Annotated in this window: 58 protein-coding genes and 2 tRNA genes (2 of these 60 only partly in view); 25 read left to right on the top strand and 35 right to left on the bottom strand. The window is 46.2% G+C overall.

Features of this window, described 5'->3' with window-relative positions; genetic code table 11:
- A protein-coding gene (gene dnaE, locus AXF12_RS03665; RefSeq protein WP_066428427.1) for a DNA polymerase III subunit alpha crosses the window boundary here: on the bottom strand, nt 1–4150 show its 5' portion. It extends 314 nt beyond the left edge of the window; 4150 of the gene's 4464 nt are visible here — the first part of the coding sequence; the start codon lies at nt 4148–4150; the stop codon falls past the left edge of the window.
- A gap of 306 nt (nt 4151–4456) precedes the next feature.
- Here dnaE and AXF12_RS03660 point away from each other — a divergent pair, with 306 nt between their 5' ends.
- The 15 genes from AXF12_RS03660 (at nt 4457) to AXF12_RS03590 (ending at nt 15901) form a co-directional block, all read left to right on the top strand.
- Nucleotides 4457–4666: a helix-turn-helix domain-containing protein gene (locus AXF12_RS03660; RefSeq protein ID WP_066428425.1), complete on the top strand. Its 210-nt coding sequence runs from the start codon at nt 4457–4459 to the stop codon at nt 4664–4666.
- Entirely contained in the window at nt 4666–4986 is a 321-nt protein-coding gene (locus AXF12_RS03655; protein WP_066428423.1) for a HipA N-terminal domain-containing protein, read from the top strand. The genes AXF12_RS03660 and AXF12_RS03655 overlap by 1 nt, the downstream gene beginning before the upstream one ends.
- Before the next feature lie 4 nt (nt 4987–4990).
- Nucleotides 4991–5932, top strand: coding sequence for a HipA domain-containing protein (locus AXF12_RS03650; RefSeq protein WP_231909944.1), 942 nt, complete (start codon nt 4991–4993; stop codon nt 5930–5932).
- Between the two features lie 219 nt (nt 5933–6151).
- Complete coding sequence (locus AXF12_RS03645) at nt 6152–7066, top strand: dimethylarginine dimethylaminohydrolase family protein (protein ID WP_066428421.1); 915 nt, start codon at nt 6152–6154, stop codon at nt 7064–7066.
- A gap of 263 nt (nt 7067–7329) precedes the next feature.
- Nucleotides 7330–8268, top strand: a complete 939-nt coding sequence (gene ctlX, locus AXF12_RS03640) for a citrulline utilization hydrolase CtlX (RefSeq protein ID WP_066428417.1) — start codon at nt 7330–7332, stop codon at nt 8266–8268.
- A gap of 3 nt (nt 8269–8271) precedes the next feature.
- Nucleotides 8272–8790: an adenine phosphoribosyltransferase gene (locus tag AXF12_RS03635; RefSeq protein ID WP_066428415.1), complete on the top strand. Its 519-nt coding sequence runs from the start codon at nt 8272–8274 to the stop codon at nt 8788–8790.
- Nucleotides 8791–8935: 145 nt separating this feature from the next.
- A complete protein-coding gene (gene atpB / locus AXF12_RS03630) occupies nt 8936–10012 on the top strand; it encodes a F0F1 ATP synthase subunit A (protein WP_066428414.1) in 1077 nt (358 codons plus the stop codon).
- A gap of 89 nt (nt 10013–10101) precedes the next feature.
- A complete protein-coding gene (gene atpE, locus AXF12_RS03625; RefSeq protein ID WP_066428413.1) occupies nt 10102–10302 on the top strand; it encodes an ATP synthase F0 subunit C in 201 nt (66 codons plus the stop codon).
- 78 nt (nt 10303–10380) lie between these two features.
- The gene (locus tag AXF12_RS03620; protein WP_066428410.1) at nt 10381–10872 is read left to right on the top strand and encodes a F0F1 ATP synthase subunit B; all 492 of its coding nucleotides are present in this window, start codon (nt 10381–10383) and stop codon (nt 10870–10872) included.
- A gap of 6 nt (nt 10873–10878) precedes the next feature.
- Nucleotides 10879–11427 (top strand): ATP synthase F1 subunit delta, encoded by a 549-nt coding sequence (atpH, locus tag AXF12_RS03615; RefSeq protein WP_066428408.1) that lies wholly within the window; start codon nt 10879–10881, stop codon nt 11425–11427.
- A gap of 38 nt (nt 11428–11465) precedes the next feature.
- Nucleotides 11466–13046, top strand: a complete 1581-nt coding sequence (gene atpA, locus AXF12_RS03610; protein ID WP_066428407.1) for a F0F1 ATP synthase subunit alpha — start codon at nt 11466–11468, stop codon at nt 13044–13046.
- A 32-nt stretch (nt 13047–13078) separates the two neighbouring features.
- On the top strand, nt 13079–13708 hold the full coding sequence (locus AXF12_RS03605; RefSeq protein ID WP_082752967.1) for an RBBP9/YdeN family alpha/beta hydrolase: 630 nt from the start codon (nt 13079–13081) through the stop codon (nt 13706–13708).
- A gap of 4 nt (nt 13709–13712) precedes the next feature.
- A complete protein-coding gene (locus AXF12_RS03600) occupies nt 13713–14528 on the top strand; it encodes a hypothetical protein (protein ID WP_066428403.1) in 816 nt (271 codons plus the stop codon).
- 44 nt (nt 14529–14572) lie between these two features.
- Complete coding sequence (atpG, locus tag AXF12_RS03595; protein WP_066428401.1) at nt 14573–15427, top strand: ATP synthase F1 subunit gamma; 855 nt, start codon at nt 14573–14575, stop codon at nt 15425–15427.
- Nucleotides 15428–15436: 9 nt separating this feature from the next.
- Nucleotides 15437–15901: a macro domain-containing protein gene (locus tag AXF12_RS03590; protein ID WP_066428399.1), complete on the top strand. Its 465-nt coding sequence runs from the start codon at nt 15437–15439 to the stop codon at nt 15899–15901.
- A gap of 57 nt (nt 15902–15958) precedes the next feature.
- On the opposite strand, the gene AXF12_RS03585 is transcribed toward AXF12_RS03590, so the two are convergent.
- The 3 genes from AXF12_RS03585 to argS form a co-directional block, all read right to left on the bottom strand.
- Nucleotides 15959–16044: transfer RNA gene (locus AXF12_RS03585), tRNA-Leu, on the bottom strand.
- Nucleotides 16045–16068: 24 nt separating this feature from the next.
- Nucleotides 16069–16141 (bottom strand) — tRNA-Gly (locus AXF12_RS03580).
- 128 nt (nt 16142–16269) lie between these two features.
- Nucleotides 16270–18051 (bottom strand): arginine--tRNA ligase, encoded by a 1782-nt coding sequence (argS, locus tag AXF12_RS03575; protein ID WP_066428398.1) that lies wholly within the window; start codon nt 18049–18051, stop codon nt 16270–16272.
- 312 nt (nt 18052–18363) lie between these two features.
- On the opposite strand from argS, the gene AXF12_RS03570 reads away from it, so the two are divergent.
- The 7 genes from AXF12_RS03570 to AXF12_RS03540 all read left to right on the top strand — a co-directional run bounded on the left by AXF12_RS03570 (nt 18364) and on the right by AXF12_RS03540 (nt 25019).
- A complete protein-coding gene (locus AXF12_RS03570) occupies nt 18364–19680 on the top strand; it encodes a TolC family protein (RefSeq protein ID WP_066428396.1) in 1317 nt (438 codons plus the stop codon).
- A 67-nt stretch (nt 19681–19747) separates the two neighbouring features.
- Nucleotides 19748–21007, top strand: a complete 1260-nt coding sequence (locus tag AXF12_RS03565; RefSeq protein WP_066428394.1) for an efflux RND transporter periplasmic adaptor subunit — start codon at nt 19748–19750, stop codon at nt 21005–21007.
- Complete coding sequence (locus AXF12_RS03560; protein WP_066428392.1) at nt 21004–21759, top strand: ABC transporter ATP-binding protein; 756 nt, start codon at nt 21004–21006, stop codon at nt 21757–21759. The genes AXF12_RS03565 and AXF12_RS03560 overlap by 4 nt, the downstream gene beginning before the upstream one ends.
- Nucleotides 21760–21836: 77 nt before the next feature.
- On the top strand, nt 21837–23057 hold the full coding sequence (locus tag AXF12_RS03555; RefSeq protein WP_066428385.1) for an ABC transporter permease: 1221 nt from the start codon (nt 21837–21839) through the stop codon (nt 23055–23057).
- Between the two features lie 37 nt (nt 23058–23094).
- Nucleotides 23095–23322, top strand: coding sequence for a hypothetical protein (locus AXF12_RS03550; RefSeq protein ID WP_009410383.1), 228 nt, complete (start codon nt 23095–23097; stop codon nt 23320–23322).
- Nucleotides 23319–24314, top strand: coding sequence for a sensor histidine kinase (locus tag AXF12_RS03545; RefSeq protein ID WP_066428382.1), 996 nt, complete (start codon nt 23319–23321; stop codon nt 24312–24314). Before AXF12_RS03550 ends, AXF12_RS03545 begins: the two co-directional genes overlap by 4 nt.
- Nucleotides 24315–24317: 3 nt before the next feature.
- Nucleotides 24318–25019, top strand: a complete 702-nt coding sequence (locus tag AXF12_RS03540) for a LytR/AlgR family response regulator transcription factor (RefSeq protein ID WP_066428380.1) — start codon at nt 24318–24320, stop codon at nt 25017–25019.
- 91 nt (nt 25020–25110) lie between these two features.
- On the opposite strand, the gene AXF12_RS03535 is transcribed toward AXF12_RS03540, so the two are convergent.
- The 25 genes from AXF12_RS03535 to AXF12_RS03415 all read right to left on the bottom strand — a co-directional run bounded on the left by AXF12_RS03535 (nt 25111) and on the right by AXF12_RS03415 (nt 47702).
- A complete protein-coding gene (locus AXF12_RS03535) occupies nt 25111–25797 on the bottom strand; it encodes an L-2-amino-thiazoline-4-carboxylic acid hydrolase (protein WP_066428378.1) in 687 nt (228 codons plus the stop codon).
- A gap of 75 nt (nt 25798–25872) precedes the next feature.
- Entirely contained in the window at nt 25873–26430 is a 558-nt protein-coding gene (locus AXF12_RS03530) for a Crp/Fnr family transcriptional regulator (RefSeq protein WP_066428376.1), read from the bottom strand.
- A gap of 39 nt (nt 26431–26469) precedes the next feature.
- Nucleotides 26470–27759 carry a Fe-S cluster assembly protein SufD gene (gene sufD, locus AXF12_RS03525; RefSeq protein WP_066428374.1) on the bottom strand — a complete coding sequence of 430 codons (1290 nt, stop codon included), beginning with the start codon at nt 27757–27759 and terminating at the stop codon, nt 26470–26472.
- Between the two features lie 111 nt (nt 27760–27870).
- Nucleotides 27871–28614 (bottom strand): Fe-S cluster assembly ATPase SufC, encoded by a 744-nt coding sequence (gene sufC / locus AXF12_RS03520; RefSeq protein ID WP_066431732.1) that lies wholly within the window; start codon nt 28612–28614, stop codon nt 27871–27873.
- A gap of 213 nt (nt 28615–28827) precedes the next feature.
- Entirely contained in the window at nt 28828–29148 is a 321-nt protein-coding gene (locus AXF12_RS03515; protein ID WP_066428371.1) for a hypothetical protein, read from the bottom strand.
- A gap of 306 nt (nt 29149–29454) precedes the next feature.
- Nucleotides 29455–29871 carry a hydroxyisourate hydrolase gene (gene uraH, locus AXF12_RS03510; protein ID WP_066428369.1) on the bottom strand — a complete coding sequence of 139 codons (417 nt, stop codon included), beginning with the start codon at nt 29869–29871 and terminating at the stop codon, nt 29455–29457.
- 35 nt (nt 29872–29906) lie between these two features.
- Nucleotides 29907–31358, bottom strand: coding sequence for a Fe-S cluster assembly protein SufB (sufB, locus tag AXF12_RS03505; RefSeq protein ID WP_066428367.1), 1452 nt, complete (start codon nt 31356–31358; stop codon nt 29907–29909).
- Between the two features lie 282 nt (nt 31359–31640).
- Entirely contained in the window at nt 31641–32027 is a 387-nt protein-coding gene (locus AXF12_RS03500) for a hypothetical protein (RefSeq protein WP_066428366.1), read from the bottom strand.
- A gap of 27 nt (nt 32028–32054) precedes the next feature.
- Nucleotides 32055–32600, bottom strand: a complete 546-nt coding sequence (locus AXF12_RS03495) for an RNA 2'-phosphotransferase (protein ID WP_066428365.1) — start codon at nt 32598–32600, stop codon at nt 32055–32057.
- On the bottom strand, nt 32601–33155 hold the full coding sequence (locus AXF12_RS03490; RefSeq protein WP_066428364.1) for a TlpA family protein disulfide reductase: 555 nt from the start codon (nt 33153–33155) through the stop codon (nt 32601–32603).
- Between the two features lie 12 nt (nt 33156–33167).
- The gene (locus AXF12_RS03485; RefSeq protein WP_066428363.1) at nt 33168–34163 is read right to left on the bottom strand and encodes a DNA adenine methylase; all 996 of its coding nucleotides are present in this window, start codon (nt 34161–34163) and stop codon (nt 33168–33170) included.
- A 1-nt stretch (nt 34164) separates the two neighbouring features.
- Nucleotides 34165–35016, bottom strand: coding sequence for a hypothetical protein (locus tag AXF12_RS03480; protein WP_066428361.1), 852 nt, complete (start codon nt 35014–35016; stop codon nt 34165–34167).
- A gap of 9 nt (nt 35017–35025) precedes the next feature.
- Nucleotides 35026–35484 (bottom strand): DUF4268 domain-containing protein, encoded by a 459-nt coding sequence (locus AXF12_RS03475; RefSeq protein WP_066428360.1) that lies wholly within the window; start codon nt 35482–35484, stop codon nt 35026–35028.
- Nucleotides 35485–35560: 76 nt separating this feature from the next.
- A complete protein-coding gene (locus AXF12_RS03470) occupies nt 35561–36295 on the bottom strand; it encodes a hypothetical protein (protein WP_066428359.1) in 735 nt (244 codons plus the stop codon).
- 223 nt (nt 36296–36518) lie between these two features.
- Nucleotides 36519–37577: a hypothetical protein gene (locus tag AXF12_RS03465; RefSeq protein ID WP_066428356.1), complete on the bottom strand. Its 1059-nt coding sequence runs from the start codon at nt 37575–37577 to the stop codon at nt 36519–36521.
- A gap of 3 nt (nt 37578–37580) precedes the next feature.
- On the bottom strand, nt 37581–38513 hold the full coding sequence (locus AXF12_RS03460) for a GSCFA domain-containing protein (RefSeq protein ID WP_066428355.1): 933 nt from the start codon (nt 38511–38513) through the stop codon (nt 37581–37583).
- A 65-nt stretch (nt 38514–38578) separates the two neighbouring features.
- Entirely contained in the window at nt 38579–39115 is a 537-nt protein-coding gene (locus tag AXF12_RS03455; protein WP_066428353.1) for a methylated-DNA--[protein]-cysteine S-methyltransferase, read from the bottom strand.
- Nucleotides 39116–39121: 6 nt separating this feature from the next.
- Nucleotides 39122–39880, bottom strand: coding sequence for a porin family protein (locus AXF12_RS03450; protein ID WP_082752966.1), 759 nt, complete (start codon nt 39878–39880; stop codon nt 39122–39124).
- Nucleotides 39881–39923: 43 nt separating this feature from the next.
- Nucleotides 39924–40532 carry an IMPACT family protein gene (locus AXF12_RS03445; protein WP_066428350.1) on the bottom strand — a complete coding sequence of 203 codons (609 nt, stop codon included), beginning with the start codon at nt 40530–40532 and terminating at the stop codon, nt 39924–39926.
- Between the two features lie 85 nt (nt 40533–40617).
- On the bottom strand, nt 40618–42435 hold the full coding sequence (locus AXF12_RS03440) for a GNAT family N-acyltransferase (RefSeq protein ID WP_066428349.1): 1818 nt from the start codon (nt 42433–42435) through the stop codon (nt 40618–40620).
- 105 nt (nt 42436–42540) lie between these two features.
- The gene (locus AXF12_RS03435) at nt 42541–43863 is read right to left on the bottom strand and encodes a cation:proton antiporter (RefSeq protein WP_066428347.1); all 1323 of its coding nucleotides are present in this window, start codon (nt 43861–43863) and stop codon (nt 42541–42543) included.
- A 157-nt stretch (nt 43864–44020) separates the two neighbouring features.
- On the bottom strand, nt 44021–44695 hold the full coding sequence (locus tag AXF12_RS03430) for a DUF4294 domain-containing protein (RefSeq protein WP_066428342.1): 675 nt from the start codon (nt 44693–44695) through the stop codon (nt 44021–44023).
- A 70-nt stretch (nt 44696–44765) separates the two neighbouring features.
- The gene (locus AXF12_RS03425; protein ID WP_066428340.1) at nt 44766–45902 is read right to left on the bottom strand and encodes a cytochrome-c peroxidase; all 1137 of its coding nucleotides are present in this window, start codon (nt 45900–45902) and stop codon (nt 44766–44768) included.
- 71 nt (nt 45903–45973) lie between these two features.
- The gene (rimO, locus tag AXF12_RS03420; RefSeq protein WP_066428338.1) at nt 45974–47287 is read right to left on the bottom strand and encodes a 30S ribosomal protein S12 methylthiotransferase RimO; all 1314 of its coding nucleotides are present in this window, start codon (nt 47285–47287) and stop codon (nt 45974–45976) included.
- A gap of 223 nt (nt 47288–47510) precedes the next feature.
- Nucleotides 47511–47702 carry a hypothetical protein gene (locus AXF12_RS03415; protein WP_066428336.1) on the bottom strand — a complete coding sequence of 64 codons (192 nt, stop codon included), beginning with the start codon at nt 47700–47702 and terminating at the stop codon, nt 47511–47513.
- A 187-nt stretch (nt 47703–47889) separates the two neighbouring features.
- Here AXF12_RS03415 and AXF12_RS03410 point away from each other — a divergent pair, with 187 nt between their 5' ends.
- Together AXF12_RS03410 and yihA are read left to right on the top strand one after the other, a co-directional pair.
- On the top strand, nt 47890–48651 hold the full coding sequence (locus AXF12_RS03410) for an alpha/beta fold hydrolase (RefSeq protein ID WP_066428335.1): 762 nt from the start codon (nt 47890–47892) through the stop codon (nt 48649–48651).
- Nucleotides 48652–48697: 46 nt separating this feature from the next.
- A complete protein-coding gene (gene yihA, locus AXF12_RS03405) occupies nt 48698–49270 on the top strand; it encodes a ribosome biogenesis GTP-binding protein YihA/YsxC (RefSeq protein WP_066428334.1) in 573 nt (190 codons plus the stop codon).
- A 92-nt stretch (nt 49271–49362) separates the two neighbouring features.
- Here the strand turns inward: yihA and AXF12_RS03400 are convergent, their stop codons facing one another.
- The 5 genes from AXF12_RS03400 to AXF12_RS03380 all read right to left on the bottom strand — a co-directional run bounded on the left by AXF12_RS03400 (nt 49363) and on the right by AXF12_RS03380 (nt 56437).
- A complete protein-coding gene (locus tag AXF12_RS03400) occupies nt 49363–49674 on the bottom strand; it encodes a DUF3467 domain-containing protein (protein ID WP_066428333.1) in 312 nt (103 codons plus the stop codon).
- Complete coding sequence (gene rpoC / locus AXF12_RS03395) at nt 49667–53971, bottom strand: DNA-directed RNA polymerase subunit beta' (protein ID WP_066428331.1); 4305 nt, start codon at nt 53969–53971, stop codon at nt 49667–49669. Before rpoC ends, AXF12_RS03400 begins: the two co-directional genes overlap by 8 nt.
- A 189-nt stretch (nt 53972–54160) precedes the next feature.
- Entirely contained in the window at nt 54161–55234 is a 1074-nt protein-coding gene (locus tag AXF12_RS03390) for a hypothetical protein (RefSeq protein WP_066428330.1), read from the bottom strand.
- Nucleotides 55235–55277: 43 nt separating this feature from the next.
- On the bottom strand, nt 55278–55769 hold the full coding sequence (locus tag AXF12_RS03385) for an SRPBCC domain-containing protein (RefSeq protein ID WP_066428328.1): 492 nt from the start codon (nt 55767–55769) through the stop codon (nt 55278–55280).
- Nucleotides 55770–55783: 14 nt separating this feature from the next.
- Nucleotides 55784–56437 carry a PQLLE family protein gene (locus AXF12_RS03380; protein WP_066428327.1) on the bottom strand — a complete coding sequence of 218 codons (654 nt, stop codon included), beginning with the start codon at nt 56435–56437 and terminating at the stop codon, nt 55784–55786.
- Between the two features lie 84 nt (nt 56438–56521).
- Between AXF12_RS03380 and AXF12_RS12245 the strand changes: the two genes are divergently transcribed.
- Nucleotides 56522–56692: a hypothetical protein gene (locus AXF12_RS12245; RefSeq protein WP_159429721.1), complete on the top strand. Its 171-nt coding sequence runs from the start codon at nt 56522–56524 to the stop codon at nt 56690–56692.
- Nucleotides 56693–56943: 251 nt separating this feature from the next.
- Here AXF12_RS12245 and AXF12_RS03375 read toward each other — a convergent pair whose 3' ends face one another.
- Nucleotides 56944–57438, bottom strand: partial view of a nitroreductase family protein gene (locus AXF12_RS03375; RefSeq protein WP_066428324.1) — the 3' portion only. Its footprint extends 231 nt past the window's final position; only the last 495 of its 726 coding nucleotides appear in the window; its start codon lies beyond the right edge, outside the window — the gene reads right to left on this strand; the stop codon is at nt 56944–56946.

Raw genomic sequence — 57438 nt, 5'->3', positions numbered from 1 at the left:
AACTGATTTTCTTTGTTTGCGCTTCAAGTACGTCCTGCAATTGTGATATCTGAGTGATCTGTATGCGAGGCTCAGGGGTGCGAGTGGCATTCTTCCAATTAGGCAGTTGCACTGTCATCTTTATAAATAAAAACCAACCGATATTTAAGCTATTTCTGAAGTTGAGATAGTCATTATTAAAGAGCTTGAACTCATAGGAGCCATCGTAATCTTCTAATACAAAAGTGCACCATCCTTTTCCTTCTTTTGAAGTGCGGTGTTGCAGATCGGTTACCATTCCTGCTACAGTAAGTTCTTTGCCTACCAGAGGTGTAAGATCATCGAGCATTGAGAGTGCACAGTTGCAATAGTTATTAACGGTGTGCTTAAAATCGTCTAAAGGATGCCCTGAGATATAGATCCCCACTACTTCTTTTTCGAGTTTGAGCTGCTTGAGGTTGCCCCACGATTCACAAGCAGGCACTGTAGGTTCGAGCACATCGACCTCACTGTTACCTCCGAAGAGGCTCAACTGGGCGGAGTTCTTGCTCTCTTGGTATTTCATCCCATACTTCACCACCTTATCGATGAAAGGCACTCCATCAGCATCAGGATGGAAGTATTGAGCGCGGTGCACATTGGTAAAACTGTCAAAGCCTCCTGCCAAAGCTATATTTTCAAAGGCCTTTTTGTTGATACTCTTGTAATCTACACGTTTTGCCAAGTCAAATACAGAGGTGTAAATACCGTCCTTGCGATGTTCTACAATAGTATCAACGGCAGCCTTGCCCACCCCTTTGATAGCCCCCATACCAAAGCGTATAGCCCCTTCTTTATTCACTGTGAACTTGTAGAACGACTCATTAACATCAGGGCTGAGCACCTTGATCCCCATACGGTTACATTCTTCTAAGAAGAAGGTAATAGTCTTGATGTCATTCATATTATTCGACAGCACGGCAGCCATATATTCTGCGGGGTAGTTTGCTTTCAGATAAGCCGTCTGGTAGCCTACCCAAGCATAGCAAGTGGAGTGTGATTTGTTGAAGGCATAGCTGGCAAACTTCTCCCAGTCAGCCCATATTTTCTCTAATATCTTTGCATCATAGCCTTTTGCGGCTGCTTGATCGACGAACTTTGGTTTCATCTTGTCAAGTACTGCTTTTTGCTTTTTACCCATCGCCTTACGCAGCACATCCGCCTCGCCTTTGGTAAAGCCTGCCAGCTTTTGAGAGAGGAGCATCACCTGCTCTTGGTAGACGGTAATTCCATAAGTTTCTTTGAGAAACTCTTCCATAGCATCAAGGTCATAAACGATAGGCTCTTTGCCTTGTTTACGAGCGATAAAGCTCGGGATATACTCCAGCGGACCTGGGCGGTATAAGGCGTTCATCGCAATGAGGTCGGCAAAGACTGTAGGCTTGAGATTGCGCATATGTTTTTGCATCCCGACGGACTCGTATTGGAATATCCCCACGGTTTCACCACGTTGGAAAAGCTCATAGGTTTTCTTATCATCTAACGGGAAAGCCTCAGGATCGAGCTCTATGCCTTGTCGCTGCTTGATAATCTCAATGGTATCCTTAATGAGGGTGAGGGTGCTGAGCCCCAAGAAGTCCATCTTGAGCAGACCTGCACTTTCCACCACTGAGTTGTCGAACTGAGTTACGAAGAGGTCGGAATCCTTTGCCAGTGCTACTGGGACAAAGTTTGTAATATCGTCAGGGGTGATAATCACTCCACAGGCGTGTACCCCTGTATTGCGCACTGAGCCTTCCAAGATACGCGCCTGCTGAATGGTCTGGCTGCTCATATCCTGCCCCTCAAGGAGGCGCTTGAGTTCATCAGCTCCTACCATTTCTTCGGGGCGTATTTTTTCTTTTAACGCCTTGTCATCCAAGGAAAACACCTTTGCCAAGGAGATGTTGCTCGGCACTAAACTTGCCAATCGATTTGATTCAGGTAAGGGCAAGTCGAGCACGCGGGCAGTATCCTTAATGGAGGATTTGGCAGCCATTGTGCCGTAAGTGATGATACGCGCCACTTGGTTAGCTCCATATTTTTCAATTACGTAGTTGATGACATCTTGCCTACGAGAGTCCTCAAAGTCGATATCAATATCGGGCATTGATACACGGTCAGGATTGAGGAAACGCTCAAAGAGGAGGTCGTATGCAATAGGGTCCATATTGGTAATACCTAAGCAATAGGCTACTGCCGAACCTGCTGCCGAGCCACGTCCAGGACCAACGGACACGCCCATTTTCCGGGCAGCGGCTATAAAATCTTGCACAATAAGGAAATAGCCTGGATAGCCCGTTTTTTCGATGATAGAAAGTTCAAAATCGAGCCGCTCACGCACTTCATCAGTAATTTCCTTGTATTTCTTTTCAGCACCGAGATAAGTAAGGTGTCGGAGGTATTTGTTTTCTCCTTTTTTGCCATCGGGATCATCCTCTACTTGAAATTCTTCGGGAATATCAAACTTTGGTAGAAGGATTTCGCGCTCCAAGGTGTAGACTTCAACTTTGTCGAGAATCTCTTGGATATTGAGTATTGCCTCAGGCACATCAGTGAAGAGAGCTTTCATCGCCTCAGCCGATTTGTAATAATACTCTTGGTTGGGCATCCCAAATCGGTGACCACGTCCACGCCCTATGGGGGTAGTTTGCTTTTCACCATCCTTTACGCAGAGTAGGATGTCGTGTGCATTAGCGTCTTTCTGCTCCAAATAGAACGTATTGTTAGTAGCGATGAGCTTTACGCCGTGCTTTTTAGAAAGTTCAATAAGGGCTGTGTTAGCACGATTTTCATCTTCCTGACCGTGACGCATTAACTCTATATAGAAGTCCTCAGCGAACTGCTGTTTCCACCAGAGGAGGGCTTCTTCGGCTTGCTTCTGGCCAATATTGAGGAGCTTTGAGGGTACCTCGCCATTCATTCCGCCAGAGAGCACTATTAGGTCATCTTTGTACTGCTCCACTACCTTCTTATCAATGCGGGGCACGTAATAAAACCCTTCAGTGGAGGCTATGGAGGCCATTTTGGCGAGGTTGTGATAACCGTGTTTATTCTTAGCGAGGATTACCACTTGGTAGCCATTGTCCTGTCGCGATTTATCGAGATGGTTATCACAGATGTTGAACTCACATCCCACGATAGGCTTGATGATCATTTCCGTAGGAGGGTTGCCTTGCTCCTCGGCTTCTGCATTTTTGGCTTTTGCGGCTTTATTATACGCTGCTACTTCTTTTACAAAATGGAAGGCTGCCATCATATTGCCACTATCGGTAAGGGCTACGGCAGGCATACGCTCAGCGGCTGTCTTTTTGACCAGAGCGGCAATGGAAGCTGTGGACTGCAAGACAGAGAACTGAGTGTGGTTGTGTAGGTGGGCAAAAGCTGCTGTACGGAGTTGCTCGCGGTTCTCATTGAGTTCTGTATGTGAAGGTGTTCCTTCAGTGGGCGTAGTGCTACTGAGTTTTTCAGAAGCCTCTTTGAGGTTGATATGCTTTAAGCCGATGGGCTGTATAGTATCGGGATTGTGCTGCTGAAAGGCAGTGATGTAATCAGGTGATAGCTGCTGAGTGCTAAAGCCTTCTCCACGCCTGATGAGTTCGAAGAAGCAACGCGTAGTGGCCTCGACGTCGGCAGTAGCGTTGTGAGCTTCACCAAAAGGTTCACCGAACAAGAATTGATGCAACTCGGTAAGGGAAGGCAGTTTATAGCCGCCGCCACGCCCCCCAGGTATTTTGCACAGTTGGGCGGTGAGCTCAGTACAAGTGTCGAGTACAGGCTTTTCAGATAGTGGTGTTACCACTGCATAGCGGTAGTACTCAGCTCCCATAATGTTGATATCGAAGCCTATGTTCTGCCCTACGACGTATTGGGCTTTGGCGAGTGCCTCGTTAAAAGCCGCAAGCACTTCGGCAATAGGTACGCCTTGTGCCTCGGCTAAAGCGGTAGAGATACCGTGTACTTTCTCGGCATCGTAAGGAATGTCAAAGCCATCGGGGCGGATGAGGTAATCGTGATGCTCAATGAGCTCCCCCATATCATCGTGCAACTGCCACGCGATCTGTACTGCACGAGGCCAGTTGTCCGTATCGGTGATAGGGGCATTATAATTGCGGGGCAAGCCCGTGGTTTCGGTGTCGAATATTAAATACACTTTTTTTAATGATTAGTGGTTAGGGACTAGGGGTTGGTGATTAATGGGAGTGCAAAGATATGGTTTTTTGTTGAGATAAGGATATTCCTTACTTGAAAAAAAGTTATAAAGTTGTGCAATTCATTCGTTATTAGGGGTAATGGGAGATGACGTGCAAGGTAAGGATGATAAAAAGAAAAGGAGATAGAAAGTTATATTTTCCTTATATTTTATATGCAATTGCATATAAATTGCGTTATTTTTATATAATTATATCTATTTGCATATAATTTTATGTATCTTTGCAAACTCAAAACTAATTATACTATGTATAAAGATTTAGCGACATTCGTAAAAGAACGACGACGAGCAGCAGGCTTGACGCAAGAGGAATTTGCCTTACGAGCAGGTGTAGCACTAACTGTAGTACGCAAAATAGAGCAGGGCAAGGAGAATGTAAGTCTTGCGAAAGTCAATGAAGTGCTGATGATGTTTGGTTGTAAAACGGTTGCTATACCCATAAAAGATATATTATAATGAGACAAGGCAAGGTATTTTACAACGATGACTTAGCAGGTATACTCACTGAAATGGATTCAGGGGAGTTTGTATTTGAATATGATGATGTGTATATAGCAAAGCACCCTGAGGCTCCTATTTCGGTAACGATGCCTACGACGCAAAAGCACTATGAAAGCAATCGACTATTTGCTTTTTTTGAGGGCTTAATTCCTGAAGGGTGGTTACTGGATATCGCTACAGAAAGCTGGCGGCTGAATCGCACTGATCGTATGGGGTTGTTGTTGGCTTGTTGTGGAGATTGTATTGGAGCTGTAAGTATCATCCCTATAAAATAAAAAAATGATGAACCATAAGTGCTTATATTGTTATCAACCATTAGAAGAGGGGGATTTTCATCCTGCTTGTGCGCGTCGGTTTTTTGGTAGTACAAAAGCCCCCGCACTCAACTATAGCTTAGATGATATGGTTGTATTGGCTCGTGAGGTGCTCAGCTCGGCAGTAGCAGTCCCTGGTGTACAGCCGAAGCTCTCATTAGGGCTTATCCGTGAGGGGGCTAAAAAAGAAGGGCATCGGCTGACTATTATGGGGGTACTCAAAGGGAATTATATCTTAAAACCACCTTCCCTTTCTTACCCTGAAATGCCAGAGAATGAAGACTTGACAATGCACTTAGCTACGCTCTGTGGTTTACAGGTAGCAGCTCACTCTCTGATACGATTACAGTCGGGTGAGTTAGCATATATCACCAAGCGTATGGATAGAGCTGTTGGTGGAGGAAAGTTCCATCAGATAGATATGATGCAGATTACTGAAAGTTACGACAAGTATCGAAGTTCAGTGGAGAAGGTAGGAAAAGCAGTACGGACGTACTCAAGCAACACTCAACTCGATTTGCTGAGGCTTTTTGAAGGGGTAGTATTCAGCTTCCTCATAGGCAATAACGATATGCATTTGAAGAACTATTCGCTACTGCTAAAGGAAGGAAGATGGGAGTTGACTCCCTTTTACGATCTACTCAATGTGCACCTTGTATTACCTACAGACACTGAGGAAAGTGCCCTGACGATCAACGCTAAAAAACAACGACTAAAAAGGGAGGATTTTGTTGCATTAGGGATAAATTTTGGCTTAAAACCCAAGCAAATCACAGCTACTTTTGAGCGTTTTTTAAAACGTGAAGAGGCTGTGGTAAAACTGATAGAGCAATCATTTCTTTCACAGCCCAAGCAGATACAATATATCAATTTATGGCGTAGAAGGTTGTTATTATTTAAAGTATAACTATATGTGACCACATATAAATTACATTATTTTCTGTGTAATTATATCTATTTGCATATAGTTTTACGTTATTTTTGTTTAAATTATTGATTATGCAATGTTTGTTATTCATTAAAAAGTTATATCTTTGCATTCTTAAAAGAGCCTTTTAGGGGTGTAACTACAGGCGATGAGTACTTACTTCAAAGTTCAGTCCTTAAAGGTCAAAACTAATTATTTATGAGAAAATTACACATTACAGATGAAACGAGTCGCCTTAGGGCAGTGATATTAGGCACAGCGGTGAGCAATGGTCCTACTCCTACGTTGGAGGAGGCTTACGACCCGAAGTCGGCAGAGCATATTGCGGCGGGCACTTACCCTGTGGAGACGGATATGGTGGCTGAGATGGAGGCTTTTGCCACTATACTTAAAAAGCACGGTGTAGAGGTGTTACGCCCTGAAATCATCAAAGACTGCAACCAGATTTTCACACGCGACATCGGCTTTGTGATCGAAGATAAGTTTATTAAAGCCAATATCTTGCCTGATCGTGAGGCGGAGTTTGAGGCTATTGAGTACATCGTACGACAGTTGCCCCCAGAGCGTGTGATTACACCCCCTGAGGAGGTACACATCGAGGGTGGCGATGTGATGCCGTGGGGCGACCATATCTTCGTGGGGACTTACAAGGGTGCGGACTATAAGGAGCAAATCACGGCACGCACTAATATGGCAGGGGTAGCGTTCCTCAAAAGGCTATTCCCTGAGAAGACCATACGTGAATTTGACTTGGTAAAGTCGAAGACTGAGGCGCGTGATAATGCGTTGCATTTGGATTGCTGCTTTCAACCTGTGGGGCGTGGTAAAGCGATTATCTACAAAGGAGGCTTTAGAGACGTGGCTGACTATGACTATTTAGCCAATTTCTTTGGCAAAGAAAACCTCTTCCATATTGAGCGAGAAGAGATGTATGCGATGTGTAGTAATGTGTTCTCTATCTCGCCTGAGGTGGTGGTATCAGAACGCGGCTTTACACGGCTGAACCATTGGCTCCGAGCACAGGGCTTTACAGTGGAGGAAGTGCCTTATGCCGAGATTTCCAAGCAAGAGGGTTTGTTGAGGTGCTCAACACTGCCGCTGTGCAGAGAGTAGTTTTTGAGGAGTTGGTAAAGGCTATGAGTACGCATTACCTTAAATATATAGAACAGCATTCTGAGATTCCTTATTAGAAAAACAAGTGCTGACCGCTTGGAGTAAGCCGAAGGGTCGGGTTTATTTTTTGAGGTGGTTCGGGGTGGGTTCGTTACGGCTTCGATAGGTGTCCGTTTGGGGGGTACAAAGATTTTTACACGAGATGAACGCTTGTGTATTATTTTTTTGTGTACCTTTGCGGGCTGTAAGCAACTTTTTATAGAATGAACAGACAAATAACGGATAGTGTGCTGATGGTGCGCCCTGTGCGATTCCGTATGAATGAGGAAACGACAGTGAATAACTTCTTTCAGGAGGATTTAGACCTTCAGAATGAGCTTATTAACCAAAAGGCACAAGAGGAGTTTGACACCCTTGTAGGGAAGCTACGCGAGGTGGGCGTGAAGGTGTTGGCAGTTGATGACCTCTATGAGCAGAATACACCCGACTCGATATTCCCGAATAACTGGATTAGCTTTCACCAGAATGGTGATGTGGCAATCTACCCTATGTTTGCTGAAAACCGCCGTAGGGAAAGGCGCGAGGATATATTAGACCTTGTGGAGGCGGCTGGCTTTGTTATAGAAAACGTATACGACTACACGGCGGCGGAAAAGGAAAACCTCTTTTTGGAGGGGACAGGGGCTATGGTGCTGGATAGGGTGCATAGGAAGGCGTATTGTGCGCTCTCGCCTCGTGCAGATGAGGAGCTACTGATTGAGTTCTGTGAGGACTTTGAGTATACCCCTGTGATTTTCAAGGCTTACCAGCAGGTGAATGGGGTAGCTGAGCCTATTTACCACACGAATGTGATGATGGCGGTGGCTGAGAGTTTTGCTGTGGTGTGCTTGGAGGCTATTGCGGATAAGAGCGAGCGTAAGAATGTGTTGCACCACCTGAAAGAAGACGGTAAGGAGGTGATTGCCATCACAGTGGAACAGATGCTGCAATACGCTGGGAATATGCTGCAAGTGAGAGGTGAGAAGGGGGATTATTTGGTGATGAGCGACTCGGCCTATCAGGTGCTGACACCGCAGCAGCGCTCGCAGATTGAGCGGCATTGCAAGATACTGCATTCGGGCATTGAAACCATAGAGACTTGTGGTGGTGGTAGTGCCCGCTGTATGCTTGCGGAGATTTTTTTACCTAAAGAAGTGAATTAGACAATGAACAAAAAGGAATACATAGAGAGTAAGATTAGAGATATTGCGAATTTTCCTAAGGAAGGAATTATTTTTAAAGATATCACCCCCTTATTATTAGACCCTAAGGCTGTGGGATATGTGGTAGACTTATTGGCGGGGCACTTAGAGGGGCAGCGCATTGATAAGGTAGTGGGTATGGAAAGTCGTGGTTTTTTCTTCGGAATGTTGCTAGCACAGCGCTTAGGGGCGGGGTTTATCCCTGTGAGGAAGAAGGGAAAATTGCCTTTTACGACCCTATCGCAGACCTACGACTTGGAGTATGGGCAAGATGTGCTGGAGATCCACACGGATGCCATCAACAAAGGGGAGCGCATCCTGATACACGATGACATTTTGGCTACTGGCGGAACGGCTGAGGCTGTGGTGAAGTTGGTGGAGCGACTGGGGGGTGAGATCGTTCAGTTGGATTTCTTGATTGAACTTTCGTTTTTGAAGGGCCGAGAGCGGCTCAAAGGCTACCCTGTGTACAGCATTTTGTGAGTGTGTTGAAGTTTTAACATTCTTTTCACATCTGTAAATCAATATCTTATAGATTTACAATATTTTTTTAATGAAATAATTTCCGTACATTGATTAAAAAAGCTACCTTTGCAGTCACTAAATTATAGTTATCTAATTAGGAGAAATGATTGTAAGGAATTTTATTCAGTATATCTGTTTATTGGCACTTTTACTCTTGCCACTGAAGGGTTTTTCTGAAGGTACAGAAGGGGGCGAGAAGGGCACAGACCTTACGGAAGTAGTAAATTCGCATATTGGTGACGCACACGAGTTTCATTTATTTGAGAAAGATGGGCATTCCTACTCAATGCCTCTGCCTGTTATTCTATGGACGGATAAGGGTTTGGTGTGTTTTCTCTCGAATGCTTTTCATCACGACAATGCGGGGAAAGTGGTTGTGGAGCGCGATGGGCAGCGGTTTGTACGCTACAACGAATGGATTTACTACGCTAATGCTGATGGAGGGGTTCGCCTTGACAGCAAAGGAGGTGTGACCAATGCGCGCCCGCTGAATTTTTCAATTACCAAGAATGTGTTTACGATGCTATTGGTATCTGTACTTCTGGTGCTTATCTTTACTTCAATGGCACGGTCGTACAAGAACAACACGAGAGCGCCGAAGGGGTTAGCGGGCTTTTTAGAGCCTGTTATTCTTTTTGTGCGTGACGACATTGCGGTGCCTAACATCGGTGAGAAGTACTATGGGCGCTATATGCCTTATTTGCTGACGATATTTTTCCTTATCTTATTGGGTAATTTAGTGGGGCTTATTCCGTTTTTCCCTTTTGCGGGAACGATGACTAACAACATTTATTTCACTGGTTTATTGGCTGTATTTACACTGGTGATCACTTTGGTGAGCGGTAGGAAGCACTATTGGCGCGAGATATTTGCGCCTCCTGGGGTTCCTTTGTGGATTTATCCTATAATGGTGCTGGTTGAGATAATGGGCATATTCACCAAGCCTTTTGCCTTGATGATTCGTTTGTTTGCCAATATCACAGCAGGGCATATCATTGTGATCAGCCTTATTTCGCTTATATTTATTTTTGGTAGTATATGGGTATCGCCTGTGTCGGTGCTTTTCACCTTATTTATTGACTTGTTGGAGCTGTTGGTGGCGGTGTTGCAGGCATACGTATTTACGCTACTCTCGGCGCTGTATATCGGTCAGGCGGTAGTAGAGGAGGAGCATCATTGATTAGGGGGCAGAGAGCAGGGGTCAGAGAGCAGAGATCAGAGAAGATATTTACTTAGAGTTGAATTATTAACATTTTAATTTTTTTATTTATGGTTTTAGCAGGAGTTGGGGCTGGATTAGCAGCCATTGGAGCAGGCATCGGTATTGGTAGAATTGGGGCATCCGCATTGGAAGGGATTGCTCGTCAGCCAGAAGCCACTTCAAAGATTCAGACTGTGATGCTTATCGCCGCCGCATTGGTAGAAGGGGTAGCTCTTTTCGCGGTAGTGGTATCTCTCATCGCAAAATAATCAGAAAGTCATCTTGCAACGGTTGGTTGCAAGATGGTTTTTACATTGTAATTAGAATTATAAAAGTAATAAAGAGATATGAATTTAACGAGTCCTGAGAGTTTATTGTTTTGGAATACACTCATCTTTTTGATTTTACTGTATATATTAGCGAAATACGCTTGGAAGCCTATTCTCTCAGCGGTAAAAACGCGTGAGGAGAATATCAATAAGGCATTGGAATCGGCAGAGGAGGCTAAGAAGCAGATACAAAACCTCAAAGCGGACAATGAGCGGCTGCTTGCTGAGGCACGTGCAGAGCGCGATGTGATGCTCAAGGAAGCTAAAGAGATAAAAGACAAAATGATAGCAGAGGCTAAAGGGGAAGCACAAGCAGAAGGTGCTAAACTTATAGCCCAAGCCAGACAAGCTATTGAGAGCGAGAAAAAGGTAGCCTTAGCGCAATTGAAAGATGAGGTAGCAAGCCTTTCGATAGATATAGCTCAGCGTGTGATGCAGAATGAGTTATCAGATACTAAGAAGCAGACTTCGCTCATCAATGAGTATTTAAAGAGTGCCACTTTAAACTAAGAACTTATGTACGGATTTAGAGCAGCCAATCGCTATGCAAAAGCATTGCTAAGCTACACCATTGACCAAGGAACAACGGAGGAAGTGTTTGCAGATATGCAGTTGATACACAATACAGTGAAAGAGAGTAAGGATCTGGAACGATTGCTGATTTCCCCCATTGTGAAAACTACTGTGAAGAAGAATGTACTTGACAGGGTGTTTGCACAAATAACAGCGCCTACAAAGCGCCTTATAAGTCTCTTGATGCAGAATGGGCGTCTGCCGCTACTCAACCAAGTGGCTGAGCGGTTTGTGCTTCAGTACAACATCTACAAGAATTACCAAACAGCCGTAGTTACTACAGCAGTACCCCTATCAAGTGAGACAAAAACTGCGGTACTCAAGAAGGTGCAATCGCTTACTAATAATGAGCATATCACTCTTGAGAGTAAGGTAGACCCAAGCGTGATTGGGGGCTTTATCTTGCGTGTAGGCGATGTGCAGTACAATGCGAGTTTGGCGTATAAGATTGGCAAACTGCAACAGCGTTTTCAAGAGAAATTATTTTTATAGAAAAATTATAGATTAATAAGATATACTATTAAAAGGAAATGGCAGAGATAAAAGCAGCTGAGATTTCAGCGATATTAAAGGAACAGTTAGCGCACTTCGATGCGGAGGCTTCACTCGAAGAAGTGGGCACCGTACTGCAAGTGGGCGATGGTATTGCGCGTATCTTTGGGCTCTCCAACGCTCAGTACGGCGAATTGGTGATGTTTGACAACGGGCTTAAGGGCATCGTGCTCAACCTCGAGGAGGATAACGTGGGGATAACCCTCTTGGGCCCTTCAACCGACATCAAGGAAGGCGACACCGTAAAGCGTACAGGACTTATCGCCTCTATCAACGTAGGCGAGGGCATCGTAGGGCGTGTGGTCAATACCCTTGGGCAACCTATCGATGGCAAGGGACCTATCACAGGTAAGCTCTATGAAATGCCATTGGAGCGCAAGGCACCAGGGGTTATCTTCCGTCAGCCTGTGAAAGAACCACTGCAAACGGGTATCAAGGCGGTAGACGCGATGATCCCTATCGGGCGTGGGCAACGTGAGCTCGTCATCGGCGACCGTCAGACAGGGAAAACTACGGTGTGCATTGATACCATACTGAACCAGAAAGAGTTCTACGATGCGGGTAAGCCTGTGTATTGCATCTATGTGGCTATTGGTCAAAAGGCTTCAACGGTGGCGGGTATCACTAAGACCTTGGAAGACGCTGGGGCTTTGGCATATACTACCATTGTAGCTGCCAATGCGTCCGACCCAGCACCAATGCAGGTATACGCACCTTTTGCAGGGGCTGCCATTGGGGAGTACTTCCGCGATACAGGTCGCCCAGCACTGATTATCTATGACGACCTTTCCAAGCAAGCGGTGGCTTACCGTGAAGTATCGCTGCTGTTGCGCCGTCCACCAGGACGTGAGGCGTACCCTGGAGACGTGTTCTACCTCCACTCACGCCTCTTGGAGCGTGCTGCCAAGGTAATTGAAGACGACACCATCGCACGCCAGATGAACGACCTGCCTGAGAGTATCAAGGATTTGGTAAAAGGTGGTGGCTCGCTGACGGCTTTGCCTATCATTGAAACCCAAGCGGGAGACGTATCAGCCTATATTCCTACCAATGTGATTTCTATTACAGACGGGCAGATATTCTTAGAGTCGGACCTCTTTAACTCAGGGGTACGCCCAGCCATCAACGTAGGTATCTCGGTATCGCGCGTTGGGGGCTCGGCACAAATCAAGTCAATGAAGAAAGTGGCAGGTACTTTGAAGCTCGACCAAGCACAGTATCGTGAGCTGGAAGCCTTTGCAAAGTTTGGTTCCGACCTTGATGCGGCTACTATGGGCGTGATCGAAAAAGGGAAGCGCAATGTGGAGATATTAAAGCAAACACAAAGCGACCCATACCCTGTAGAGAACCAAGTAGCGATTATCTATGCGGGGTCAAAAGATCTTTTGCGTCGTGTGCCTGTAAGCCGTGTAAAAGAGTTTGAAAAGGAGTATTTAGAGTTTTTAAACCTTTCGCATCGCCCTGTGCTCGATGAATTGAAGTCGGGTAAAATCAGCGATGAGGCTATGGCAACTCTTGATAAGGTTGCTAAGGATTTGGCTGAGAAGTACGCGGCGTAGCGGATAGGGGTTAGCGATTAGTGGATAGAACAATGAGAAGGATATTATTTTTTATATGCTTTGCAATAGGTATGCTCGGTTGGGCACAGAAAGCAGCGGTAAAGGCGCATATAGTGATTATTCACGGCTATGATGCCTCGCCTGAGCAGCATTGGTTTCCCTACTTAAAGCAAGCCTTTGAGAGGGAAGGCTGCAAAGTCTCGGTGCTGACAATGCCTACTCCCGCAACCCCCGTTTATAGTCAGTGGGCAGCAACTATCGCAAAAGAAGTGCCTGTATTGGATAAGCATACTTATATCATTGCTCATAGCTTAGGCACTATCACCACATTGAGGTATCTCTCAGAGATGAAAAAGTTGCCAAAGATAGGGGGTATAGTTTTAGTCTCAGCTCTTGATACTAAGTTAGGGGACTTTGCCTTTTTGAATGATTTTATTCCCAAGACAGTTGATTACCCGAAGCTCATTAAAAAGGTAAAACTCAGAGCGGTGATCTCCGCCAAGGATGATGATATAGTGCCTTTTGCCTATAGCGAGGCAGTAGCCCAGCGGCTTCACGCCGATTGGTATCCCTTAGAGTACGGAAAGCACTTCTTGGATAGAGGAGGCTATACAGAGTTTTCCTTAGTAAAGGAGATTGTAATGCGAGCGATAAGAAAATAATAGAATGACTTGGGGATTAGATGCTGTAATTCCTTTGTGGGTACTAGCTTTAGTGGCACTCTTTCTAACCTACTTGATATCTCAGCGTTGGGGAAAGCCACTTAGGTCACTGTTTTTCGTATATGCTTATGCAGTAACCTTTGTGGGATTAGTGGTAGCAGAAGCTGTAGGAAGTTTTATCTATAGCACAAGCAGAGATGTATACATAGCTATGGCCGAGAGCAAAAGCTATGAGGCTAAGGTAGTAGATTATAAGTATACACATACCGAAAAAGGTGATTATAGAGAAAGAGAGCGAACTTATTATGAGCCTATAGTGCAGTTCACCACAGCCTCAGGCAAGCAAGTGGAAACAAAGCTCGATTTTGAAGTGGATCAGTATAACAAAGATAAGCAGTACTATACGATACGCTATAATAAGCAGACGGGTCAGGTGGTAACATTTGGCTTTCCGCTATATATGAAGTGTTTTGGGCTGCTGCTCGGAGTGTTTGTGTTTCTACTACCTCTGATGTGGGCAGTATGGTATGCCTCGGGAGCTGATACAAAGTGGATTACAAACGTCATCATAGCAGTAGTATTTTACTTCTTTGTCCCCGCCCTGATGTTAGGATTAGCCATAGTTTTTGCGTACTATGCAATGTATGGCACGATGATATGGTCAGGAGGCAGCCCTAAAGAAATCACCTCAGGACTGAGAATAGGCCTTTGGGCATTGGCAATATTCTTAGGGCTATCTGCCTTAGCAGGCTACCCAAGAGCACTAATAGACGCCCATAAAAGAGATGATAAGAAAGCAGAGAAAGTAAAAGGAAAATAAAGTAACGTACTATTATTTAATTACTTGATAAGTAAGATAAACAAATGGCAAACTTAAAAGAAATACGTAGCAGGATTGCATCGGTGAGTTCAACGATGCAAATCACCAGCGCGATGAAAATGGTATCGGCGGCAAAGCTCAAGAAGGCGCAAGACGCTATCCTTGCAATGAAGCCGTATGCCTATAAGCTCAAACAGTTGCTTGAGCACCTTTCTTCGGCATTGGGTGACGAGAGCCAATACAGTCCACGTAAGGGTGAGGCAAAGAAGGTGCTCATCGTAGTGATTACTTCCAACCGTGGGCTTTGTGGGGCTTTTAACTCCAATGTGATTAAGAAGGCTTTAGAGCTCGAACAGACTGCTTACAAAGGCAAGGAAGTGCAATTCTACGCTATTGGCAAGAAAGGCAATGATGTGCTTAAAAAGACCGATAGAGTTTACAAAGTAGAGACAGAAGTGTTCGATAACGTTAGCTTTAATAAGGTAACACCATTAGCAGAGGAATTAATGCAGCTGTATGTTACAAGTACTTTTGATGAGATCGTACTCGTGTACAACAGCTTTAAGAATGCGGCTACACAGATCATCACCGATGAGATATTTCTACCTGTGCAGCCTGCTCCAAGTGAGAATGGTGTACAGATAGATTACATCTATGAGCCTTCACAAGAGGAAATTGTAGCAGAGCTTATTCCGCGTTCACTGAAAACGCAGCTCTTTAAGGCGTTGCGTGACTCGGTAGCTTCAGAGCACGGTGCCCGTATGACGGCGATGCATAAGGCTACGGATAATGCTACGGAGCTTATTGGGCAACTCAAACTCACTTATAACAAGGCGCGCCAAGCTACTATCACAGGTGAGATCATTGAGATTGTCGGTGGTTCGGAGGCATTGGCTTAATAAATAGTGATGATACATTATATTACAGCAGATGCTACGGAGCCTCAAGTAGAGGGTAAGGTAGTGATCGTGCATATATGCAATGATATAGGGGGCTGGGGCAAGGGTTTTGTCTTAGCCCTTTCTAAAAAATGGAAGGCACCTGAGAAGCATTACCGCGAGTGGTATGCTTTGGGCGAAGGCTTTGGCTTGGGTGAAGTGCAGTTTGTACAAGTAGCTTCCGAACTATGGATAGCGAACCTCATTGGGCAGCACAATATAGGGAGCGATGCTAAGGGCAATCCGCCGATACGTTATGAGGCAGTGCGTGAAGGGCTGTTAAAAGTAGCTGATTTTGCGGCTGAGATAGGGGCAGGTGTACAAATGCCGCGTATTGGCTGTGGACTGGCTGGAGGTAAGTGGGAAGCCATAGAACCTTTGATAGAGGAGACTTTGGCGTTGAAAGGGGTAGAGGTGTATGTATGCGATTTATAGAAACTAAGTATCTTATAAATAAAAAGGAACTGACATTTCAGTTCCTTTTTATTATCGTACTCGGAGCGGGACTTGAACCCGCACAGGCATTGCTGCCCACTGGATTTTAAGTCCAGCGTGTCTACCGATTCCACCATCCGAGCCTCTATGCATAGGCATAAAAAAAGAGCGAAAAACGGGATTCGAACCCGCGACCTCAACCTTGGCAAGGTTGCGCTCTACCAACTGAGCTATTTTCGCTTAAAATACTATTTTACCTATGAACTTCAATGTACTCCTACATTGCGAGTGCAAAGGTACAACCTTTTTTCAAACCTGCAAATATTTTAGTAACTTTTTTTATAAAATATTTTCAGTACTTCTATAAGTTACATTCTTTCAGGAACTTGTATACCAAGCATTTTAAAAGCTAAGGCAATCACTTCGCTAATTTTCTTACAAAGTGCCACTCTAAACTCTAATTTCACTTCATCTTTCTCACCTAAAATAGATATATTTTGATAGAAAGAATTAAAATCCTTTACCAAGTCATAGATGTAATTTGCGATGACCGCAGGACTGTATGCCTCTGCGGCATCCTGCACAATGGTAGGGAATAAGGTAATCGCCTTGAGCAAGGTTTTCTCTTTCTCGTGCAAATCTGTAGGCAAGGTCTTTGTTTGAACTCTTTTCATAGCGTCATATTTCCGTAGGATTGACTTGATACGAGCGTAGGTGTACTGTATAAAGGGACCTGTGTTGCCTTGGAAGTCAATGGACTCCTTAGGGTCAAATAAGATACGCTTCTTTGGATCTACTTTTAATATGAAGTATTTCAGTGCTCCCAAGCCTATGGTGTGGTATAGCTCCTTTTTTTGCTTGGCATCGTAGCCTTCGAGTTTACCGAGTTCTTGTGAAATCTCTTCAGCGGTGCACTCCATCTCTGCAATCAGGTCATCGGCATCAACTACAGTCCCTTCTCTACTCTTCATCTTTCCTGTGGGAAGGTCAACCATACCGTAGCTCAAGTGGTAAAGGTGCTCAGCCCAATCGTAACCTAACTTTTTCAGTATCAAAAAGAGTACCTTAAAGTGATAATCTTGCTCGTTACCAACGGTGTAGACTACTCCTTTCACATCGGGATAATCCTTGACACGCTGGGTGGAAGTTCCTAAATCTTGGGTAATATACACCGAAGTGCCATCGGCTCTGAGCACAAGTTTCTCATCTAAACCATCGGCGGTCAAGTCGCACCAAACAGAGCCATCGCCTTTTTTATAGAAAACACCCTTCTGTAAGCCCTGTCCTACAACATCTTTCCCCAACAAATATGTCTTACTTTCGTAGTAATTCCTATCAAAATCTACGCCTAAGTTTTTATAAGTTACTGAGAATCCATCGTATACCCAGTGATTCATCTTCTCCCAAAGTGCGATTGTTTCGGGGTCATTTGCCTCCCATTTGCGGAGCATTTCTTGTGCTTCTAAGAAGATAGGTGCTTGCTTTTCAGCCTCTTCTTTTGTCTTTCCTGAGACTATAAGTTGTTGAATTTCTTCTTTATACACCTTATCAAAAGCTACGTAATAGTTACCGACTAACTTATCGCCCTTCAACCCACTACTTTCGGGGGTTTCTCCATTACCAAACTTCTGCCAAGCGAGCATTGACTTACAGATATGAATACCTCTATCGTTGATTATCTGTGTTTTATAGACTTTATGTCCTGAGGCTTTTAGTATCTCAGCGACAGCATAACCCAACAAGTTATTACGAATATGCCCTAAGTGCAACGGTTTGTTTGTATTCGGCGAAGAATATTCCACTAAAATAGCCTCTTTTGAATTAGGGGCAGCCAAACCATAGTTGGGATTATCTTTTATATCAGTGAGAAAATCAATGTAATAGGTATCGGAAATCACCAAGTTTAGGAAGCCTTTGATGACATTGTAAGCAACGACCTCTGGCACTTTCTCTTGGAGATAAGCTCCTATCTGCTGCCCTATCTGTTGTGGATTACCTTTAATTTGTCGTAACATAGGGAATATTACAACAGTGATGTCTCCTTCAAATTCTTTCTTTGTTTGTTGTAATTCAATCGTTTCTAAGGTAGCACCAAAGAGTTCCTGAGCTGCTTTTTGAGTGTATTCTTTTAAAGTTTGTTGTAAATCCATTTGCGATATCATTTTGGAGGGGCAAAGGTACGATTTTTATCGGTAATAGAGGGCTTGTTAGGGCATTTTTTTATTCTTGTGAATGAGAATGGCTCCGTTATCGATCCGTTGGCGCTCCGTTTTGCAATGCGTTTTTTTGCAGAAATGAGGCATTCGTCGATAAAAACAGCCTGTTCGTCGATTTTAGTTGCTAAGGTGAGAAAATGGTATTATCTTTGCGCTGTGATTATACATAATGAATAAGGTGGTGACCAGCAGTAGGAGTCGCTTGATGAGCTCTGCTGCTGTTCACTGACCCTAATTACTAAACTTATGAAAAGAAAACTTTACATATTACCCATAGTGCTGCTCGTTGGCTTTGTAGCACAGGCACAAGATAAGGGCTGGTCGCTGGCGGCGTGCTTGGACTATGCCGAGCGCAATAATATCACCGTGAAGAAAGCGACTGTACAGGCTGAGCAGGCGGCAATCAACCACGCACAGGCGCAACATAATCGCTTACCGAGTGTGAGCGCAAACGCCTCAGCGAGCTTTAACCACGGCTCGGCGATCAACCCGATAAGCAATGGGCGTGAGAGTAGGGAGAACCTTTCGAATAATTTCGGGGTAACGGCTAATGTGCCTCTGTATCAGGGGGGTAAGCTGGGGATTGAGGTGGCCCGGACGGAGTTGCTCACTTCGCAGCAGGAGCTCTATGTGCAGGAGGCTAAGAATAGTATTCGGCTGGCGGTGATCGAGGCGTATTTGCAAGCACTCTATCAGTATGAGGGGATTGCGGTGGCGAAGAACACGGCGGCGTCCTCAGCTGAGCAGTTGACACAGGCACAGAAGCGTTTTCAGGCAGGGGCGATTGCACGTTTGGCGTTGGCGGAGATGGAAACGCAGCACGCAAGCAACGAGTACGCCATTGTAAGGGCAGAGAATGCGTACGCTTCGCAGGTGCTGACGCTCAAGCAGTTGCTGGAGTTGCCACCAAGTACGGATTTTTCTATTAGCACGGAGCTGCAGGATAGCTATGCGGTACCGATACCGAGCAAGGAGGCGGTGTTTGCGGCGGCGGTGGCGCACTTGCCGACTATGAAGATTTACGAGAATAAGAAGGCGGTGGCTGAGAAGGACATACGGCTTGCTAAGGCGGGTTATCTGCCTACGCTCTCGTTGCAGGCGGGGCTGAATACGGGCTTTTCATCGGTGGCGGACTATAACTATAGGACGCAGTTAGATAATAACTTTGGGCAGACGGTGGGTGTATCACTGAATATCCCGATTTTCTCGCAACTAAAGAACCGCAGTAATGTGAAGTTGGCACGGCTCTCGCTTGACACGGCGGAACTTGACCGACAGCAGGCGGAGAAGGAGCTTTATAGCAAGGTGGAGAGTGCGTGGCTGAATGCGACTTCGTACCAGGCACAGGAGGCGTCTTCACGGACGGCGCGCGACAATGCGAAGTTGGCTTATGAGCTTTCGAAGAAGAAATATGAGTTGGGCAGCCTCACGAATACTGACCTTATTGTGAGTGAGAATGCGTATCGGAATGCGGAGCAGACGTACTTGCAGAATAAGTATATGTCGGCGTTGTATGGGGAGTTGTTGCGGTTTTATGAGGGGGGAGAGAGCAGAGAGCAGTAGGGAGGAGTTTGGCAAGTTGAAAAGTACGGAAAAAATAATATATTAGTGCAATAAATAAAATAATAATATGAAGAAAACCATTACATACGTTATCATCGCTGCGGTTGTAGCGGTGGTGGGCTGGGGAGTGTATCACTTCTTTTTCAGCGAGAAGCCCAGCCTTATTACTTTGCAAAAGGAGGCGGCTCGCAAGGGTGATGTTACCACTGAGGTAACCGCTACGGGCAGTGTGCAGCCTGTTGATGAGGTGGAGGTAGGTACGCAGGTGTCGGGCATTATCCGCAAGATATATGTGGACTTTAATTCGCAGGTGAAGAAGGGGCAACTGCTGGCTGAGTTAGACAAGGTGAACCTGCAAGAGGCGGTAGTGAATGCGCAGGCAAACTACAGTTCTGCCCTTAATGAGCTGAACTACTACCAGCAGAACTACAACCGCCAGAAGCAGCTCTACGATGCCCAAGTGATTAGCAGGCAGGACTATGAGCAGGCGTCTTACCAATACACCAACGCTAAGGCAACCGTAACGCAGCGGCTTACGGCTCTTAATCAGGCAAAGACCAATCTCGGCTATGCCAATATCTACGCGCCTATCGATGGTATTATCCTTAGCCGTGAGGTAGAGGAGGGGCAGACAGTAGCTGCGCAGATGAGTGCCCCTACGCTCTTTAAAATCGCCAAAGACCTCACCAAGATGCAAGTGGAGGTGAATGTTGATGAGGCCGATATAGGTCAGGTGAAGGTAGGGCAGCGAGTGAGCTTTACGGTGGATTCGTACCCCAATGAGGAGTTTAGCGGGGTGGTGAAGCAGGTGCGCCTATCGCCCACTACGAGTTCTAATGTAGTAACCTACACGGTGATCGTAGAGGCAGAGAACCCCGATGAGAAGCTCAAGCCAGGGCTTACGGCTACCATTGCCATCTACACCAGCGAGCTGCGTGATGTGCTCATCATCCCTGCCAAGGCGATTAACTTCACTCCCGATGCGCAGACCCTTGCTGCCTATTATCAGCAGCAGCACATCACTGCCCCAGAGCCGAAAGGTGGCGATAGACAAGGCAGAGGAGCACGTGGTGGCAAAGGCAAACACAAGCAAGTGTGGACAATCGATAGCAAGGGCATCCTCACCCCCAAGGCGATCACCATAGGCAGCAGTGATGGCATCAACGTAGAGGTAACAGAGGGCTTGAATGCAGGTGATGAGGTGGTAACTGCTTTAGCGCAAGATCGCCCTGTGCAGCTCGGCAGTAGCGATAGTAATAACAATGGCGAGAAGAAGAGTCCGTTTATGCAAGGCCCCCCACGCCGCAATAACAGCAAAGCAAAATGAGCAAAGCCATTATCGACATACACGCCTTGCGCCGCGAGTTTAAGATGGGCAGCGAGACGCTCCAAGCTCTCAAAGGCATTGACCTCACCGTGGAGGAGGGCGAGTTCGTAACCATTATGGGACCTAGTGGCTCGGGCAAGTCCACCCTGCTGAACATACTCGGTTGCCTTGACCGCCCCACCAGTGGCGAGTATCGGCTGGACGGCATCGCCGTTAAAGACCTCAGTCGCAACCAGCTGGCAGCCATACGCAACACCAAAATAGGCTTCGTCTTCCAGCAGTACAACCTACTGGCGCGCACTACGGCTATTGAGAACGTGGAGTTGCCACTCTTATACAACCCTGCCATCTCCGCCAAAGAACGCCGTGAGCGCGCTATTGAGGCACTCATCAGTGTGGGCTTAGAGAGCCGACTCACGCACGTGCCCAGCGAACTCTCAGGCGGTCAGCAGCAGCGTGTGGCAATAGCCCGTGCCCTTGTCAATCGCCCTGTGATACTACTCGCCGATGAGGCTACGGGCAACCTCGACACCAAGACTTCCTACGAGGTGATGAAGCTCTTTCAACGCCTGAACGACAGCGGTAGCACGATAGGCTTTGTTACCCACGAGGACGACATCGCACGCTTCTCACGCCGCACTGTAGTGCTCAAAGATGGGCATATCATCAGTGATACCCCTGTAACCGATCGCCTCAATGCCACTGCCGAGCTGGATAAGTGGAAACGAGAAAACGCCGATAGAGATTGGTAGGTGCGAGCCGAACAGACAGTTAGTATATAGCTGAGAGCTGATTATACATTATTCACTATAAATTATACATTATTGCCGTGAACATCAAAAACCTATTCAGAATCGCGTGGCGAGCTATCCTGCTCAACAAGACCCGCACCATCCTTACAATGCTCGGTATCATCATCGGCGTTGGCTCTGTTATTACGATGCTTGCCATTGGCGAAGGCTCTAAGCAGAGCATCAAGGAAAACATCTCTAAGATGGGCACCAATATGCTCAACATACGCCCTGGTGCAGGGATGATGGGCGGCGTGCGTATGAGTATGTCCGAAATGCAATCCCTGAAAATGACCGACTATGAGGCATTGCGCAAAGAAGGCACCCTCTTGCGCTACGTATCCCCTGTGGTCAGCGGCAACGGGCAGAGCATCGCAGGCGGCAACAACTGGCCAACGAGCATTTATGGCGTAAACGCCGAGTACCTACCCATACGCGAGTGGAGCGTTGCCGAGGGAGCGATGTTTGGCGAGGATGAAATCAGCTCCTTTGCTAAGGTCGCCGTGATTGGGCAGACGGTCGCCAAAAACCTATTTAAGGACGGCACCAGCCCCATTGGGCAGACCATCCGCTTTAAGAATATCCCCTTTAAGGTGATAGGCGTGCTCGCCAAAAAGGGCGAAAGCAACTTTGGTCAAGACCAAGACGACGTTATCCTCGCACCCTACACCACCGTGCAGAAGCGCATTCTCGCACAAACTTTCCTGCAATCCATCGTAGCCTCTGTGATAGACGAAAGCAAGTCGGACGAGGCGGTAAACCAAGTAAAGAAGATCCTCGAAGCCGCCCACAATCTCGGTGCCAATGACGCCAACGACTTCAACGTCTTTTCGCAACAAGAACTCATCTCCACATTCAGCTCCACCAGCGAGATGCTCACCATGCTGCTCGTTGCTATCGCCAGCATATCGCTGATTGTCGGCGGTATCGGCATTATGAACATAATGTACGTCTCGGTGAAAGAGCGCACCAAGGAGATCGGGCTGCGTATGGCCATTGGAGCCAAGGGCAAGGACATCCTGATGCAGTTCCTCATCGAGTCGGTGCTTATCAGCATCACGGGCGGCGTGCTCGGGGTCATTATCGGGCTCGGCGCGACCTTTGTAGTCGCCACCTTCGTGGGCTGGCCTGTGAGCATTACCTTGTATTCTATTGTAATATCCTTCTTAGTATGTACCATTACAGGGGTTTTCTTCGGTTGGTATCCTGCCCGAAAAGCAGCCGAGTTAGAACCTATTAGCGCCCTCAGATACGAGTAGTGCGAGAGAAACAGGCAATTAGAAATAATAAAAGCTGATGAATATAACTTTACCTCCTTATGCTACAACAGAAGACCTGCAAAAATGTATGGTTATTGTTAGAGAAATATTAGATAGTAAAGCCATTACTATTAATGATGAGCAGTGCCAAGCTATAGCTTTAGAAGTTATGGGTATCTCTTATGCCAAAGGAGGAGACTATTCTTCTGAAATCATCAAGAGTTTTACAGAAAGTTATTTAAAAACATCAAAATATAAAGAATGAAATTCTTAACACACATAGCCTCTTGGGCAGTGGTTTGTATTTTGCCTGCCCTTATTTTTATCTCCGAAAGCAATCACCGATTTGAGGAAGCTCTTTATCGTTCGCTCATATCATTGCCTTTTTTGATGTTTTTGTTCTACATCAGTTTCTATTGGCTTATTGATAAACTGTGGTTTAAAAAACGATATATACTTTTTATATTGGTAGCAGTGGCACTCATTTTATGTATTTCGTACAGCAAATATGAGCTTTTTTCATACTTTAATCCCCGCAAAGATGGACGTAGGATGCCTCCTTTTCACGCTTTTGTCTATTTTGATTTCCTCTCGAACCTCTTACCAGTAGTCTTTGCAATGGCAATACGCTATGCACAACGCAACTTTTCTTTGGAAATTGCTCAGAAAGAAGCCCAAGCTCAGAAGCTACAAGCCGACCTCACCCAACTGAAATACCAGCTGCAACCCCACTTTTTCTTCAATGCGCTCAACAATATCTACTCTCTCATAGCCATCAAGCCCGAGAAAGCCCAAGAGAGCGTCCACAGCCTGAGCAAACTAATGCGCCACTTTATGCAGAAGAGCTCCCAAGAGTACATCCCCCTTTCCGACGAAATCGATTTCCTCCGCCAATACATCGACCTGATGCGCCTACGCCTGACCGACAAAACCCGCGTGGTGGTTGATTTCCCCCGACAGGTGCCTGAGCTTCATATCGCGCCGCTACTCTTCATCTCCTTGGTGGAGAACGCTTTCAAACACGGCGTATCCACCTTAGAAAACACCGAGATCTCCTTCCGACTACTTTCCGAAGAAGGGCGCATACTTTTTTACTCCGAAAACGACATCGTCCCCTCCTCGAACGACTTGTATAGCTCGGGGATCGGCATCGATAACCTCCAAAAACGCTTGGCTTTGCTCTATCCCGATCGCCATCGATACGAGGTGGCAGAGCGCGAAGGGCGTTATTACGTAACCTTAGAAATCATCTTATAAGCTATGAAAACCATCATTGTTGACGACGAACCTATGGCACTCGCGCTCCTTGAGAATTATGTGCAGAAGACGCCCTACTTGCAGCTCGAAGGCAAGTTCAGCAGTGCGCTCGAGGTGCTCGACTTCTTCCATCGTGACGGCGAGGTCGATCTCGTGTATATGGACATACAGATGCCAGAGCTCACAGGCTTAGACCTCTCGCACCAACTGCCCGCCCGCACGATGATTGTCTTTACCACCGCCTTCGATCAGTATGCCCTCGAGGGCTACAAGGTCAATGCCGTGGGCTACCTCTTAAAGCCCTTTAACTATGCGGAGTTCCTCGCCACTGCCGAGAAGGCAAAGCAGCTACACCTCGCCGCCACCGCCAAAGAGCCGAAGAAGGCGTATATCTTTGTGAAGTCGGAATACAAACAAGTGAAGATAACCCTCAGCGACATCCTTTACATCGAGGGCTTAAAGGATTACGTAAAGATCTACCTCAGCAGCGAGCCCAGCCCTGTGCTTAGCCTCTTAAGCCTGAAGAAACTCACCGAGGAGCTACCCGCCGAGCAGTTTATGCGCGTGCACCGATCCTTTATCGTCAATTTGGAGAAAGTAACCACCATCGAGCGACACCAGATCGTCTTCGGGAGCCAGCGCATCACCATTGCCGAAGGTTATAGAGAGGCTTTTGAAGCCTATATCAATGGTGCGCAGGTGTAGTTTGGGAGGCATTAGGCTTTAGGCAAGAGGCATCATAGGATAATCCACAAAAAAAGCGAGTAGATACAACTTACTCGCTTCTTTTTTCTCTTTACTCTCTGCTCTCTACTCTTTGCTCACTCTTTTCTCGTAATGAAAACCACATCTGGCAAGTATGCCCTGTGGCAAAAGTAGTTGGACGAGCGAATTGTACACCGTGCTTTTGAGGGATAATACCATCAATCCAACCTAAATCCATCTTACAACAGATATATTGCACCTCATTCCTCTCTAAAACAGTTAATACTTCGTGAAAAAGACATTTCTTAATGTGCAAAACATAGCCGAAATCAGTATCTATAAGTCTTTCGAAGTCAAAACTACCTCCAAAATAGTGTTCTTCACGTTGTTTTGCAATAGAAACAATTGTCGCAAAAGGGTTTTCAGCTGTATCGAGCACTGCGCGCGTTCCCTCGACGATCAGCGGGTACATCGGCTGATTGATACAACTATCGGTAAGCTCCAACGACTCGTCTTCGGGGATGTTCAACGTCAGAAAGCACTCAAACACACTCGCCACAAGTACCGCAAAGCGTATATTGCCTTCATCTAAGTCATTTTTGATAAGATATTGTACTTTTTTAAAGTTCTTCGCAAAGGTAGAAGGGTAAATCTCCTTAAAAAGGTCGTAATCCGCTTTGCGCAATAAAGAATTTTGCTGGATATAATCAAAAACACCCTTTTCTATCCAGCCAAAACACTCCAAAGGGGAAAGAGTATTCTCATTATAAGTCTCCATACGTTTGATAAATTATAAATACAGTGCAAAATTACACTGCCGCAGGAGGATAAAAGTTGCCAAAAGGCAATTTCGTCATTTCTTACGTAGGCGGCTGAGAGTGTGCTTTGTGATGCCGAGCATAGTGGAAAGATCCTTTTGCTTTACACGTTGGAGATAACGCGGATAGGCAAAGAGTTGCTCGTAACGCTCTTTGGCGGAGGCTATCTGAAAGGAGTGGATTGCCTCGATGAGGTGTAGCTGTGTTTGCTCGTGTATTTTTAAGAAGAAAGTGTTCCAAAAAGGGTATTTCTCCGAAAGAAGGGAGAGGTTATCGCGGTCGATTAGGAGTATATCGCTCTTTTCGGTGGCTACAATGGAAAAGTTTGAACCCTTAGCACTGAGAAAGCTCTCTATCTCGGTGAAAAAATAGTCCTCAAAGGCAAAAAAACTCGTGTACTCCTCTCCATCGTTGAGGAAATACACCCGTAGCAGCCCCTTACTGACAAAAAAATAGCTTCTACACACCTGTCCTAAGTGCAGAAGCTCTTCGCCCTTTGCCAGATCTTGGTGAAGGAAATACGGCTCAAGCATTGCCTCGCTTACCTCCACCTTTGGCAATAGTTTATGTATCAAGTTGATAAGTCGCTCCATCTCTCTATTCCTTATTCCTTACTCCTTAACCCCTTCCTACTAAAAATCAATCGTTACCCCCAACTTTCCGGCGATGATTTTATTGAGGTAGGAAGCCAGCTCGGGTATTCGCACCGTTTGCATCACCGTGTTGGCGAAAGCATACGTTAGGAGGGCGGCTGCCTCCTTCTTGGGGATACCTCGCGCCTGTAAGTAGAACAGTGAATCGGGGTTGAGAGAGCCTACCGTGCAGCCGTGCGAACACTTTACATCATCGGCAAAGATCTCCAATTGTGGTTTGGTGTATACCGCCGCCTTGGGATTGAGGATAATGTTGTCATTCTGCTGATACGCATTCGTTTTCTGGGCGATCTTCTCCACGAGAATCTTCCCGTTGAACACGTTGATCGCCTCCTCATCTACGATGCTCTTGTAATCCTGATGACTTTCGCAGTTAGGCAAAGCGTGCTCCACAAAAGTGTAGTGATCCACGTGCTGATTGCCTTTGAGGATGGTCAGCCCCTTTAAGGTGGACTCGATATGCTCGCCTCTATGGAAGAAATTCAAGTTGTTGCGCGTGGTTTTGCCCCCAAAAGAGAAGGTATGCACTGCGGCGTGGCTGTTCTCCTCTTGTGAGACGTACGTATTGTCGATGAGGAGCGCATTCTCGCGGTCGTTTTGCAGTTTATAATAGTCGAGCAAGGCATTTTTCTCTACAAACACCTCGGTAACGCTGTTGGTAAGCACCGTCTCGGGTGAAAAACTGTGGTGCCGCTCAATGATATGCACCTCGGCGGCTTCTTCCACGTAGATAAAGTTGCGTACGTGGGTAAAAAACGGCTTGGGTTGTGAATCAGTAAGGTAGACGAGCTCCACAGGCACTTCGATAGCCTTGCCGCGCTTCACCCGCACAAACGCCCCGACCTCACTCACAACGGTATTCAACGCGCTAAAAGGCTCCTCAAGGTCGGTATTCTTTCCGTAATAGTGGCGCAACAGCTCCGCATACTTGTCGGAGGTCATCGCCTCTTGCAAGGAACAAATCTCAATCTCCGCCCCCTTGTAATCCGATAGGTTTTCGTTGAGAACACCATTGACGAAGACGAGCTTCGAGGTGCGGGGTATGAGCTCTGAGGTGTGAGGTCTGAGCTCTGAGGTGCTGGAGCTTGAAGTTCGCACCTCGAAGCTGTAATCCAAAAGTTCCTTCACCGAAGTATACTTCCATGCCTCTTGCTTCGCTAAGGGGAAGCCTTTCTCTATAAAGCGCGCAAAAGCCTCTACGCGAATATCGCTTAGCGCATCTTGCGGCAGGGTTTTATAATAGTTTATGATGGTATCTTTTAAGTCCATTGTTGTTATTTAGTGGTTAGGGATTAAGGAATAGGGATTAGGAACGAGCTGCGAAAGTTGATTTATACTTATATCAAGCTGCTTCATTAATCATTAATCATTGAACATTCATCATTGTTCTTTTATCCAGTCGTACCCTTTTTCTTCTAATTCTAAAGCCAACTCTTTGCCTCCTGACTTCACTATGCGCCCGTCTGCTAATACGTGTACGAAGTCGGGAACGATGTAATCCAACAGTCGCTGATAGTGGGTGATGACGATCACGGCATTGTCTTGGCTTCGAAGCTTATTGACGCCACCAGCCACCACACGGAGGGCGTCGATATCCAAGCCGGAATCGGTCTCATCGAGTATGGCGAGCTTTGGTTCCAACATTGCCATCTGGAAAATCTCATTGCGCTTCTTCTCCCCGCCTGAGAAACCTTCGTTAAGCGAGCGGGAAAGGAAGTCCGGATTGATTTCTAAGAGTGCCGCCTTCTCGCGGATCTTTTGGAGGAGTTCTTTGGCGGGCATCTCGGGCAGTCCCTTAGCTTTCCGCGTCTCGTTGATAGCTGTTTTGATGAAGTTGGTAACCGAAATGCCTGGGATTTCCACCGGATACTGAAAGGACATAAATATCCCCTTGTGAGCACGCTCCTCAGGCGCATCATTGATAAGACTCTCGCCTTCGAGGAGGATGTCCCCTTGGGTGATCACAAAGTTCTCATTGCCAGCGATCACTCCCGAGAGGGTGGACTTTCCTGCCCCATTAGGACCCATAATGGCGTGCACTTCGCCCGCCTTTATCTCCAAGTTGATGCCCTTGAGGATTTCCTTGCCCTCAACGCCGGCGTGTAAGTTGTTTATCTGTAACATTTTTCTGTTGTTTTTATCTGTTAAGTTCACTAAAATAGGCAGATGGATGCGGGGGCGATCCACTTTGCGCTGCCTCTGATGAAAGTCTTTCACAGCAGTGCGCACGATAGCCACCAGTCCCTTCAGTTATCTGAATACCAGCTCCACTTCACCCAAAAGCTCCCGCAGTGCGCCGATGGTTTGCCCTGTGTGGCGCACTGCCGGAGTGTCTTTTTAGTGCTTGTCCTCAATGCCAAACTGCACCCAAGCGGTTTGTGGCAAAGAGAGTTTGATGACTTTTCTCGCTTCGGCAAGTAATTTACTGAGTTCCTCCATTTCTTTGGTGTACTCCTCAGTTTTACCTTTTAAAGAAGCTTTTAATTTTTCTTGTTCATTGTTTAATTGCACAACCTTCTCTGTTGTTGTAACAATCTTCTGAACAAATGCCTCGTCGGCACCACGTTTGGCTAGTTCTGTAGCATTGTCTTTCATTCCTGTTGCGAACAATCCTGCTTGTGCAATTACATCCGCAAAACTCTTTTTTGGTGCGCTCATAATTCTACTTTTTTTAAATTATTATTAAAATTACTAAATTTTCACCTTATATATATGTAGGAACTCTTCCTACACTTGTAAATAATGCTCCTACACTTGTAGGAACTCCTCCTACACTTGTAGATAACGCTCCTACACTTGTAGGAACTCTTCCTACACTTGTAGGAAAAGCTCCTACACTTAATTTTCTTCTATTATAAACTCTATTAGAGAGAAATCAACGTCAATTATTGTATTTTTACACTAAATCACTTCAATAATTTGTTGGTAGAACTCCTTATAAAACTGTTTTACGATTAAAAACAACTAATTTCCTCTATAAGTGGCATATCCAAAAGGTGAAAGCGTGATAGGCACGTGATAATGCTGATCATCCTTAATCTGGAATACTACTTCGATATAAGGATAAAAGCTCTCCACTTTCTGATTCATAAAATAATTCTCTGTTAAGAACCGTAGCCTGTATTTCCCGTGGTTATTAGCTTTTCCATTGAGAATAGGCAAAAAGTCAGGAATCCTTCCATTAGTGTCCGTCTTCTTTTTAGCGACAAAAACCCACTGTCGGGAAGTATCGTTGTACTTTTCTAACTCAACCTCAACTCCGGGGGCTGGTTTCCCTACTGAAATATCCAATATATGACTTGAAAGTTGGAAATCTCCACTTTTCTGGGCATATAATCCTACATTCACAACAAATAATAATACAAATAATACTCTTTTCATTGTTTACTTAAAGTTTTATCCAACTAAATTAAATCTTACCCTACACTTCCCTCGAGTGAAATCTCTAATAATTTCTGTGCCTCCACAGCAAATTCCATTGGAAGTTTATTGAGAACCTCCTTCCCGAAGCCGTTTACGATGAGCGAAATGGCTTTCTCGGTGTCGATGCCGCGTTGGTTGCAGTAAAATATCTGATCCTCGCCTATCTTCGAGGTGGTGGCTTCGTGCTCCACTTGTGCGGTGGGGTTCTTCACTTCGATATAAGGAAAAGTATGTGCCCCGCACTCGCTGCCCATCAGGAGGGAATCGCACTGCGAGAAGTTGCGCGCGTTCTCCGCCCCTGCCACGACCTTCACCAAGCCGCGGTAACTGTTCTGCGAGCGTCCCGCCGATATCCCCTTTGAGATAATAGTCGATTTGGTGTTGTTGCCGAGGTGAATCATCTTAGTGCCTGTGTCCGCCTGCTGGAAATGGTTCGTAACAGCTATGGAATAGAACTCCCCAATGGCGCCATCGCCTTTAAGCACCACGGAAGGGTATTTCCAGGTTACGGCGGAACCTGTCTCCACTTGCGTCCACGATATTTTGGAGTTTTTGCCTGCCATCCCACGTTTGGTAACGAAGTTATACACCCCGCCCTTGCCGTCCTTATCTCCGGGATACCAGTTCTGCACGGTGGAATACTTTATCTCGCCTCCGTCCAAAGCAATAAGCTCTACGACCGCTGCGTGGAGCTGGTTTTCATCGCGCTGGGGAGCCGTGCAACCCTCGAGATACGACACGTAGGCGTCTTCATCCACAATGAGGAGGGTGCGCTCAAACTGCCCCGTTCCTGCCTGATTGATGCGGAAGTAGGTAGAAAGCTCCATAGGGCAACGCACGCCTTTGGGCACGTAGCAAAACGACCCATCGCTGAATACCGCCGAGTTGAGGGCGGCGTAGAAATTGTCGGTGCGCGGCACGACGCTGCCGATGTATTTTCGCACTAAGTCGGGATGCTTTTGTATCGCCTCGGAGATGGCGCAAAAGATGATGCCGCGCTCCTCTAAGGTCTTTTGGAAGGTGGTCTTCACTGATACGGAGTCCATCACCACATCGACAGCCACTCCCGAGAGTCGTTTTTGTTCTTCTAAGGAGATACCGAGCTTGTTAAAGGTTTCTAAGAGCTGCGGATCTACCTCGTCCAAGCTGTTCACCTTTGGTTTCTGCTTTGGCGCAGAGTAGTAGGAGATGTCCTGAAAGTCGGGCTCCTCAAAAGTGAGTTTAGCCCAATGTGGCGGACGTTCCATCTGTTGCCAAATACGAAACGCCTCGAGGCGCCACTGTGTCATCCACTCGGGCTCGTTCTTTTTTGCCGAGAGCGCGCGAACGGTATCCTCATTAAGCCCTTTGGGGAAGGTGTCCGCCTCTATATCGGTGTAAAATCCGTACTTATATTCACTCGTCTCAAGCTCTTGCTTTAAGTCTTCTTCTGTATATTTAGCCATTTTATATGTGATAATTAAGCTGCTCTAATCATTTGAAAAGCAGCCTACAAGGAGGATGCGGTTCTCCACGTGGAGGAAACCACCCTCACTACCGAGCGGCAAAATTACGATAAATATTTGGAATAATAATAAAAGAAGGATAAGTTTTTTATATTAATTATAAATAATAGTGATGAGGAGTAGAAATTAGGAATTAGAAATTAGAAGGCAGGAAATAGGGAGTAGAGGTTTATACTGCTTGCTGAGTTCTCACTTCTCCTTTCTCATTTCTCTCTCCACTTATCACTTCAATTGCGACACTCTTTTCTTTTTCTTCTCTATGTCGCCACCATCAGGATAATAGACATACAGCGGGCTATCCACCTCGCGCTCATCAATAAACAAGGCTTCTGTATTATCGTAGCCTATGGTCAGGGAGTGCGCTAAGAGTTTCTGCTCGCCCTCTTCAAATTCTATGCCTACCTCTTGCATTGTCTGGGCATACTCACGCACCAAATAGAGCTCTATGTTCTTGCGCTCATCAACACTAATTTCCTCAAACAGCTCCTCTAAAGTGTAGAGCGTAAAAGTATTGTATCTGCCGAGTTGCACCTCTTTTCTATCTGTATTCTCAATATAACTGAGATAGAGCGCAGGCAGTAGTTCGGGCTGTATGGCTATGTTTTTCATAAGAGTAACTTTGTGGAAAATTTTAATCTATTCTTTAAAGGCTATATACGCAGCGGGCACTTCTTTGGTAAGCCAAACGCCGTTGCCCGAAAGGTAAAACGCATAGCCCGCACGATGCATAGCTCCTGCCCTTATGGTGAGGACGACAACCGAGCCGTGACGTTGCCCTACTTTGGTGGCGGTGGCGAGGAACTTACTCAGGTGCACATACTGCCGCGATTGGGGTAGCAAGCCCTCCTTGCGGATAGACGCCATAAAGCGCGTTGCCGTGCCGTGATACAAGTATTCGGGTGGCTCTTGCACCTCAAACTCCATATCCACCGACACCGAATGCCCCTGCTGCGCCCGTATTTTTGTACCCTTATCATTAAAGACATAACGCTGCTTCTCATCCTCAGCAACAATGCTTTTCAGCAACGCCCTATCGATAGGATAGCGTTTACCCATCTTGTCGATAAGTTCCTGAACATCCGCCCAACCATTGGCATCTAAGGTGATACCAATCTCCTCAGGTTGATGCCGCAGTATTAGGCTTAAGAACTTACTGATTTGCTTTTTGTTTATCTCGCGCATTTATTTGCTAATCTCATCTAATAGTTGTCTTACCGCATCGCTATTCCATCGCCCTGTACCGATCTTCTGTGCGCGTACTACCCCGTTCTTATCCACTACAAAACCCGAAGGAATCTCCTCAGCATTAAAAGGCATCTTCTCCCCGATGATAAGGTATGTAACCTTAAAGTTAAAGCCACGCTTTGCCATCAGCTCATCAACAGGAGCAGGCAACTCGTTGGTGATGATGTAGAAATCCACCTTGTCCTTGTAGTCGTTGTAGAGCTTTTCAATGGCATACAAATCCGCCACACTCACCACGCGCCAGCTCGACCAAAAGTAGACCACTGCTGCCTTGCCGTGCTCCTTGCTCTGCGCAAAGTTAAACTCGGCATTGTTGCGGTCTTTGAGTTTCCAATCGCAGTCGATAGCGTACTGCTTATCTTTAGGCAGTATCTCCACGCTGCCCGCAAATACCCGCTGCAAGAGCACCTTACACTCATAGCCCAGCGGGGTTACAAATAACGATAGTACTGCCAATATGAGTACTAAATTGATGATTGTCTTTTTCTTCATTGTTTTTTTATATTACAATTCCAACACGTGCAGATATTCTACTGTACTGCTGGCTTTATGGTTACGGTTTTCCTCCTTGTCAGCTTTAAAACGTTGGTAATCGGTTTGCAATAGGTCATAACGACCGTACTTTTCCATCGTTTCGCGGATAAGCTCACAAGGCATCAATCCCTCATTGTTATAACTTAAAAATATATACTTAAACTCCGCGTGGTACAACAGCTCTTCAAAGGCACGCATCACTTCTGACTTCTTGCAATAGCGCGATTTGTTATAAGGAGGCAAACCTGTTTTACCTTTAGGCGTAAAAGGCTCATAACGCGCAATAGTATTGAGCAGGTGATAATTAGCCCCGTACTCTCTCGCGTTGTACGGCGGATCCAGATAAAGTATATCGCCACTAATGCGGCGTATAAGCTGGTTACTATCCTCATTGTAGACCTTGTGCTCATTGGTATTGACAGCAAAGAGCGCAGGTTCTACCACCAAATCTTTCTGTGCTGAAACCTTGATATGCTTTAAAAAAGCCCCGTATACAGAGGCGGTATTAGCCACCTTATCAGCACTTTCGAGTAGCGAGGCGAGCAAAAAGTAATATTGTTCCTCACTGATACTCCCCTCCTGTTTCCACTCAGCTATCTTGCGGCGGATAGCATCAATACGCCGCCCATTTGCTGCCTTAAAATAGTTGCGCCCACCACTGCCCCCTTCTGCGTATTCTCGATAGATAAAACCCTCTTCGCCTGTGAGATTATTAAGAATAGCGATATGTGTTTCGTAGTTTATAGGCTGGTGATTTTCAATGTAATTTTTATTGAGTACATAGCTGTAATACTGCATATCGTTGCTAATCACCTGACGTACTTGCTTCTTAAATACCCGCCCAATAGCCCCTGTACCTGCAAAGAGATCGCAAAACACCTTATCCGATAAGTCATTACCCACTACGGAAGTAATACTCTTATGAATAAAACTCGATAATTTATATTTTGAACCTATGTAATTCATCTCAATCGTTTGTTAGTAAAATTACAAAAGCAAATGTTCTGTAAGTAACGGTTCTCCCGTCTTTATGTTTGAAGTTAAAAGTAACTTCTAACGGAAGGTTTAGTGTTGCCTCCTCAATGGTTTGTTTTATCTTTAAAGGCGAAATATTCTCATCTAAATAGACAATAAACAAGCGTGGTATCGCCCCAAAACGCCCTTCATCTTGATACGTATAAAGATATTCAGCTACTTTTTCAGGATGCTCCAAAGCCGCTGCTCGCCACGCTACCCCAAAATCACGCTTAAACTCAGTGGTTACACTACGAGCTACTTTTTGGTCGAAGCTAATGCCGTCAATAAAGAAATCAACCCCCTTGCTATGCGATAAGGTTGGTATAATCTGCTCATTTTTCAAGAAAACTAATGTCTCTAAAAAATCGTTGCGCTCTGTATTGAGCTCTTTAATACGGCGGTACTTTACAGCAGCAATCTTTACTTTCTCATCTTTCTCTGTTCTATTGCTTTCTTCACTATTAAGCGATTGTACAAAGGCATCAAACTGACCTTGTGAAAAAGGCCAATCAACATTGCCTAACCCCAATTGCTGCCACTCAGTTAGCAATATCTCAATAGTATGCTCTGCTTGCGTACCGCTGCTAAACTTCTTGCTCTGCTTAAAAAGCTGCCTAATAGCAACTCTTGCCTTTTCATAATCCCATTGTCGCACCACTTCGCCATACACCTCAACAGGCTTCAGCTTGTTTAATACCTTTGAATCTTTACCCAATAGTTGCAAAAATGAAATAGCATTTACTTTATTAGCAAAAATCTTTTTAACTACCTCCGTGTCAATAGTACGCTTAATGTCTCTCATTGTTTTTTATTAAATCATTTCCGTATATTCATACCACTCATCATCTTGGAGCACATCCTTATAGAGTTCCCAAAACGCCTCCATTTTGCCCATCGCCTCATTCAAAAACGCCATCGCCTCTCCCCACGTCTCTTTGTTGTGGATATTCACCCCCTCGTGCTTTACATACACGCGGGCAATCTCCTTGCCTGTCTCCGTAAAATGCCGCTGCTCAAACACCGCCTCAGGTAGGTAATCCTCCGTAAGGCGAGCCCTTACCGCCAACATTCGGTTCCACAGTTCTTCTCGCCGCTCTGGGTCGGTAGGCTCAATGGCAATGAGCACCATAGCACACTTGCGATCAAAGAAAAACTTAAAACTAAAATCCTTGATCTTCGTGTCGTATAACGTCCATTTGCGCGGAAACGACTTCCCAAAGGAAATCCAAAACTCCTGCCGCAAGGCTTTTGCTTCTGCTTTGCTATACACGTCTCTTAGTGATTAGTGCACAGTGTATAGTGCACAGTTTAATGTTTAACGATTAATTTGCCCGTGCGGCTGCGCACTAAAACTTTATCACAGTCTCAAGGCTCTCTTCTCTACCTTCCAAGCCTCTGACGAAGGTAAATCGCCATTGACCTTCTTTGTCCTTTTGCAATACGCCATTGGTGTTGGTGCCGATTTCCTGCACTAAAAATACCTCAGGGGCAAAAGTGGTACGCAGACGATACCGTAGCTCGTTCGTCTTTTCTTCGTATAGCTCATAGCCACCGTCTGTTTTTTTGGCGTACAAGGTGAGGTGTGAGGTTTGGGGTGTGGAGTTTGAGGCTTGTTGCTCGCTACTCACTTCTGACCTCTGACTATTGACTACTGCCCCCTGACCACTGCGATAGCTCTTCTTAAACTCCGCCAAAGCCGTGCCCTTAAAGGCATTGCGCAGTGCTTCCTGATAGGATTTGCGGTATTCCTTCTCGCGGCTCTTGCCCACCTCTGAGGTGTAGACCTCCTTGCCCTTGCAGCCGATCAGTACGAGCTGTAGCTTGCTGGTCATCAGTCCAGAGGTGTTTTTGAGGTCTGCCCGCAAGCCATCGCAGGCATTGTTAAGTAGCTCTTGGGGTACCTCGTTTTCAAAGTACACTTTAAAACCCTCTTTCTCTAAGAGGAACTTGGTAAGACTGCCCAATTGGTACTGGTTATCTTCTTTTTGAAACGAAAACCTGTTAGGTACCACTACATAGATATCTCCTGCCATTGCCAGCAGCGGCAAGAGAATGACTACTAATGTGATTATTTTTTTCATCTGTTATTTGTTTAGTGGTTAGGGGTTAGTATACACCAGAAACTGAGCGGCAAAGGTACAGATAAAAAATGAATTAGCAAAGGGTAGGGTTTAGTTTGTTTGGTAAAAGCAAAAGAACCTCGAAAGCTTTGTATCTAACTTTCGGGGTTCTTTTTAAACTAAAGTATAATCTCTTTTGTTTTTATATATTGTATTAGGTTTTAGTATTGGTATTGGGAGGAGGTTATTTATCACTTATTTTAAGGAGTAATTTTTTGGTAATCTTTTTTAAAGAAGGGTCTGAAGTGTAAGCCTTATGTTGTAATTTTTCACGAAGTGTTGGCATAGAGAAAGGTACGATACCTGCTTTGCGAAGTTCTGAAGATACGTAATCGTGGGGGTCATAGTCAGTTTCATAACCTTCTTTTTTACGTATACTTATGTTGTGTGCTTTGATGTCTTCTTTATGGCTGATGAGGTAGGTAATGGCTTCTAAATCATTGAGATCAGGTTGTTTGTCTTTCATAGAATAGTAGTAATAATAGCCATTATGGGCAGATAATCCCCAGCTGGCAAAGTTAGCTCCAAGTAGTTTGGCGTAGTTTAGGTTGAAATCTTTTTCATTTTTATGGGCATTGATGATTCTTTCCCAATGCTTATTGAGTTGCTCGGGGGTTACTTTGGGTTGGTAGAGCATTGAGAGGTTATCAATATGCTCAAAATATTGTTGGGAGACAGAGGGGTTGTCTCTTTGGCTTAGGACAAATGGACTGTAATAGGGGTCGTTCACGATAGAGAAAAAGGCTTTTTCTAATTCATTTAGAGAAGATTCTGGGTTTGTGAGGATCATATCGAGTTCCTTTGCTTTGGCAGCAGAGTGAAATACTTCATAGATATATTTATCAGTTAGCAACTCATAAGGGCTGATAATTTCACCTTCTTGATAATAGATAAGGTCATCACCATCAAATATGAAATACTGGTTTTTAGGGGTTATTTTGTGGTTTTTTAGCCATTTTTGGTCTTTCTCGGTCATTAAATATAGCACGTAAAAGACGTCTTCTTCATTGTTGCGGCTTATTTCAAGCTCTTCAATTTCTTTATATGCACTGCTCTGTAACTGAAATTCATATTCAGCTCTTTTATTCTCAGGGGCGTAGAAAGCTAAGAGCAATCTGCCTTTTTGTTTGGCAGCTGCTTGTGCTTGTGTGAGTGATTTATAGCTCTGAGAAGATGCGTTTGTGGCTGTTGCTGAGCTAATTAGCAGGATAGCTATCACAAAGTGTAAAAAATAACGTTTCATATTTTATTTAATTATTATTCCAAATTCGTTTAACATTGCTCTACGCGACTCCATTGCTCGTAAGAATTTTTTATGAGCATCGCTCTCTGGGTTAAAAGGCTTGTGTGCCTGCATTTTGCGCAGTTGCTCTACCAGAAACATTTTGCGCTTTGCACTTTCAGACATATAAGTATCTACGAGGCGTTGCCAGATGTAGTCCACTGCCAAGGGCGAGGGGTGTAGCATATCCTCGGCGTAGAAACGGTAGTCACGGAGCTCATCAAGCAGGAGTTCGTAGGCAGGGAAGTAGCTACAACCCTCTGATAGCAAGGGGTATAAACCTGCAAAGAGGTTGCCCTTACTGAGGTTGTTCTCCATAAACCCGTCCTTGAGATGGCGCACAGGCGATACCGTCAGCACAAAATGCAACTTTGGATTGAGGGTGTGCGCCATTGCCGTAATCCGCCGTAGGGACTGCTCTATATCGGCAGAGGAAAGCAGCTCTTTGGTGAAAACATTGGGCACACGGTGGCAATTGGCAACAAGCGCACCACTCTGGTGGCGGTATACCCAAGCGGTGCCAAGGGTCAGGAAGCAGTGTGAACTCTCGGTAAGGGCACGGCGGAAGACCTTAAGTTGTGCATTGGCTGCTTCCACAGCCTCCTCCACCGTTAGACGATTGAGTGAGGAGTGGAGCTCGAAGCACTTCCATTGTTCCTCGTGAAAGAAAAAGTCGCTGATGGTAAAAGGGATACGCTCCACTACGCGGCACAGCAATCGCTCTATTGCCAGCGGGTGAAAGAGCACCCCAAAGGGATTGCCCACCACCCGAAAGCCGTAATAAGTAAATTTCTGGGTGATATGCTCGGCAAAACAAGAGCCCACGAGCAACAGTTCACTCTGGTAAGTAATCGGTTGCCGTGCAGGAGGTATGGGTATCTTTGTTTGTAAATTCATTTTTCAGGGGTTAAGGACTAAGGATTAGGGGGCTTTAGATTCTAAGAATTATGGGCAGCTCACTTCTAACCACTGATCTCTGACTTCTGATCACTGACCTCTAAGTTCAACAAGTGCTCCTTTGCTGCTAATCCGCCACCATAGCCCGTGAGACTGCCGTCTGCACCGATAACCCTATGGCAAGGCACAACAATAGAGATAGGGTTAGCTCCGTTGGCATTGGCTACCGCACGTACACTCTTAGGGCGACCGAGAGCGGCAGCTTCCTCTTTGTAGCTCCACGTTTTGCCATAAGGTATTTTGAGCAGTGTTTGCCATACACTCCTTTGGAAGTCGGTACCGAGTCGCATATCAATAGGCACCGTAAAAGTGCGCAATTCACCCGCAAAATAAGCCCTGAGTTCACGCTCCAAGAGCTGCATCACAGCGTTTTCACCTTCAGCGAATACCTTTGTGTCACAAGTCTTTAAAAGTGCATTGAGTTCACGCGCTAAGCCTTTAGCATTAGGATGTTCTAAGAAGCACACCCCTTCCTCGGTAGTGCAAGCGGTCATCATCCCAATAGGGGTCTCTATCTCTTTTCGGTATAATTTATTGCGCATATAACATTAAGGGTTAGGGGTTATTTCTGTGGTTTCTAAAAGTTGTTCTTTGCGTTCTACTTCTTCTATCAGCTGCTTTGGCGAGTACTCTTTTATGAGCTTAAACCCAGCGTAAAACCCAAAGGTAATGCCTCTGACGGTTCGCCCATTGAGGTTAGGAAAGACGTCTTGGCAGCCTACATTTATCATCGCCCCCCAAGTGGCTCTACCCCACTCCCAGCCTATTCCTGTGCTTACGCCTATGTCAAAAGGGGTAATGTTGTCTGTGGCACTATTGCCGATTTGCAGTGTCTTCTTTTCGCTATAAAAATGATGGTATTGCTTGTCGTAGAAGTCCGTTTCATAGTTGTGTTCTGATTCGCCAGAGAGCGGTATGCCCATATATAAGCCGAGGCGGGGTATCATTCGCAATCTACGTTGTTTTACCTTGAAATACACTAAGATAGGCATTTCTATATATCTCAACGAGAGATCGCTACCTCGCAAGAAAGCATCTTTTTCTTCTAAATATCTCCCAGGATAATTATGTCCCCATTTGCCCGTGTATAACAAGCCTGTTTCAATACCCAAACCACGGTAAAGACGCACATTAGCCAACGCTCCTATATGAGCAAATGCCCCTGAATACTGATAGAATACAGATTTTTTCGAGTCCCCAATCGTGTACATACCAACACTCCCCCGTACCTCTAAACCCACGCGCTGCTGTGCCTTAATGCCAAGCGAAAAAGCTATTAACAATGTAATTAACCAACCTCTTTTCATAGTATTTTATTTTAGGAATAACTCACTGCCCTCTCATTACTCTCTACTCTCTATAACCTACCTCTATCTCAAAACTTGCCGCAACAAAGGCTGCTTTTACTACCTCTACTTCGCTCAGGCGTACTTCAACAATATATTCACAGGAGAGCTCCAAGCGTTGGGCTACAATACTAAGGTTATACTCTTTGATAACGCGCATCACCTTGTTCATATCCTTATATGCAAAACGAATGGTAAGTTGCTCGGTGATAAGTCTTTCCTCAATAGTAGTCTCTTGCAAGGTAAGCTGTGCGGTGGTTTTATAAGCAGCAACCAACCCGCCTACCCCCAACTTGATACCGCCAAAGTAACGCACAACAATCAGTAGCACATTCGTCAGCTCAAAGGACTGTATTTGTCCGTAAATAGGTAAGCCCGCAGTGCCACTGGGCTCACCATCGTCATTAGCGCGGTAATGCTGCGTGGTACCCGTACCTAAGCACCAAGCATAGCACCAATGTCGTGCTGAGAAGTGCGCCTTATGCACCGCCTCCAAGTGCTCACGGATCTGCTCCTCAGTCGTTACGGGATAGGCATAACCCAAGAACTTACTGCTCTTCTCCTTAAAAATAACTTCCTCAACCGCTGAGGAGATGGTTTTATAAGTGTCCATATTTAGTAATGTATAATTTATAATGAACAATGTATAATTTACAGATTGATTGTATTATCCATTGTGCATTGTGCATTATTCATTGCTACATATTATTCTTCGATTCTAATTCAGCTTGAAACTCTTCTATCACAGGCTTCATCGTGCTTTCGGGTAGGTCAGCAATACGGATGTACATCAGTCCGTCCACAGAGTTGTTAAAGAGCGGATCAACATTAAAGGCAATCACCTTGGCGTTCTGCTTGATGTACTTCTTGATAAGCACAGGCAACCGCAGACTTCCTGGTTCTACCTCATCGATAATCTTGTCAAACTTATTGAGGTCGGCTTGTGTTTCATCAAAGATAAAATCCTTATCAGCATCTTTGAGTTTTACCTTAAACTCTTTCTTAGGACGCACATACTGAGCGATATAAGGGTCGTAGTAGTTGGACTTCATAAACTCAATCATCAACGACTTGGAGAAGTTAGAGAACTGGTTGCTGATGCTCACCCCACCGAGTAGGAACTTGTGTTCGGGATAGCGTAGCGTAGTGTGTGCAATGCCTTTCCAAAGAAGGAAGAGCGGCATTGGCTTCTGTTGATATTCAGGCACCACAAAAGCGCGCCCCATCTCAATAGTTTTGCTCATCATATCGTAGAGCTCAGGCTCAAATCGGAAGAGATCGTGGGTGTAGAAACCTTCAATACCATACTTAGGGAAAATCTCTGCCCCTAAGCCCATACGGTAGGCACCGACAATCTTCTTAGCCTCTGTATCCCAAAGGAATAGGTGGTGATAATACTCATCGAACTTATCCAAGTCGATAGAGGCATTGGTGCCTTCGCCCACTGCCCTAAACGTGATTTCTCGTAGGCGACCAATCTCTTTAATGATGTTGGGGATTGCCGCATAAGGAGCTAAGAAAGCCTCGTAATTATTGTTTTTCAGCAGGCGATAATCCTTCTTGGTAATGGCTGTAATCTCCTTCTCAATGAGGTCAATACTCACAGGGGCAGCAATCTCCTGAGCGGGTTCATTGTTCTTGCTGTTTTTCAGTACGCCTGATAGCGGCAAGAACTTCTTATCCTGTTCAAAAGCATTGGCTAAGATATAGGTCTTTTTGCGCAAAAACTCAGTGTAGGAAGAGAGATCGGCGTGTTCCTCTTGCATCGCCACCGATATAGGTTTGCCAATACGTATATAGATCGTGCGCTGCTTTTGGGTCAAAAGTTCTGAAGGGAGCTTAGCCGTGCGCAGTGTATCGCTGATGTTTGCCAAGAAGTAAAACAGCGGACTGTTCTTCGCGTGGAAGTAGATGGGTACTACGGGCACTTTGGCGTGCTTAGCAAGCTTCATCGCAGGCTCTTCCCAAGGCTTATCAATGAGCAACTGACCATCTTTCTCTACTGATACTTCCCCCGCAGGGAATAAGCCCAAGGGGGCACCCCCTCTCAGGTGCTTGATGGCGTGCTTAAAGCCCACTACACTTGATTGGGCATCTTTTCGATCTTCAAACGGATTTACAGGTAGTACATAAGGTGCCAGCGGCTCAATGCGCTGCAAGAGGAAGTTCGCCATAATCTTAAAATCAGGACGTTTTTCTAAGAGTAGTTTCAGTAGCAATATGCCATCTATCCCTCCCAGAGGGTGGTTAGAAATGGTGATAAAAGCCCCTTCCTTAGGAATATTCTTAAAGTCCTCCTCAGGGATCTCAAATCGTATCTGCAATCGGTCGAGTAGTGCAGAGAGGAACTCCACTCCCTGCAAGTGTTTTAGCGACTTATAGATACGATTGAGCTTCGAGAGCCTGAGCAGCTTCATCAGCAGCCAGCCCCCCGCCGTACCCAAAGGGCCAGCCTTGTCTATATGTATCGCCTGTGCCACCTCTTTGGCACTCACCAATCCTTTGTCTTTCTGCATCTTTAATTTCTTTCTTAGTGGTTAGTGGTCAGTTATAGTGATTAGTAAGTTATCTAAAACTATTCACTCCTTGCTCTTCCTTCTCTAAACTTAGTTTCATACTCCCTACTCGTGGTTATTCTGCTTGTTCTTACTTCTCGCGGCTCGTATCCGCTTAAGCCTTGGCATTAGTTCATCGGCACGTAGTGCTTTTTTGGCTACACGACCCACGGTTAATCCTTGTACCAATATTGAGAAGACTACCACGATGTAGGTAATCTGTACCAGCACCTCTTTGATATGCCCTGCTTCGTGGTAAGGTATAGAGAGCACTAAGGCTATGGATACCCCTCCGCGCACACCTCCCCACACCATCGTAATGAGCGATCCTCTTGAGTAGGTTGTAGTGCGCTTTAAAACGGTTTTTGCAGGAATGTATATCGCTAACGCTCGCCCGATGAGGCATACCAATATCGCCAAGCAACCCAGCAACAATTGGTCTTCTAAGCCTTTCAATATCAATAACTCAAACCCTATAAAGAGGAAGAGTACCGCATTCATAATTTCATCAATAATCTCCCAAAACTTTCCTAAGTAATCTTTTGCCACCTCATTGTCAGACTTCTTATTGCTATTACCAATGAAAAGCCCCGCTACCACCATCGCTAGAGGTGAGGACACGTGTGAACCCTTTGCTATGAGGAAGCCCCCCATCACCACTGCCAAGGTGATGAGTACATTCACGTGATAGTCATTTGCCTTGTGCATCATCTTTGAGGCTACCCATCCGAGCAATCCCCCTAAGAAAACTCCACCGCCAGCTTCTATCAAGAAGAGCTTGGTGATAGAGGCAAAAGAAGGAGTGAAATCATCTACACCTGTGGCAATCTTAAGCACTACTGCAAAGAGCACTACCGCTACCCCATCGTTAAAGAGCGACTCACCTGTAATCTTCATTTCCAAACGCTTGGGCACCTTAGCCTGCTTGAGTACCCCCATTACTACAATCGGGTCGGTGGGTGAGATGAGTGCCCCAAAGAGCAAACAATAGGGGTAGGGAATCGCAAATCCCAAGTAAGGCGACACGTAGTAAAGCAACAACGAAATAAAAAACGCCGAAAGCACCACGCTCACCGTAGCGTAAATGAATATCGCGCGCCTATGCTGTTTCAGGTCGGAGAAGTTGATGTGTAGTGCCCCTGCAAAAAGCAGGAAGTTAAGCATCGCCCCCATCAGTATCTCGGTGAAGTCAATGCTACCAATAAGGCTCTCCAATTTATGCGACAAGCCAGGGAAAATCACCTCTCCAAAGAGATGTACCCCTACCGAAACGAGCATTGCGATCACCATAATCCCTATGGTCATCGGCAACTTTACATACCTGACATTCACATACGAGAAAAGTGCCGCCAGCACTATAATCCCCGAAAAAGCGTAGTATAATTCCATAAATATTTAGAGATCAGAGGTTAGTAGCTAGAGCCTTGAAATAAGCATCTCTCTTCTCTAATCATTATTTTGGCGCAAAGATACACTTTTTCTATTAAAGTACAAAAGAAAAATGGTAAATTTAATCTTTGAAGATTATGGAAACTCTCTTCTTGCTTTATTTTGTTGTGTTTATAGCATTACGAAGCCTTTCCTCTCTTTTTTTAGTAAGATCAGTAAAGTTGAACTGTAAAGCAGGCGTTTGGGGCTCTAACTCGCCATTATTGATTGCTCTAAGTAGGATTTCTTCAATCCAATAATCCTCCTCTATTTCATCGGGGTGATAGCCTTTTTTAAGAGAAATGTCATAAAACCAAGCGGTTTTATTATACCAAAAGGCACTCCAGCTATTACGAAGATTCTTTACCAAATCATAGGCAGTATCACCCGTTTGGCGGTGAATAAGTTTCACTAAAATACGCCCTTGCGAACGTGATAGTTTTTTAAGTTCATCCGTAAAATGACTCTCAATATACTCCTGAGTGCGCTTTACATAGACTTTTTTCTGACGCTTGTTTTGCATTGTGTCCATTGTGCGTTCCATAGTGTAGAGGCGGTCGGCTGCCATCTTAGCATAAGGGTATACCCTCTTCACGCGACTGCGCAATATGAGGTAGCGTTTTTTAGCTTCTAAATCGCCAAAGGAGCGTTCCTTTCCAAAGAGGTTCACCTCTGAAAGGTGTATTGTATCACCTGCAAGGAATTGCATATCACCGATATAGATAGTATCACGATGCTGTGCCCGCAATGCAGAGGTTATCAATAAAAGTATTATGAAATATATTTTTTTCATCTTACCAAATTTGTCATTTTCTCTTCCCGCAAAAATCGTTCCAAAGACTAAATTCTATTTACAAAATTTACTATTCAGGCAAGGCTGGGGCTTTTTCCCTGCGCAAGGGCGAGCTGAGTGTTTTGAGGAAGGCTATGAGGGCGGCACGCTCTTTGGGGGTAAGGTGCAAGGGCTTGAGCAGCGGATCGGTAGTGGGGAAAAGTGTATCGCCCACTTGCTTGCCACGAGGCTCAGGGCGCGGCATCCCAGCGTTGTACATCTCAATCATACCCTCAAGGTCAGGCACAAAACCATTGTGTATGTAAGGTGCCGTAGCGGCTACATTACGCAAACTCGGCGTTTTAAACCCACCGACGTCTTCCTTCTTGCCAGTAATCTTATACCTGCCCAAATCCTCATACATACGCCCATAGTACGACAATCCTTCGTTGTGAAATTGCTCATCGGCGAAAAGCGGCGTATTATGGCAGTTGATACAGCGCGCTTTGGTGCGGAAAAGGTGCAACCCAATGACTTCCTCATCGGTAAAGTGCACCTTTTCACCCGAAATAAAGCGGTCGAAACGCGTTTTAGCAGCAGTAATAGTGCGCTCGTAAGTGGCAATTGCCTGGGCGATGCGCTCAATCGTTACCTTTTCATCGCCAAAAGCGGCTTTAAAGTAGGGGCAATACCCCTTTACCTTGCGTATATGCTTCACGGCAAGCTCCTTAGTGGAAGCCATCTCCACAGGGTCGGTAAGCGGACCGAGAGCTTGCTCTTCCAAGGTAGCCACACGCCCATCCCAGAAAAATATAGTATGATGCCCCATATTGAGCAGGGACATCGCATTGCGCTTGCCCGTTTGGCGGTTATGCCCATACGAGACACTGCGCCCATCAGCCCAACCGAGCTCTGAGTCGTGGCACGAAGCACACGATATCTGCCTTGAGCGCGAAAGTCGTGGGTCAAAAAACAGCATTTTGCCAAGCACTTTCTTCGCCTCACTAAACGGATTCTCTGCAGGGAAAGGCACCTCAGGCAGCACGCCTATATCCTTAAAGCCCACACGCACCACAGCGTCCAACACAGGGGCTTCCCACTGCGAAGGATCGCCCGAACTGTACTGCGCACGCAACAGCTGCACGTAGGCGGCATCTTCAAAAATATCTTGCTGCCTCACCCTAAAGGAAAACAGCAATAGTAAAGCAAATACGATAAAAATTCTCATTACTAATTAGTTTAATGAGCAGAGAGTAGAGAGCAGAGAGTAAATTGCTAACGCACCGTACTCATTACTCTCTACTCATCATTAAGGACCGGTTCTCCATAGAGATCATAATCAGCAGCTTCGGTAATCTTTATGTGGGCAAAATCGCCTATCTTCACATAGTGCTTACGTGCATCAATCAGCACCTCATTATCCACATCAGGCGAGTCGTACTCAGTACGCCCAACGAAGTAATTACCCTCTTTTCTATCAATCAGGCAGCGGAAAACCTTACCTACTTTCTGCTGATTGAGCTCCCACGAAATCTGCCCTTGCAACTCCATAATGGCATTGGCGCGCGCCATCTTCACCTCCTCAGGCACATCGTCCGCCAAGACATAAGCCGCTGTATCCTCCTCGTGGCTATACGTAAAACAACCGAGGCGGTCGAAGCGCATTTCCTTTACAAAGGCTTTCAGTGCCTCAAAATCCTCCCCCGTCTCCCCAGGGTAACCCACGATAAGCGTAGTGCGAATAGCCATCTCGGGCAACGCTTCGCGGAAGGTTTTGAGCAGCTTAGTCGTCTTTGCCTGCGTAGTACCGCGCTTCATACTCTTTAAAATCTTATCCGAGATGTGTTGTAGCGGAATATCCAAGTACTTACAGATCTTCGGCTCGGTTTTCATCACCTCTAAAACGTCCATCGGGAAGCCTGTCGGGAAGGCATAATGCAGGCGTATCCACTCAATGCCTTCCACCTTTGCTAACGCCCTGAGCAGATCCGCTAGGCGGCGTGCCCCATAGAGGTCTAACCCGTAGTAGGTAAGGTCTTGCGCGATGAGTATCAGCTCTTTGACACCCTTAGCTGCTAAGCCCTCAGCCTCGCGCACCAAATCCTCAATGGGGGTGGACTTATGGCTGCCGCGCATCAGCGGAATGGCACAAAAACTACACGGACGGTCGCAGCCCTCGGCGATCTTCAAGTAGGCGTAATTCTTGGGCGTGGTCGTCAGTCGCTCACCAATGAGTTCGTGCTTGTAGTCCGCCCCCAGCACCTTGAGCAATTGGGGCAGCTCGCTGGTGCCGAAATATTGGTCTACATCGGGAATTTCCTTCTCTAAATCAGGCTTATACCGCTCACTGAGGCAGCCCATTACGAACACCTTGTCTACCTGACCGCGCTCCTTGCGATGCACATAGTCGAGGATCGTGTTCACGCTCTCCTCTTTGGCACTGCCAATAAAGCCACAGGTGTTGATCACCACGATGTTACCCTGCTGCTCGTGCACCACCTTCTTGCCACTGCCTTTGAGTTGCCCTGCCAGCACCTCACTGTCATATACATTTTTCGAGCAACCCAAGGTTACCACATTGATAACGTTCTGTTTAATTGATTTGGTACGCATAGATATATTTTAGGGGTTAGTGATTAGGGATTAGGGGTTAGTGAGCAGAGGTCAGTTGCTGAGCCCTGAGTTCTGACCTCTGTTCACTGTTTCCTGATCTCTGACTTCTGACTCAATTTCAGGGCGCAAAGATACAACTTTTTCGGAAATTAGAAAGCAGAAAAATAGCGAGTAGAAGAGTGTTCTCTACTCGCCATTTTCTATTGATTAAAAGCTATGAAAGTTATTTTGTATAGGTTTCTTTGCCGCCATCGGAACCTTCGCGCTCTGAAGGGTAACCATTTTCACCTGGCTTATAGGTATAGGTTACTGATTTTGATGGGCGTGGATCAGCATTTGGATTGGTAGTGGCTTCGTTATCGCTTCGAAGTGGCTTCGATTGATAGTTTACAACAATGTGTGTGGATATCGGCATTTAAGGTTTTGTTCTTAATGAGATGAGTTTTGAAAGTTTGTAGCGAATCGTGTTTTTATTGTAAAATACTATTTTTCAAGTTTTTGTATTTCTCAAGAGAGATATTAAAAAAAATTATTTGTATTTTTTAGCTCGTAATACAATTAATTTGAGTATCTTTGTAGCTCGATTTTGATTAGTACAACAAATGACAACAGACGTAAAGAAAGAAGGTAAGTTTTCATACATAGAAAGTGGTGAAGGTACCCCTATCATTGTGCTACACGGACTTATGGGGGGGTTGAGCAATTTCGAAGGGGTTATTTCTTTTTTTTCAGGGAGGTACAAGGTCGTAGTTCCTGAGCTTCCTTTGTTTTCGATGCCTTTATTGACGACTTCTGTTAAGACTTTGGCGAAGTATATCCATAAGTTCATCAAGCATAAGAAGTTTGAGAAGGTGATCCTGCTGGGGAACTCACTTGGGGGGCACGTGGGCTTACTCTACACTAAGCTCTACCCTAAGGAGGTTAAAGCGTTGATTCTCACGGGGAGTTCTGGTCTTTATGAGAGTGCTATGAGCGAAGGTTATCCGCGTAGGGGCGACTATGAGTTTATTAAGAAGAAGTGTGAGGAGGTGTTCTACGATCCTGCCGTGGCTACTAAGGAGATTGTAGATGAGGTGTTTGAGAATATTAGTGATCGTTCGAAGCTCATCAAGACGCTGGCGCTGGCAAAGAGTGCTATCCGCCACAATATGGCTAAGGATTTGCCTAAGATGACAACCCCTGTGTGTCTTATCTGGGGTAAGAACGACTCGGTTACGCCTCCGAAAGTGGCTGAAGAATTCCACGAATTGCTACCTAATTCTGAGCTTTTTTGGATTGATAAGTGCGGGCATGCGCCTATGATGGAGCACCCTGACGAATTTAATGAGGTACTCAACAAATGGCTTGAGCGTACAGATAAATAGGTAAATAAATAGTTTTCAAGTGGTTATTAAGAAGGCTGAATTTGTGATGAGCAACTCGGATGTGAGTAAGTGTCCTACGGAGGGCTTGCCTGAGTATGCTTTTATAGGTCGCTCGAACGTGGGGAAATCGTCATTGATCAATATGCTGACCAATCACAAGGGGCTGGCTAAAACTTCGGGCAGACCTGGGAAAACACAGCTTATCAACCACTTTAAAATCAACAATCAATGGTTTCTGGTTGACCTGCCTGGGTATGGCTATGCGCGGGTGTCAAAGACTACTAAGCGTGTGTTTCAGAAGTTTATCACTCAGTACTTTGAAAAACGTAAGCAGCTGATTTGTGCCTTTGTGCTGGTGGATATACGGCACGAACCTCAGCCCATTGACTTGGAGTTTATGCAGTGGCTCGGCGAGAACGCTATCCCTTTTGCGATTGTCTTCACCAAAGCCGACAAACTTAAGCCTCAGGCGATTGAACGCAGCGTTGAAGTGTATCAGCAGGTGCTTTTAGAGACGTGGGAGGAGATGCTCCCGTACTTTATTACGTCGGCTGAGAGCAAACTCGGCAAGGAAGAACTGCTGCAGTATATTGAAGATATCAACACTACGGTAAAATAATAAAAACGGTAAGACCATACATCGCTACGTTTTAAAATAAGAAGTCCGCGCTCCCAAGGGAGCGCGGACTTCTTATTTCTCCATATTCCAACTTACGCCTCTCCTGTTACACCAAAGAGCGGTATCGTATAACTGCTGTTATCGCTGATATTGCCGTTGGCGTTCTCGTACTTCTCGATGTTGTCCGCAAGGGCTGCCAGCAGGCGTTTGGCGTGTTCGGGGGCGAGCACCACCCTACTGCGCACATGCGCCTTAGGCATTCCTGGCATTACATTGACGAAGTCGAGTACAAACTCACTACTCGAGTGATTGATAACCACGAGGTTCGCATAAACCCCGTCAGCCATCTCCTGATCGAGCTCAATGCTGAGCTCGCGTTCGTTGTTCTCGTTTGTATTAGTCATCTTTTCGTGATCTTCTTCTTGTTGTTGGTTCTGGCGTAGGTTCCATCTCAGCCTTTGAGCCTACGAGTATCTTCTCGTAACGCTTGAGTCCTGTCCCCGCAGGGATACGATGACCCACGATTACGTTCTCTTTCAAGCCATCGAGGCTATCGATCTTGCCGCTGACAGCCGCTTCGTTGAGCACCTTGGTCGTTTCTTGGAAAGAAGCTGCCGAGATGAACGATTTGGTCTGCAATGAGGCTCTGGTAATCCCCTGAAGGATAGGTCGCGCCGTAGCAGGGATCACATCGCGAGCCACTACTAAGGCTTTGTCCGCACGCTTGAGCAATGAGTTTTCATCGCGCAACTGACGCAGCGACACTATCTGCCCTGCTTGGAGATTTTCGGAGTCGCCTGCGTCCTCAACCACCTTTTTACCAAACAGGCGGTCGTTTTCCTCGATGAAGTCGTCCTTATGCACGAGCTGACCTTCCAAATAGAGGGTATCCCCTGGGTCTTGGATTTCCACCTTGCGCATCATCTGGCGTACAATTACCTCGAAGTGTTTATCATTGATCTTCACCCCTTGCAAGCGGTATACTTCCTGTACCTCATTTACCAAATACTGTTGCACTGCCGATGGACCCTTGATATTGAGGATATCGTCAGGGGTAACTGAGCCGTCAGAGAGGGGCTTGCCCGCACGTACGAAGTCGTTCTCTTGCACCAAGATTTGGCTCGATAGTTTCACGAGGTACTTGCGTTCCTCACCGAAGCGCGAGGTTACAATCACCTCTTTGTTACCACGTTTGATCTTCCCGAAGGATACCACCCCGTCGATCTCCGATACAATCGCTGGGTTGGAAGGATTACGCGCCTCAAAGAGCTCCGTAACACGAGGCAGACCCCCTGTGATGTCGCCCGCCTTAGCTGAACTACGTGGTATCTTCACCAGCACGCGTCCCTCTTCGATCTTGCTGTCGTTATCCACCATAATGTGGGCTCCCACAGGCAAGTTGTACGAGCGCAGTTCTTCGCCATTCTTGTCTAAGATACGCAAAGTAGGGATGAGCTTCTTGTTACGCGATTCCACGATTACCTTTTCTTGGAATCCTGTTTGCTCATCGATCTCTATCTGGTAAGTAACCCCTTGTTCTATATCTTCATAAGCGATCTTCCCTGAGAATTCAGAGATGATTACCGCGTTATAAGGATCCCATTGGAAGAGCAGCGTTCCTTTGGTTACTTGTTGCTTGTCTTTTACAAAGATATGCGCCCCGTAAGGTATGTCGTGCGTTTGCAACACCATACCTGTGTTTGCATCTACCACCTTGAGCTCTGAGGAACGAACCACCACGTCTACTGGGTTCTGTTCGTTGTCTTTTCCTCGTACTACACGCAGGTCTTCGATGTCCAAAATACCATCGAAGCGTGCTTCGGTCTTGTTCTCTTCTGAGACGTTACCCGCAACCCCTCCCGCGTGGAAGGTACGGAGTGTCAGCTGTGTACCAGGCTCCCCGATGGACTGTGCAGCTACTACCCCAACGGCTTCGCCTGTCTGCACCATACGTCCTGTTGAGAGGTTACGTCCGTAGCACTTCGCGCAGATACCGTGTTTGGCTTCGCAGGTAAGTGCCGAGCGTACTTCTACCATCTCTATCGGTGCCGCATCGATTTTATCTACTATCTTTTCGGTGATTTCTTCTCCCGCAGCTACTAACAGCTCTTCGGTGAGTGGGTTGTACACATCGTGGAGCGATACACGCCCAAGGATACGCTCACCGAGGGTTTCCACCACCTCTTCATTCTTCTTCAAGGCGCGTACTTCTACGCCGCGGAGGGTGCCGCAATCCTCAGTGTTGATAATCACGTCTTGCGATACGTCTACCAAACGGCGTGTGAGGTAACCCGCGTCCGCTGTCTTGAGGGCAGTATCCGCTAACCCCTTACGAGCCCCGTGCGTAGAGATGAAGTATTCCAAAATCGACAGCCCTTCCTTAAAGTTAGAGAGGATAGGGTTCTCGATGATTTCCCCACCACCTGCTGTTGATTTCTTAGGCTTTGCCATCAGCCCACGCATACCTGTCAGCTGGCGTATCTGTTCCTTAGAACCACGCGCCCCTGAGTCGAGCATCATATATACGGAGTTGAAGCCTTGCTGGTCGCCGCTGATGCGTTTCATCGCCAGCTCGGTGAGTTGCGCATTGGTCGATGTCCAAACATCGATCACCTGATTGTATCGCTCGTTGTTGGTGATGAGCCCCATATTATAGTTCATCATAATCCCCTCTACCAATCCGTTTGCCTCAGCGATCATATCTTGTTTCTCCTGAGGGATAATAATGTCCCCAAGGCTGAACGAGAGTCCCCCTTTGAAGGCGAACTTATACCCGAGGTTCTTAATCTTGTCGAGGAAGTCCGCCGTAGTGGGTATTGAGGTTGCTTTGAGGATACGCCCGATAATATCACGGAGCGATTTCTTGGTAAGCACTTCATTGACGTAGCCCACTTCCAGCGGAACGAGCTCGTTGAAGAGCACGCGCCCTGTGGTGGTTTTCACCAAGTGGTATATCACGTTACCGTTCTCATCGAGGTCGCGCACTCGTACGTTGATCTCTGCATTGAGGCTCAATCGCCCTTCATTGTAGGCGATATTCACTTCCTCATTGGAGTAGAAGGATTGTCCTTCGCCCAAAACAGGGTACTCAGGGGTCGATTTGCGCGACTTGGTGATGTAATACAGCCCCAAGACCATATCCTGTGAAGGCACCGTAATTGGCGATCCGTTCGCAGGGTTTAATATATTGTGCGATGCGAGCATCAGCAGTTGCGCCTCTAAGATCGCTTCAGGACCGAGGGGCAAGTGCACCGCCATCTGGTCGCCATCGAAGTCCGCATTGAACGCCGTACACACCAATGGGTGCAATTGGATCGCCTTACCCTCTATCAGCTTAGGCTGGAAGGCTTGGATACCCAAACGGTGCAACGTAGGGGCACGGTTGAGCAGCACGGGGTGTCCCTTGATGACGTTTTCAAGGATATCCCATACCACAGGCTCTTTCTTATCAATGATTTTCTTTGCCGACTTCACCGTCTTTACGATACCGCGCTCGATGAGCTTGCGGATCACAAATGGTTTGTATAGCTCGGCTGCCATATTCTTTGGCAGACCGCATTCGTAGAGTTTCAGTTCAGGTCCTACCACGATCACCGAACGCGCCGAGTAGTCCACACGTTTCCCTAAGAGGTTCTGACGGAAACGCCCTTGCTTACCCTTCAATGAGTCAGAAAGCGACTTGAGCGGACGGTTCGACTCGGTCTTCACTGCCGACGACTTACGGGTGTTATCAAAGAGCGAATCCACTGATTCTTGCAACATACGCTTCTCATTGCGGAGGATTACCTCAGGAGCTTTGATCTCCATCAATCTTTTAAGGCGATTGTTGCGGATAATCACGCGACGGTAGAGGTCGTTCAAGTCCGAAGTGGCAAAACGCCCACCATCGAGGGGCACCAAGGGACGCAACTCAGGCGGAATAACAGGGATGACCTTCATAATCATCCACTCGGGCTTGTTTTCGCGGTGCTTCTTTGATTCGCGGAAAGCCTCCACTACCTGCAAGCGTTTCAGGGCTTCGGTTTTGCGTTGCTTTGAGCTCTCGTTGTTTGCCTTATGGCGCAATTCGTAAGAGAGCGCGTCCAAATCAAGGCGTTCGAGGAGCTCCAAGAGGCACTCAGCACCCATTTTAGCGACGAACTTATTAGGGTCGTTGTCCTCGAGGTATTGGTTATCTTGCGGAAGGCGTTCTACGATCTCCACGTATTCCTCTTCAGAGAGGAAGTCGAGGTATTGCAAGTCCGAGCCATCGGGTGCCTTAGCCAGCCCTGGCTGAATGACTACATATCGCTCGTAATAGATGATCATATCGAGCTTTTTAGAAGGCAGCCCGAGCAAATAACCGATCTTGTTGGGCAGCGAACGGAAATACCATATATGTGCGATAGGCACCACAAGGTTGATGTGCCCCACGCGTTCGCGACGCACTTTCTTTTCCGTTACTTCAACCCCACAACGGTCGCAAACGATGCCCTTATAGCGGATGCGCTTGTACTTTCCGCAGGCGCACTCGTAATCCTTTACCGGACCGAAGATACGCTCGCAAAACAAACCATCACGCTCAGGCTTATGCGTGCGATAGTTGATAGTTTCAGGCTTCAACACCTCTCCACGCGATACCGCAAGGATCGACTCAGGAGACGCTAAGCCTATTGAAATCTTATCAAATTTTGTAACAGGTGTAACTCTTTCTCTTGCCATTGATTTATGGTGTATAATGAATTAATTTTAGTTTATTTTTAGTATTTAGTGGTCAGGGGTCAGTGATCAGTGATTAGTGGTCAGTGATCAGTGATCAGAGGTCAGAAAGCAGAGTATTGTTTCCCATTCCTGATCTCTGATCTCTCATTCCTGATCTCTGATTTCTCTTTACTCTCTATTCTCTTCTCTCTATTTCGGCTTCCCCCAATCGACAGGTGCCCATTGTGTGAGCTCCCAAGGGAAGTCGTTGATGTTATCGAACTTGCCGTACTTCTTCTCGAACTCTCCATCGTGTTCCCAAGGGTCTAACCCGTGCATCGCAAGCTCATAAATGCCGTGCTCAGTGGTGAAAGTGTGGCAGAATAGGTTCTTATCTGCGGCATAAGCCCCGTATTTCTGTACCGCCTTGGCAATCATCAGGGTAATAGGGTGCAAATTCAGTTTATCCAAGTCCACTTTCGGGTCGATACGGCACCATTGCCCTTCCATTGGGGCGTCGGCATCGTCCAGATTGCCATCGCCAGCCCTCGCAGGCCACGAATAGCCTTTACGGGCTTGTGCTATGGTGAACGATAGGGCGTGATTGATCTCCCCTGCCCTCACTTCCTCGATACCGATCTGCGAAAGCGGGTTGAGCATCCCCACTACCGAGCTACCGCCTTTGGTAAGCTGCATCCAATAGTTGTCCTTAGCGAGCCCTCGCAAGCCTGGCTTGGCAATGAAGTAGCCCGAGCCTTTAAACTTGTACTCCCCGCTGTTCACATACGTTACTCCGAAGTACTGACGCATCACTCCCGTTGCCACGTCGTACACCGCCATATGCGCATCGTTCCCTGCGGCGGGCTTGGCATCGTGCACGATAGGCTGACGCCCTCCCGTGTATTTATAGAGGTCTGCATCGTCTCGCTCACGGTGTCCTTCGGGGATAAAATTAGCATAATGCTGGTTCTTATCGTTACTATCTACTATAATTATGGTGTAATTATAGTGCTGACGTGTAATGGTAGTGATCACCCCAGAAGGATTCTTTGCCAGCGATTTCATTTTGGCTGCAATCGCTGCTGAATTAGGCGCGAGAGGCATTTCTTTGTCTACCCTTCGCGTAAAAACGGTCCCCTTTGCCACATAGTTCTTTCCGAAAAGGTCGCCCGAGGTTTTGTACACCACATTTGGGTCGATCGGGTCATCCCCGCCGCCTCCGTTGCTGTCCTTTCCGCAAGCCACAAGGGCAAATGCTGCTACTAATGTTATGAACTTTTTCATAGTCGGTTGTTATTTTGGTGTTTGTTATCCTTTTACGATTTACCTACAATGCTTCTACTCTGCTTTTGAGTGCTCTATTCATCGCCTCGAATTGCTTTTTGAGCATCTCGGTATCAAATTTGTAGGTCGCAAATCCATTGAAGGTCATCGCCTGCACAAAGGTGGTACTCCCATCAGGATTGCTCTTTACCTCAAAAATATGGTTCGCACCCACGATAATCCCGCCCAGCACCTGTTTGCGCATTACGATACGCTCGCCTACTTTCAGCTCCCTGACCTTCGGATTGAGCGTTGAGGTAGTGCCATCGGGGCGCGCCAGAGTCGCTTGCATCCGTTCGCCCTCTACAAGCGTGCCTTCCATCTTTACAATATAAGGGTTCCACGTTGGATACGCCCCGAAGTCGGTAAGCACCTGCCAAACCTTCTCCGCTGGGGCGTTGATGGTGATTTCTGTACGAATTTCCTTTGCCATACTTTGGTGTATCACCAGCAGAATGATGATACACAGCATTGCGATGATACCTATCTTTTTCATTTTCTCGGTGTTTGTTATCCTTTTACGATTAAGGTCAAGCTCTCGAGGAGTTGCGGCTGATCCTCAAGGGCGATCTTCGCTATGGAAAAGAACTCGCGCACCCATTTTTCAAGAGCTTCGAAAGCCTTATCCTTGTTCTTTGTAGCCTGCTGACTTTCGCCTTTCTCATTTTGGTAAACGGTGTAGGCTTTTTCGGCTTCGGCGATGGCATCGAGCTGCGCCTTGATGTGCGCCGCATCGATTTTCAGTCGCTCGAGGGGTTTGGCAAGTGCTGCATCGCGCTCGAGGGTCTCGTAGAGGGTTTTCATCTCGTCCAAAGCGTGGGCGATAGCACGAGAGGGCTTGCCTGTGAGTTTTAAATTCTTGAGCGTATCACTTTGCCCCTTAAAGATGATGCGCGCCTTTTTGCGGTCGGCTACATACACCTTGTCAAGCTCTTCTAATTTCTTACTGAAAGTCGCATAGGCAGAGGTCTCGTCCTGCGTATCTTTCACGTTGGCTTTATATAGCTCAACGGCTTTATCATAAAGGGCTTTGCCCGCTGTCATTGCAGCCTCATCGTATCCATATTCGGCGAGCTCCTTTGCCAGCGTGGTGTTCTCTTTTGCATTGGTAAACAACTTACCGTAATCCTGAATGATCTGTGCTTGTGAAAAACGTTTTCCCATTGTATTTTTAATTTATATGTTTAATTATTCATTACTTTTGTTCATTTGTAGGTTACTTTTGTCTTGCTACAAAGGAACGGTGGTTTGCTCAAAGGTACTCTTGCGTTGCTCAGAGGTACTTTTGCATTGCTCAAAGGTACTCTTGCGTTGCTCGAAGGTACTCTTGCATTGCTCAAAGGTACTCTTGCGTTGCTCGAAGGTACTCTTGCGTTGCTCAGAGGTACTTTTGTGTGTTTTTGTGGTACTTTTACCTAAAAACGGGTTACTTTTATATCAAAATATGATAAATTTTGTACTTTTGGGAGTGCAATCACTTCATTTGGTAACATCCTCTCCCGTCTCACATACTGTCGCAGTGCGCCACTTCCTTCAAAGGAGAGGGGAAACCGATCACAGGACTTCCTTTTGGGGTACTCTCGCTTCCTTTACTGAGAACTATACATTATAAACTATGCACTATACACTGTACACTATTCACTATACACTGTGCACTATTCACTATACACTCAAACTCGTTTATATAGCTCTTCTATGGGGAGCCTTACCCTATCGCCCCAGACCCCTTTATCCTCACGGATGCCACAGCTTATCACCATATTGATTTCTGTGCCGTAGGGCAGGTTCAGTAACTTTCGCACGCGGCGCGCATCGAAGCCCTCAAGCGGACAGGTGTCGTAACCCTTTTCCGCCATTGCCAACATAAAGGTCTGGGCTACCAGTGCGCAGCTCTTGTGTACCACTACGCGGATATCTCCCTCAGATACTTGGGTCATCATTGGGCGGAAGAGGCTCACCCCGAGGGCTAAGCCTTTACGCAGCCACCCCAAGAAGCCAAAAGCCCTCGCATAGACAAACGGAAGAAACTTTCCGTAGTACTGTTCCCATCGTTTGATGCGCTTCTCTTGCTTTTTCGGTGGCGAGTTGCGCCTTACGTTTTCCACTTCTGCGGCTAACAATGCCTTGCAGTGCTCTTTGTATTTATCCTGTCGGGTTACGAACAC

Source organism: Capnocytophaga haemolytica (assembly GCF_001553545.1).
Taxonomy (GTDB): Bacteria; Bacteroidota; Bacteroidia; order Flavobacteriales; family Flavobacteriaceae; genus Capnocytophaga; species Capnocytophaga haemolytica.
This window is presented reverse-complemented; position numbering and strand designations above follow the sequence as displayed.

Excerpts from the sequence above, each read along its gene's own strand:
- atpB (WP_066428414.1), top strand. The coding sequence starts at position 8,936 with ATGATTGTAAGGAATTTTATTCAGTATATCTGTTTATTGGCACTTTTA.
- AXF12_RS03425 (WP_066428340.1), bottom strand. The coding sequence starts at position 45,902 with ATGAGAATTTTTATCGTATTTGCTTTACTATTGCTGTTTTCCTTTAGG.
- AXF12_RS03515 (WP_066428371.1), bottom strand. The coding sequence starts at position 29,148 with ATGAGCGCACCAAAAAAGAGTTTTGCGGATGTAATTGCACAAGCAGGA.
- AXF12_RS03535 (WP_066428378.1), bottom strand. The coding sequence starts at position 25,797 with ATGGAGACTTATAATGAGAATACTCTTTCCCCTTTGGAGTGTTTTGGC.
- ctlX (WP_066428417.1), top strand. The coding sequence starts at position 7,330 with ATGAACAGACAAATAACGGATAGTGTGCTGATGGTGCGCCCTGTGCGA.
- AXF12_RS03655 (WP_066428423.1), top strand. The coding sequence starts at position 4,666 with ATGAGACAAGGCAAGGTATTTTACAACGATGACTTAGCAGGTATACTC.
- atpA (WP_066428407.1), top strand. The coding sequence starts at position 11,466 with ATGGCAGAGATAAAAGCAGCTGAGATTTCAGCGATATTAAAGGAACAG.
- AXF12_RS03480 (WP_066428361.1), bottom strand. The coding sequence starts at position 35,016 with ATGAGAGACATTAAGCGTACTATTGACACGGAGGTAGTTAAAAAGATT.
- sufD (WP_066428374.1), bottom strand. The coding sequence starts at position 27,759 with ATGGACTTAAAAGATACCATCATAAACTATTATAAAACCCTGCCGCAA.
- yihA (WP_066428334.1), top strand. The coding sequence starts at position 48,698 with ATGAGCAACTCGGATGTGAGTAAGTGTCCTACGGAGGGCTTGCCTGAG.
- AXF12_RS03605 (WP_082752967.1), top strand. The coding sequence starts at position 13,079 with ATGAGAAGGATATTATTTTTTATATGCTTTGCAATAGGTATGCTCGGT.
- AXF12_RS03435 (WP_066428347.1), bottom strand. The coding sequence starts at position 43,863 with ATGGAATTATACTACGCTTTTTCGGGGATTATAGTGCTGGCGGCACTT.
- AXF12_RS03560 (WP_066428392.1), top strand. The coding sequence starts at position 21,004 with ATGAGCAAAGCCATTATCGACATACACGCCTTGCGCCGCGAGTTTAAG.
- AXF12_RS03570 (WP_066428396.1), top strand. The coding sequence starts at position 18,364 with ATGAAAAGAAAACTTTACATATTACCCATAGTGCTGCTCGTTGGCTTT.
- AXF12_RS03600 (WP_066428403.1), top strand. The coding sequence starts at position 13,713 with ATGACTTGGGGATTAGATGCTGTAATTCCTTTGTGGGTACTAGCTTTA.
- AXF12_RS03500 (WP_066428366.1), bottom strand. The coding sequence starts at position 32,027 with ATGAAAAACATAGCCATACAGCCCGAACTACTGCCTGCGCTCTATCTC.
- AXF12_RS03620 (WP_066428410.1), top strand. The coding sequence starts at position 10,381 with ATGAATTTAACGAGTCCTGAGAGTTTATTGTTTTGGAATACACTCATC.
- AXF12_RS03390 (WP_066428330.1), bottom strand. The coding sequence starts at position 55,234 with ATGAAAAAGTTCATAACATTAGTAGCAGCATTTGCCCTTGTGGCTTGC.
- AXF12_RS03490 (WP_066428364.1), bottom strand. The coding sequence starts at position 33,155 with ATGAAGAAAAAGACAATCATCAATTTAGTACTCATATTGGCAGTACTA.
- AXF12_RS03440 (WP_066428349.1), bottom strand. The coding sequence starts at position 42,435 with ATGCAGAAAGACAAAGGATTGGTGAGTGCCAAAGAGGTGGCACAGGCG.
- AXF12_RS03445 (WP_066428350.1), bottom strand. The coding sequence starts at position 40,532 with ATGGACACTTATAAAACCATCTCCTCAGCGGTTGAGGAAGTTATTTTT.
- AXF12_RS03410 (WP_066428335.1), top strand. The coding sequence starts at position 47,890 with ATGACAACAGACGTAAAGAAAGAAGGTAAGTTTTCATACATAGAAAGT.
- AXF12_RS03455 (WP_066428353.1), bottom strand. The coding sequence starts at position 39,115 with ATGCGCAATAAATTATACCGAAAAGAGATAGAGACCCCTATTGGGATG.
- AXF12_RS03590 (WP_066428399.1), top strand. The coding sequence starts at position 15,437 with ATGATACATTATATTACAGCAGATGCTACGGAGCCTCAAGTAGAGGGT.
- AXF12_RS03495 (WP_066428365.1), bottom strand. The coding sequence starts at position 32,600 with ATGCGCGAGATAAACAAAAAGCAAATCAGTAAGTTCTTAAGCCTAATA.
- AXF12_RS03450 (WP_082752966.1), bottom strand. The coding sequence starts at position 39,880 with ATGAAAAGAGGTTGGTTAATTACATTGTTAATAGCTTTTTCGCTTGGC.
- AXF12_RS03645 (WP_066428421.1), top strand. The coding sequence starts at position 6,152 with ATGAGAAAATTACACATTACAGATGAAACGAGTCGCCTTAGGGCAGTG.
- sufC (WP_066431732.1), bottom strand. The coding sequence starts at position 28,614 with ATGTTACAGATAAACAACTTACACGCCGGCGTTGAGGGCAAGGAAATC.
- atpE (WP_066428413.1), top strand. The coding sequence starts at position 10,102 with ATGGTTTTAGCAGGAGTTGGGGCTGGATTAGCAGCCATTGGAGCAGGC.
- AXF12_RS03635 (WP_066428415.1), top strand. The coding sequence starts at position 8,272 with ATGAACAAAAAGGAATACATAGAGAGTAAGATTAGAGATATTGCGAAT.
- AXF12_RS03660 (WP_066428425.1), top strand. The coding sequence starts at position 4,457 with ATGTATAAAGATTTAGCGACATTCGTAAAAGAACGACGACGAGCAGCA.
- atpG (WP_066428401.1), top strand. The coding sequence starts at position 14,573 with ATGGCAAACTTAAAAGAAATACGTAGCAGGATTGCATCGGTGAGTTCA.
- AXF12_RS03380 (WP_066428327.1), bottom strand. The coding sequence starts at position 56,437 with ATGGGAAAACGTTTTTCACAAGCACAGATCATTCAGGATTACGGTAAG.
- rimO (WP_066428338.1), bottom strand. The coding sequence starts at position 47,287 with ATGCGTACCAAATCAATTAAACAGAACGTTATCAATGTGGTAACCTTG.
- rpoC (WP_066428331.1), bottom strand. The coding sequence starts at position 53,971 with ATGGCAAGAGAAAGAGTTACACCTGTTACAAAATTTGATAAGATTTCA.
- AXF12_RS03485 (WP_066428363.1), bottom strand. The coding sequence starts at position 34,163 with ATGAATTACATAGGTTCAAAATATAAATTATCGAGTTTTATTCATAAG.
- AXF12_RS03460 (WP_066428355.1), bottom strand. The coding sequence starts at position 38,513 with ATGAATTTACAAACAAAGATACCCATACCTCCTGCACGGCAACCGATT.
- argS (WP_066428398.1), bottom strand. The coding sequence starts at position 18,051 with ATGGATTTACAACAAACTTTAAAAGAATACACTCAAAAAGCAGCTCAG.
- AXF12_RS03400 (WP_066428333.1), bottom strand. The coding sequence starts at position 49,674 with ATGACTAATACAAACGAGAACAACGAACGCGAGCTCAGCATTGAGCTC.
- uraH (WP_066428369.1), bottom strand. The coding sequence starts at position 29,871 with ATGAAAAGAGTATTATTTGTATTATTATTTGTTGTGAATGTAGGATTA.
- AXF12_RS03650 (WP_231909944.1), top strand. The coding sequence starts at position 4,991 with ATGATGAACCATAAGTGCTTATATTGTTATCAACCATTAGAAGAGGGG.
- AXF12_RS03545 (WP_066428382.1), top strand. The coding sequence starts at position 23,319 with ATGAAATTCTTAACACACATAGCCTCTTGGGCAGTGGTTTGTATTTTG.
- AXF12_RS03565 (WP_066428394.1), top strand. The coding sequence starts at position 19,748 with ATGAAGAAAACCATTACATACGTTATCATCGCTGCGGTTGTAGCGGTG.
- AXF12_RS03550 (WP_009410383.1), top strand. The coding sequence starts at position 23,095 with ATGAATATAACTTTACCTCCTTATGCTACAACAGAAGACCTGCAAAAA.
- AXF12_RS03540 (WP_066428380.1), top strand. The coding sequence starts at position 24,318 with ATGAAAACCATCATTGTTGACGACGAACCTATGGCACTCGCGCTCCTT.
- atpH (WP_066428408.1), top strand. The coding sequence starts at position 10,879 with ATGTACGGATTTAGAGCAGCCAATCGCTATGCAAAAGCATTGCTAAGC.
- AXF12_RS03470 (WP_066428359.1), bottom strand. The coding sequence starts at position 36,295 with ATGAAAAAAATAATCACATTAGTAGTCATTCTCTTGCCGCTGCTGGCA.
- AXF12_RS03465 (WP_066428356.1), bottom strand. The coding sequence starts at position 37,577 with ATGAAACGTTATTTTTTACACTTTGTGATAGCTATCCTGCTAATTAGC.
- AXF12_RS03415 (WP_066428336.1), bottom strand. The coding sequence starts at position 47,702 with ATGCCGATATCCACACACATTGTTGTAAACTATCAATCGAAGCCACTT.
- AXF12_RS03430 (WP_066428342.1), bottom strand. The coding sequence starts at position 44,695 with ATGAAAAAAATATATTTCATAATACTTTTATTGATAACCTCTGCATTG.
- AXF12_RS03385 (WP_066428328.1), bottom strand. The coding sequence starts at position 55,769 with ATGAAAAAGATAGGTATCATCGCAATGCTGTGTATCATCATTCTGCTG.
- AXF12_RS03530 (WP_066428376.1), bottom strand. The coding sequence starts at position 26,430 with ATGGAGCGACTTATCAACTTGATACATAAACTATTGCCAAAGGTGGAG.
- sufB (WP_066428367.1), bottom strand. The coding sequence starts at position 31,358 with ATGGCTAAATATACAGAAGAAGACTTAAAGCAAGAGCTTGAGACGAGT.